This is a genomic window from Methylobacterium sp. E-005 (assembly GCF_022829725.1).
Lineage (GTDB): Bacteria > Pseudomonadota > Alphaproteobacteria > Rhizobiales > Beijerinckiaceae > Methylobacterium.
In genome coordinates this window covers 56111-98903 of sequence record NZ_JAKSYG010000081.1, presented here as the reverse complement: position 1 = coordinate 98903, position 42793 = coordinate 56111, and the positions used below count along the sequence as shown (strand labels likewise).

Sequence of the window (42793 nt, the reverse complement as noted above, 5' to 3'; positions counted from 1 at the left end):
GGGTGTTCTCCTCGTGGGAGCGCGGGTAGTGTCGGGCGTGGACCACCGTGGCGTGCGAGGGGGGCGCGGCGACAGAGCAGAGGGGCGCCTACTCGCGTCACGCCGTCGGCACAACCGCGTGGGAGGTGCGGGGCGAGCCCTGTGCGGGGTCCAGGGCAGGGCTCTGGTGCCGGACTTTGTGCGGGGCGGGCTTTTTGGCGTTGCGGAACTTTGTCCGGTGCCGGACCTTGTCCTGTGTCGGGGGGGGGGGCGGGACGGTCAGGGCCTTCCCTGACGACCCACCAGAGGGCTTCCGCCCTCTGGAAACCCAGGACCCTGTTGCCACGCGGTCGGGAACGGCTCTAACGCCATCGGCATGAGCGAGACACGCGAGTCGGACGGGGCGGGCGATGCGGCGGAGACGGGGCTCGGCCGGCTCCTGCGCCTGATGGCGGCGTTGCGCGATCCCGTCCGCGGTTGTGCCTGGGACGTGGCGCAGACCCCCGCCACCATCGTGCCCTACACGATCGAGGAGGCCTACGAGGTCGCCGATGCCGTGGCCCGGGGCGATCGCGACGATCTGCGCGACGAACTCGGCGACCTGCTCCTGCAGGTGGTGTTCCACGCCCGCATGGCCGAGGAGCAGGGCGCCTTCGCGTTCGACGACGTGGCCCACGCCATCGGCGACAAGCTGGTCCGCCGCCACCCGCACGTCTTCGCGCCGGACGGAACGCTCCTGCCGGAGGGGTCCGCCCTGCGCGACCCGGCGCAGGTCGAGGCGCAATGGGCCGCGATCAAGGCGCAGGAACGGGCGGATCAGCGGGCTGCGCGCGGCAGCGCGGAATCCGCGCCGGATCCGCTCGGCGGTGTCGCCCGTGCGCTGCCGGCGCTGGCCCGGGCGGAGAAAATCTCCCGGCGGGCGGCCGGCTACGGCTTCGACTGGGGCAACGCCGTTCAGGTGGTCGACAAGGTCCGCGAGGAGACCGACGAGGTCGCCGAGGCCCTGGCGGCGAGCGATCAGCGCGCGGTTGCGGACGAGATCGGCGACCTGCTGTTCTCGGTGGCCAACCTCGCCCGCCATGCCGGGATCGACCCGGAGGCGGCTTTGCGCGACGGTACCGCCAAGTTCGAGCGCCGCTTCGCCGCGATGGCGGCGCATCTGGCGGCGGCCGGGGGCGAACTCGGCCGCTCGGAGCTGGCCGCCATGGAGGCCGCGTGGCAGGCGGTGAAGCGGGACGAGAAGGAGCGGGCCGGGTAGAGCGCTCTCCGCCGAAGGGGATACCGGTTCGGCGCCCGAGCGCGCCGCTCGGCCGGCGCGACGATCCTGCGCGGGGCGCTGCGCGTCACGGGGGCTCGACAGGCCTCAGCCGGCGGATATGGTGCCGCCCATGCGCTTCGCCCTCCCCACCCTTACCCTGGCCGTTCTGGCCGCCGCCGCCCTGCCCCGGCCCGCCAGCGCCGAGACCATCCTCCAGGGGCGGTTCGGCTGCCACAGCCAGGAGGTCACGGACCGCCTGTTCAAGCTGGTCATGGCCGGCGACGAGAGCGGGTTCGGGCAGCTCCTGCAGGGCAGCCTCGCGAACGGCGAGTGCCGGAACTGGAAGCCCGGTGAGGAGGTCCGGCTCGAATCCCGGACGATGACCTACGGCTGCATCGCGCCGGCGGCCGGGCAGGAGCGCTGCTACTGGACGCCGCTCAGCGCCATCGAGAAGCCGAACTGAGCGCACCCGTCCCGCGCGCCGTCCTCACGCCGCCCGCACGGTGCTGAGAAACCTTTCGACCTCGGCCGCGAGCTGCTCGGACTGGCGTGACAGGTCGGTCGCCGCCGTGAGCACGCGGTCGGCCGCCCGGCCGGTCTGCTCCGAGGCCTGGGCCACGCCGGCGATGTTCTCGGTGACCTGCTGGGTTCCGGCCGTCGCCTGCCCGACATTCCGCACGATCTCCTGGGTGGCCGCCCCCTGCTGCTCCACCGCCGCCGCGATCGTCGCCGCGACGGCGTTGATCTCGCGGATGCGCCCGGTGATGGTCCCGATGGCCCCCACCGTCTCGCCCGTCGCGCCCTGGATCCGGGCCATCTGGCCGGCAATCTCCCCGGTGGCCTTGGCGGTCTGGCCGGCCAGCGCCTTCACCTCGGCCGCCACCACGGCGAAGCCGCGTCCGGCTTCGCCGGCCCGGGCCGCCTCGATCGTCGCGTTGAGCGCCAGCAGGTTGGTCTGGGCCGCGATGGTCGAGATCAGCTGCACCACGTCGCCGACCCGGCTCGCCGCGTCGTTCAGGGCGGACACCTGGACGGCGGTCTGATCGGCCTCGCCGACGGCCCGCCGGGCGAGGTCGGTCGAGCCTGATACCTGGCGGCTGATCTCCTGGATGGAGCTGCCGAGTTCCTCGGTGGCCGCCGCCACGGTGTTGACGTTGGCGGCGGCCTGCTCCGCGGCGGCCGCCACGGTGGTGGACTGGCTGGCGGCCTCCTGGGCGCTGGCCGACATCCGGCCGGCGGTGGCCTGCAACTCGGCGGCCGCGTTCGAGACCATCCCGACGATGCCGGCCACCGCCCGCTCGAAGGTGTCGGCGAGGGCCATCATGGCGCGCTTGCGCGCGGCTGCGGCTGCGGCCGCCTCCGCGTGCCGGCGTTCCGCCTCCTCGGCCGCGTTGCGGGCCACCATGGTCTTGATGGCCTCGACGGCGCGGCCGACCGCGCCGATCTCGTCGCGGCGGCCCGCCGCCTCGAGGGTGACGTCGCTCGCCCCGCCGGCCATACGCTGCAGGGCGACGACCAGCCTGTCGAGGGGGCGCGTGATCCCGAGCACCGCGATCCCGCCGGCCACGGCCAGGGCGACGAGCAGCCCCGCCACGGTCGTGACGATCAGGATGCGGGTCGCGTGCGCGACCTCGTCCCGCGTCGCGTGCTTGCCGTCCTCGATCTGCCGTTGCAGCTCCGCGATGTGGGCCTGCATCGCCGCGTGGAACGCCTTGCGCCCCGCGAGCGCCTCCTGGAGGGAGATCCGGAGCGCCCCGTCCCGGTCGCCCGCCAGGGCCGCCGCGTTGCTGCGGGCCACGGTGTCGAACAGCGGCGCGGTGATCCCGCGGATCGCCTCGACCTTTGCCCGGTCGGCTTCGGAGCGCGACGCGGCGATGAGCCGGTCGAGGGTGGCGAGGGTGGTCTGGACGGCCGCGTCGTAGCGGGTCCTGTACGCGGTGAGGTCGGCCTTCGGCTCGCCGACGAGGATGTTGCGGTTCATGAGGGCGGCGTCGCCGAGATGGATCTTGACGTCCTGCAGGCCCATCAGCCGGACCATCAGGTAATCCGCGACGAAGCTGCTGCGCTCTTGGATCGAATCCAGGGTGCTGATCGCGGATCGCGCGGTGACGGCGCTGACCAGCGCCACGATCACGAGCGGCGCGATGATTTTCGTCAATATCTTGATGCGAGATAAGATCTTCATCTGCAGTACCGCCCGCGATGTGCATCAAATGATGCGGCGTCAGGACGAAAAATTATGTTTTTGTCGACCTGATGTTGATCGTCGGTGCGTATCACATCATCATTCAGTGTTCAATGTCTTGATCTGTTCATAATATTGGAGACCAGCACGGGCGTAAATTTTAAGATCAATTATTTCAAGTATCAAGATTGGCATACGCCGGCACGTTATTGAGGCGCGTGCCGGCCTGTAGAAGTCGAGCCAGATACCCGTCTTCGCGCATGGGTGAGGGACGTCGCGAACGCGACCGGAGGGCCCGGCGCCGCCGTGACGGCGCCGGGTCCGCACGCTCAGGCGGCCTTCTTGGCCTTGCCCTTCGACGGCTCGGCATCCTCGGGGGTGCCGGCGGTGTTGATCGATTCGGCGATCTTGGAGAGGAGGGCGTCGGTCTTCTTCTCCTCCTGCAGGGTCTCGTCGAGGAGCGTGGCGGCCTCCGCGTAGCCGAGCTGGCTCGCCCAGGTCTTCAGGGTGCCGTAGCGGGCGATCTCGTAATGCTCCACCGCCTGGGCGCAGGCGGCCAGCACCGCGTCGGCGGCCGGGCTGTCCTCGAAATCCTCCAGATCCTCCTCCATCTCGGAGACGATGCCCTGCATCGCCTCGCAGGTCTTGGCCCGGGCGGGCTTGCCGATGATCTCGAACACCTGGGTCAGGCGCTCGACCTGCTGGGCGCTCTCCTCGGCATGGGTCTCGAAGGCCTGGCGCAGTTCGTCGTGCTCGGCCGCCTTGGCGGACTTCTTGAGCGCTTTCACGGATTGCTTCTCGGCGTAGTAGACGTCCTTCAGGGTCTCGTAGAAGGCGTCGTGCAGCGTCTTCTGCTTGGCCATGGCGGTCAGTCTCCGTTCAGGGGCCGCTGCCGGGTGCGCGGCTTCCGGACGGGGAACGCCGATGGCGCCGGCCGTATCCGCCCGATTTTTTCCCGATTGCGCGGCCCTGTGGAGGAACTTTTTGCGCTGCGGCGTGCTCTGGCGGCGTCCTGTGATCCCGTGATCCAGGAGCCGCGTGATCCAAGGCCCGCATGATCCAGGGAGGCCGTGATCCCTGGATCACGGGATCCCGTCAGGGCGCGGCGGGCGGGGTCCCGGCCGATCCCCCGGGACGGCGGAACGGCCAGTCGATCAGCCCGCCGGCCCAGAGCGCCGCCCAGACGAAGACCGGCTGAAAGGCGAGCCGCGGCCCGTGATACCACCAGGAATCCGGGATGCCGTCGACGTGGATGTGTTCGAAGGCGTGCTTGAGGTTCGCCGGGTAGACGCAGACCGCATAGAGCGCGAGGCCGATCGCGGCGGCCCGGCGGAACCGGTCCGTCAGGAGGCCGATCGCGCCGGCGAGCTCGCACAGGCCGGTGGCCTGGATGACGAGGCGGGGCTCGGGCACCCAGTCGGGCATGAGCGGCAGCATCGCGTCGGTCGCCACGAGATGGACCACGCCGATGAACAGGTAGATCGCCGCGAGCGCGTAGCGCAGCCTCCGCCGCCCGGTCTCGATTCCCTGATCGGTCACGCGACCACCTCCTCGGCCACGCCGCAGGATCGGGCCACGTGAGCCCGCAGAGCCGCCATCAGGCTGGCCACCGCCGCGTGGCCGGCGCCCGGGAAGGTGGTGTCGCCGATGGCCGTCACGGGGGCCAGGAGCCGCAGGGAATTGGTCAGGAACACGGCGTCCGCGCCCAGGAACTCGGACAGGCTCAGCGACCGCTCCTTGGCCCGCAGACCGCATCCGGCGGCAAGCTCAAAAAGAATCTCGGCCCGCACGATCCCGGCGAGCACACCGTCCGCCAGCGGCGGCGTGACCAGAGTCGTGCCGAACAGGGCGAAGAGATTGCCGGTGCCCGCGCAGGCGACGCGCGCCCGCGTGTTGCAGAACAGCGCCTCGTCGAAGCCGGCGGACGCGGCCTCCCGGGCGGCCAGAACCGCATCGCCATAGCCCAGCGTCTTCAGGCGGCTGATGGGGGAGGTGTCGTTGCGGGCGATGGCGGTCGGCCACAGGCGCAGGGGTGCGAAGGCCGACCCCTTCGCACTCGGCGCCGCGGTGGCGAACAGCGTGGGGTGCGGATCCTCCGGCGGCTTCAGGCCCCGCGGGCCGGAGCCGCGCGTGAGCGTGGTGCGGATCGCGAGCCGATCCCCCTGCCCTGCGAGGCTCCGCATGGCGGCGCGGATCCGCTCCGGCTCGGCCGGGATCCCGAGGGTCGCCGCGGAGGCGACGAGCCGGGCGATATGGGCCTCCTCGAAGGCCACGCGGCCGGAGAGCGCCAGCGCCGTATCGAACAGGCCGTCGCCGAGGGTCAGGCCGCGGTCGGTATGGTCGAGGGGGGCCGTGGTTCCGGGCGCGAGGGCCCCGTCACGCCACAGCATCGCGGCGTCCCTCCGGCCTCTCCCGCCACGCGCGGGCCAGCCCCAGAAAATTCGCGAACAGGGCGTGGCCCCCCTCGGTCAGGACCGATTCCGGGTGGAACTGGATGCCGTAGGTCGGGTGGGTCCGGTGCGACAGCGCCATCACCTCGCCCTCCTGCGAGACGGCGTCGACCGAGAGGTGCTGCTCCATGTCGGGGCCGGGATTCACCACCAGCGAGTGGTAGCGCCCCACCGGCATCGGCGCCGGCAGCCCGGAAAACAGGCGCTCCCCGGTATGGGCGATCGGCGTCATCTGCCCGTGGAGGGGGCGCTGCGCCCGCGCGACCGTGCCGCCGAAGGCCGCGCCGATCGCCTGATGGCCGAGGCAGACGCCGAGGATCGGCACCGTGCCGGACAGATCCCGGATTGCCGGGAGCGAGATCCCGGCCTCCGCGGGGGTGCAGGGGCCGGGCGAGACCACCAGGGCCTCCGGTTCGAGTGCCCGGATGCCGGGCACGTCGAGCGCGTCGTTGCGCACGACCCGGACGTCCTCGCCCAGCTCCTCCAGGTAGCGGACCACGTTGAAGACGAAGGAATCGTAGTTGTCGAGGACGAGGATCATGCGAAGGCCTCGAACACCCGGGCGGCCTTGGCCAGGGTCTCGTCGTATTCCGGGCCCGGCTCCGACAGCAGGGTCACCCCGCCCCCGGCCTGCAGGACCGCCTGCCGGTCGTCCATGAACACGGTGCGGATCGCGATCGAGGTGTCCATCGCCCCGTCGAAGCCGATCCGGCCGATGGCGCCGCAATAGAGTTCCCGCGCGTCCCCCTCGATCTCCGTGATGATGTCCATGGCGCGGATCTTCGGGGCGCCCGTGATCGAGCCGCCCGGAAAGGTCCCTTCCAGGAGGTCGAGGGCGTCGAGCCCGTCGCGGAGTTGTCCGGTCACCACCGACACCAGATGGTGGACGTTGGCGTAGGTCTCCAGCCCGCACAGCGTCGGCACGGCGACGCTGCCGGGCTTGCACACCCGCGACAGGTCGTTGCGCAGCAGGTCGACGATCATGACGTTCTCGGCCCGCTCCTTGACGTTGGCCTGGAGCGCTGCGGCGACCCGTCGGTCGGCCTCCGGATCGTCGAGGCGGCGGGCGGTGCCCTTGATCGGCCGTGTCTCCACGTGACGGCCGTCGAGGCGGATGAAGCGCTCGGGCGAGGAGGAGGCGACGCTCAGCCCCTCCCACTCCAGATAGGCCCCGAAGGTCGCCGGGTTGGTGGCGCGCAGGCGCCGGTAGAGGGCGAACGGGTCGAAACCGGCGGGCAGGTCGGCGCTGAAGCGCTGGGCGATATTGGCTTGGTAGATGTCGCCGGCGCGGATATAGGCGCGGACCCTTTCGACAGCAGCCTCATAGCTTTGCCGATCGAAGTTCGAGCGCCACGTGAGCTTGTTTTCAGGTTGGCCCGGGGGCTCGGCCGGTTCGGTGCCGAGGCGGTCGGCGAAGGCGGCCAGCCGCGCCTCCGCGCGGGCCTGCCGGGCGGCGGGCTCGCGCTCGGGGAAGCCGGTGGCGACGAGCCGGGCGGTGCCGTCGGCCTGATCGATCACCAGGGCCGTGTCGTAGAGGTTCAGGGCGATGTCGTCGGTCAGCCCCGCCCGCCGGGCCGGCGCCGCGATCCGCTCCAAAGCCGCGCCGAGATCGTAGGCGAGGTAGCCGATCGCCCCGCCCGGGAAGGGGTTTTCGGGGTCGGGCGCGATCCGGTAGGGGGCGAGGCAGGCGCGCAGGGCCGCGAAGGGACCGCCCGGCACCGGAGCGCCGTTCAGGGTCGCGATGCCGTCGCGGAAGCGGAAGCGCGCGAACGGGTCGGCGGCGATGATCGAGTGCCGCCCGAGCGGGTCGTGCCGCATGGCGCTGTCGAGGAAGGCGAGCCCCGGCAGGGACCGCAGCCGGGCGGCGGCCGCGACGGGATCGATGAAGGGAATCTCTCGGGTCCACATGACCGGGTCCGGGGCCGCTATCCTCTGGCTGTGCGTCATCTGCTGCCGTCGCACAGGCGATGCCGCGGGGGAAGCGGCAGTTCCACGCAGGAACCACCGCTGGGTGCGGACGGGCCGTGTCCGACGCGCAGGGCGACTGCCTCGCTGCCTCATGCATGGCCTGAGGATCCGCCGGCAAGTCTCTACAACCACAGCCAAGTTTTCGCCTCATGGGAAGCCTCGCGCCTGAGGCCGGCCACCCCTGCGGCGGGCGGTCTCGCGCCGGCGGGCCGGAACCGCTATAGGAGCGCGATCCCGAATTCTCGTCCCCCCGCGCCCCGTGTGACTGTCCCGACCAGCCGCACGCGCGGGCGACGTCCGACCCGTCGAATGCGCCCATGACCGCCACGCCCGCCCCCACGCCCGCCCCCAAGGCTTCAGACCTCAAGGCGGCCGCCCCAAAAATCTCGTTCGTCTCGCTCGGCTGCCCGAAGGCGCTGGTTGATTCCGAGCGGATCCTCACGCACCTGCGCGCGGAGGGCTACGAGCTGGCCCGCCGGCACGACGGTGCCGACGTGGTGATCGTCAACACCTGCGGCTTCCTCGACTCGGCCAAGGCGGAGTCGCTCTCGGCGATCGGCGAGGCCATGGCGGAGAACGGCCGGGTGATCGTCACCGGCTGCATGGGTGCGCAGCCGGAGGAGATCCGCGCAAAGTATCCCGACCTCCTCGCGGTGACCGGGCCGCAAGCCTACGAGTCGGTGGTGGCGGCCGTCCACGAGGCGGTGCCGCCGGCCCACGACCCGTTCCTCGACCTCGTGCCGCCGCAGGGGATCAAGCTCACCCCGCGCCACTACGCCTATCTGAAGATCTCGGAAGGCTGCAGCAACCGCTGCAGCTTCTGCATCATCCCGTCGTTGCGCGGGAACCTCGTCAGCCGCCCCGCCGCCGACGTGCTGCGCGAGGCGGAGAAGCTGGTGAAGGCCGGCGTGAAGGAGCTGCTGGTCGTCAGCCAGGACACCAGCGCCTACGGCGTCGATATCCGCTATGCCGAGAGCCCCTGGCAGGACCGCCAGGTCCGGGCGAAGTTCTATGACCTCACCAAGGAGCTCGGCGCGCTCGGGGCCTGGGTGCGGCTGCACTACGTCTACCCCTACCCGCACGTGGACGAGGTCATCCCGCTGATGGCCGAGGGCAAGGTGCTCCCCTATCTCGACATGCCGCTCCAGCACGCGAGCCCGTCGGTGCTCAAGCGCATGCGCCGCCCCGGCAACCAGGAGCGGCAGCTCGACCGGATCCGGAGCTGGCGGCAGATCTGCCCGGACCTCGCGATCCGCTCGACCTTCATCGTCGGCTTCCCCGGTGAGACCGAGGCCGAGTTCGAGGAACTGCTGGCGTGGCTGCAGGAGGCCAAGCTCGATCGGGTCGGCTGCTTCGAGTACGAGCCGGTGGCGGGCGCCACCGCCAACGCGCTGGGCGACCTCGTGCCGCCCGCGGTGAAGGCCGAGCGCAAGCGCCGGTTCATGGAGACCCAGAACGGCATCGCGCTCCGGCTGCAGCGGGCCAAGGTCGGCAAGCGGCTGCCCATCATCGTCGATGCCGTCGAGGGCGGGGTGGCCCGGGGCCGGTCCAAGGCCGACGCGCCGGAGATCGACGGCACCGTCCACGCCGCCTTCCGGCGCCCGGTGCGGGTCGGCGACATCGTCACCGTGAAGGTCGACCGGGCCGAGGCCTACGACCTCTACGGCAGCGTCGCCTGAGGTCACGGTAGGTCATCGCGCGCGGCACGCGCCTGAGGCTGCGGGGGATCGACGCGCGACCGACCCATGGCCGCCGGGCGCGCCCATCGCTCAGCGCCGGGACCACCTTCGCGGACGAGCAGCAGCGCGGGCCGGTGCTCTGATCCGTGTCAGGCTGCGTCCGTTGAACACCTCGTGGCCTACCGGATCTTGAACTGCCAAACCGGGTTCGGACTGTACTTCAGCACCGCTTGTGCGCTGTCGCACGCAGTCTTGGCCGTCTAAAACCCAGATCGCGGCGATCCGGCTGACGCCCTCGCGTGCGTCGGCCCTGAACCGCAGGAGCCCGCTTGTGTCGAAATTCACGTCCCTGGCCATCGCCGCCGCGCTGATGCTGCCCGTCCCGGCCGGCACGGCCCTGGCGAACGACGCCTCCGGTTTCAGCGCCGCCAACGCGGCCATGCTGCGGGGTTACACGGCGAGCCCGGGCCAGATCTTCATCCGGACGGCACCGCACGGGGATCCGGCCACCACCGGACCGGCCGCGCCGCCGCGCCGCCCGGCGCCGGTCCGCGCCCGCTGAGAATCCTGCGGCCCCGGACCGGTCGGGCGGTCCGGGGCCGTGCCGACGCTGCGGCGTTCCCGGCTCAGGCGTTCTTGCGCGGACGGTGATCCGGGTCGATGCCGCCGTCGAGCTTCGTCTCGTTGTCGACGTCGCCCTCGAAGGTCGAATCGGCCTGCAGATCCGCCGGATCGGCGCCGCTCATGCCCTTCGAGGTGCCGATGCCGGGATTGCCCTTGAGGTCGGCATCCGTGGGCGTCTCGGTCTTCAGATGCTTGTTCGACATGCTGGCTCCTGTCGGATGCTGGAGCCGGGCCAACGCGTCGGGGCCGGGACAGTCTCCCGCTGGCCGTGCGGCGGTTCGCCTCCCGGGTGCTCAGCCGATCTCCGCCGTCGCGATCCGCTGCACCCCCTCCGCCGCCATGCGCGCCCAGGCGGCTGCGAGCGATCCGTCCACGTCGATCCCACGCACTGCATCCGCCGCCACGCAGACGTCGAAACCCGCCGCGCGGGCGTCGAGCGCGCTCCAGGCGACGCAGAAATCCGTGGCGAGGCCGCACAGGACGAGGCGGGTGATGCCGCGCTCCCGCAGAGCGCCGGCGAGCCCGGTGCGGGTGGTCCGGTCGGCCTCCAGGAAGGCCGAGTAGCTGTCGATCCGGGAATCCAGCCCCTTGCGGATCACGAGGCTCGCCCGGTCGGTGGCGAGCCCCGGCGCGAAACCCGCGCCGGCACTGCCCTGGACGCAGTGCCGGGGCCACAGCACCTGATCGCCATAGGGGAGCGCGACCGTCTCGAACGGCGCCCGCCCGACATGGTTGTCCGCGAAGGAGACGTGGTCGGCCGGGTGCCAGTCCTGGGTCAGGGCCACATGCCGGAACCGGCCCTGCAGGGCGTTGATCGGCCCGACCACGGCGTCCCCCCCCGGGACGGGCAGCATCCCGCCCGGCAGGAAGTCGGCCTGCACGTCGATGACGAGGAGCAGGTCGGCGCTGCCGGGCGTCATGGCGAAAGCCTTACGGCACCATCACGGTCGAGCCGGTGGTCTCGCGGCCGGCGAGGTCGCGGTGGACCTGCTGCGCCTCGGCCAGCGGGTAAGTGGCGTTGACCGCGATCTTCACCGCGCCCTCGCGCACCACCTTGAACAGGCGGGCGGCCGCCTCCTCCAGGGTGGCGCGGTTCGACGAGAAGGTCGCGAGCGTCGGGCGGGTCACGTAGAGCGATCCGCGCGGGGCCAGCAGGCCGAGGTCGAGCCCGGTGATCGCCCCGGAGGCCGAGCCGAAGCTCGCCAGCAGCCCCATCGGCGCGAGGCTGTCGAGCGAGCCCATCAGGGTCGCCTGCCCGACGCCGTCATAGACCACCGGCACGCCCTTGCCGCCGGTGATCTCGCGCACGCGCTTGGCGACATCCTCCTCCCGGTAGAGGATGACGTGGTCGCAGCCGTTCTGCTTGGCGAGCTCCGCCTTCTCGGGGCTGCCGGCTGTGCCGATCACCGTGGCGCCGAGGTGCTTGGCCCATTGGCACGCGATCAGGCCGACGCCGCCGGCGGCCGCCTGCCACAGGATCGTGTCGCCGGGCTTCACCGCGTAGGTCCGGTGCAGCAGGTACTCGACGGTGAGGCCCTTGAGCATCATGGCGGCGGCGGTCTTCTCGTCGACCCCCTCGGGGATCGGCACGGCCGCGGAGGCCGGGATCACCGGCTCCTCGGCGTAGCAGCCATCCGCCACCGAGCCGTAGGCGACCCGGTCGCCGGGCTTGAACTGGGTGACGCCCTCGCCCACCGCCGTGACGGTGCCGGCGCCCTCCTTGCCGGGGGTGTAGGGCAGGTGCGGGGACTTGTAGGCGCCGGTGCGGAAGTAGATGTCGATGAAGTTGACGCCGATGGCGGCCTGCTTGACGCGGATCTGCCCGGGGCCGGGCTCGGCCAGGGGCACGTCCTCGAAGCGCATCACCTCGGGGCCGCCGTACTCGTAGACCCGGATTGCCTTCGGCATCGTCCTACTCCCGCTCGCCGCCCTGTCCGAGGGCGTTGGCATTCGAAATAACGAAGCCGCGGCGGGAGGCAATTTCTTTTTCTTTTTGACCTTCGCGCTTCCCTGGCCTCCGGGACCGGATCCTGGATCCCGGGCAGCCGACCGCCTATCTTGGCGTCGAGACCCGCCCGATCCTCCGACCGGAAGTTCCAAAAATGTCCGGCACCACCCGTACGAGCGCCGATCTTGATCCGCGCCGCCGCCGCCTCCTGTACCGCGCCTGGCACCGGGGCATCCGCGAGATGGACCTGATCATGGGCCGATTCGCCGATGCCGAGATCGGCGATCTGTCGGAGGCGGAGCTCGACCAGTTCGAGGCGCTGATCGAGGTGCCGGACCGCGACCTGTTCAAGTGGCTCACCGGCGAGGTCGAGACGCCGTCGAACTACGACACGACGGTCTGGCAGCGCGTGCGCGCGTTCCACCGGCACGACGCGCCGATCCATTCCTGAGAGCGAACATCCCCAATGGACGAACCGAAGCCCACCTACGACCACCCGGCCCGGTCGATCGCCACCGAACTCGTGGTGCGCCTCCTGCTGGAGATGATGGAGCGCTCGGATCCGGCGCTCCGCGCCGAGATCCTGCGACAGGCCACCGCCCGGGCCGCGACGATGACCGAAGGCATGCCCAACGCGGATTTCTTCCGCGGCCGGGTCGAGGCGGCGCTGGCGGAGATCGTCGGTCCGGACGCGTGACAGGCGTGGACCGGCGCCGCTGGCCGGCCTACTCCGCGGCCAGCACCGGATCGGGCGCCCCGCCCCCGAACTGGGCGGCGTGCAGGCGGCCATAGGCGCCCCCCGCGTCCAGCAGAGCCGCGTGGCGGCCCTGTTCGACCACGCCGCCCGCCCCCAGCACCACGATCCGGTCGGCATCGCGGATGGTGGCGAGCCGGTGGGCGATCACCAGGGTCGTGCGTCCGCGGGCGAGGTCGGCCAGCGCCCGCTGGATCTCCCGCTCGGTCTCGGTGTCCAGCGCCGAGGTCGCCTCGTCGAGGATCAGGATCGGCGGGTTCTTGAGGAAGACCCGCGCGATGGCGATGCGCTGCTTCTGCCCACCCGACAGGCGCACCCCGCGCTCGCCCACCACCGTGGCGAGGCCCTCGGGCAGGCTGTCGATCAGCTCGCCGAGGCGGGCGCGCCGGGCCGCCGCGTCGATCTCGGCCTCCGTGGCGTCGAGGCGGCCATAGGCGATGTTCTCGCGGATCGTCCCGGCGAACAGGAACACGTCCTGCTGCACGATGCCGATCTGGCGGCGCAGGGAGGCCAGCGTGATGGCGCGGATGTCGATCCCGTCGACGGTGATCCGCCCCGCCGCCACCTCGTAGAAGCGCGGCAGCAGGGCGCAGAGCGTGGTCTTGCCGACCCCCGAGGGGCCGACGAAGGCCACCGTCTCGCCCGCCGCCACCGCGAGGTCGAGGCCGGAAAAGACCGGGCGGCCCGGCCCGTAGCCGAAGCCCACGCCCTCGAACCGGATGTCGCCCCGCAGGGATTCCACCGCGCGGGCGTCCGGCCGGTCGGTGATGTCGGGTTCGGTGGCGAGCAATTCCTGGTAGCGACGGAAGCCCGCGACCCCCTTCGGGTAGGTCTCGACGACGGCGCCGATCTTTTCCAGAGGCCGGTAGAACACGCCGACCAGCAGCAGGAAGCCGACGAAGCCCCCGGGCGTCAGGTCGCCCCGGACCACGTAGGCGGCGCCGCCGAGCAGCACCGCGATCTGGACGAGGCGCAGGCCGAGATAGTTGATCGACAGGCCCGCCGCCATCAGCCGGTAGGCTTCGAGCTTGGTGTCCCGGTAGCGGGCATTGTCGCGGGCGAACAGGGCGCGCTCGTGCGGCTCGTTGGCGAACGCCTGGACGACCCGCATGCCGCCGACATTCTCCTCGATCCGGGCGTTGAAGGCGCCGACCCGTCCGTACTGGGCCTGCCAGTTGCGGGTCATGCGGCCGCCGTAGCGGATCGACACGAAGGCGATCACCGGCAGGATCGCCCCGGTGATGACGGCCAGCGGCGCGTGGACCATGAGCATCAGCGCGAAGGCGCCGAAGAGCGTCATGATGGCGATGAACAGATCCTCGGGCCCGTGATGGGCGACCTCGCCGATCTCCTCCAGGTCCTTGGTCACCCGGGCGACGAGGTGGCCGGTCTTCTGGCCGTCGTAGAAGCGGAAGGACAGCTTCTGCAGGTGGTCGAAGGCCCGTTCCCGCATCGTGGTCTCGATGTTGATGCCGAGCACGTGGCCCCAATAGGTCACCACCACCATGAGGCCGGCATTGGCGACGTAGACCAGCGCGAGTGCCGCCGCGGCGAGCAGGATCAGGCCCCAATCCTGCCGGGGCAGCAGGGAATCGATGAAGCCCTTCACGGCCACCGGAAAACCGAGCTCCAAGAGGCCCGACAGGACCGCGCAGCCGAAATCGACCAGGAACAGGGTCCGGTACGGCCGGTAATAGGCGAGGAAGGCCTTCAGCATCGCGGCTCGAAATCAAGTCTGGGCGGCGCATGCGGAGGGGCAGAGCGCGCCGCAGGACGGCACCCCCGGCAGGCGGTGCCGCAGGCAGCAGACCCGCCGCCGCCGGCAGCCCGACGCCCCCGGGCAGAGCGCCTGCGAGAGGGGGCTCGTAGCGCAGGCCGGGCCGGCGCGCCATCCGAGGCAGGACGCGACGTCGTCACAGACCGCCCCTTCCCCGTCCCCACGTGCGCCTTCAAGCTCCCGCGCGACGTAGTCGAGGATCACCGCGGCGTTGCCCCAGAGGATGCGCGGGGCGATGCCGCAGCGTTCGTGGCACAGGGCCACGAAGGGCTGCAGATGCGCCTCCACCAGCCCGGCGAGGCCGGGGGCCGGGCAGGATCCGCAATCCGACTCCGCCGCGGGCAGGCGGAAGCGGCAGGGCCGGCCGGCCCCGTCGCGTTCGAGGCTCATCGTATCGAAGGCGAGGGGCAGCGGGCGGCCGAGGCGCACCAGGGCGGTGAGCGCCGGCGTCGCCAGGGCGGCGAGGTAGAACTGGCTCCAGTACGAGACCAGGACGCGCCGGTCGCAAGGGGCGCCGCCCGCCTCCGGGCCGAGCCCCATCGCGGGGCTAAGCCCCGCCGCGGGGCTTAGCCCCGCCGCGAAGGCTGCCAGGGTCGCGTCGAACACGCGCGGGTCGCGCAGCGCCCGGAGCGGCACGGAAGCCGGCCCGCCGGGTCCGGCCGCGACGCCGTCCCGGTAGGCCGCGAGCGAATCCGGGACCTGGGCGGCGACCTCGGCGATCATCGGACGTCCATCCGGTCGGCGCGCAGCGTCCGGTCCATCGCGACGGCGAGCCACGCCACCGCGGCGGCGTAGGGCGGCAGGGTGGCGGCGAAGTAGCCCGGCCAGCCGATCCAGCCGGCGAGCGCCGGGGCGGCGACCCGCAGGGGCATCGCGGCGAAGAAGGCCGCCCCGAACAGCAGGGCGTAGTCGGTGGCGGGGCTCGGCCCCTGTGCCCAGCGGTAGATCATGTTGAACACCGGCACCCCGAGGAACCCGCCCGCGACGAAGCTCAGCACCGTGGCGGCGATGGCGAGATCGGCCATCCGGCCCGCGCAGGCGCCGGCCATCAGGGCCCCGGAGGCGAGGATTCCGACGGCGCCGAACCCGATCAGCCGGACCGTGCCGAACCGGGCGGCGAGCCCGCCCGCCGCCAGCGCCATGACGAGGTTGACCCCCGGCAGGACCGTGCCGGTCAGGAACCCGACCTGCCCCAGCGGCACGCCGAGATCGAGCAGCGCCAGGGTGTTGGGCCCGCCGAGCAGGTAGGCGGCGGCGAAATAGGCCCCGAGCGCCAGCACCCGCCCGCCCAGCACCCGCAGGCGCGCGACGGAGCCCGACCATCGCTCCGGCCGGCCCCCGGCCCCGCGGCGCTGGGCTTCCGGATAGAACAGGATCGGCAGCAGGCACAGGGCGTCCAGAGCCGCGCAGGTCAGGACCGCCCCATGCCAGCCGAACCGGTCGTAGGAGCCGACCAGCACGCCGACACCCAGGATCCCGCCGAGCGAGGCCCCGCACAGCTTGGCCGAGGCCACGAAGGCGCGCCGCTCCGCCGGCACGGTCTCGACCACCAGGGCTTCGAGGGCGATGTCCATGGTGGCCACGCAGGCGCAGGCCGCCACCGCCAGGGCGAGGAGCGCCGCGAGCGGCCAGTGCGCGCCGAGGCTGAGCACGGCGAGGAGGAGCACCGTCGCGCCCTGCGCGGCCGCGATCCAGCCGATGCGGTGGGTCAGCACCGGCAGGTGGAGGCGGTCGAGGAGGGGCGCCCACAGGAAGGTCAGCCCGACCGGCAGGTTGATGAGCTGCAGCAGCCCGACCTCGGCGAGTTCCACCCCCCGCGCCCGCAGGATCAGCGGCGCCCCGCCCGACAGGAAGCCGAGCGTCGCCCCGAAGGTCACGTACAGGCAGAAGAACGGCGCCAGCGGGCGCAGGGCCGCCAGGGTATCGGTGACCCGGATGCCGATGGCCTGTCCTGCCGCCATGGGCTAGGCCCGGGATCCGGCAGCGGAACAGCAGGCCATTCGACGGCTGTAGTTTATAATCACACTAATCTATTGATGAACCTCAGTTTTTGCTGACTATAGGGGTTGATGCCGGGGATCAAGCCGGGGGCTATGGTGCCGCCGCGCGGCGCTTCCTGTGCTGGTCGGACAAGAGCTCAGCGCACCCTGAAGGCGGCGACCGTCTTGGCGGGCGCAGCGAAGCAATCCAGTCCGCGCCACGTCCACCGAAGTCGCGCTGCCCTGGGCCGCTTCGCTGCGCCCGCGACGACGGAGAGCGCTGACGGCCGAGGCGCGTCAATCACCGCGGGACGCACCCGTCTTATGCGATCCGATCGTCCTGCGACGAACGGTGCAGACCCGGGCGTTAATGCTTCATCAACCATAATCCGGGCAGATTTTCCCATCGCGAGCCGAGCTTGGAGGGACTATCCGTGACGCGACGCCGGGACTTCGATGCGCTGAGCGAGGCGCAGATCGCCGCGGGCCGCACGCAGAAGCGCTGGGTCGCGCCGAAGGCCGATTTCCGGCCCGCCGGGCCGCTCGCGGTGGCCGACCTGCTCGATACGATCCAGCACGTCGCCGAGGCGGCCACGGGCGAGCGCAGCTTCCTGCACCTCAGCCCCAAAGCCACCGGCACGGGGGGGCGCTGAGAACCGGCGTCAGCCTCCAGTCCCGGCCACCTCCCGGATGGTCCGCTTCGCCTGACGCCATGTCCGCCAGGGTTCGAGATTCGAGAGCGCCATCCGGCGCGCCCCGAGCCAGCCGAGCCAGAGCGCCATGATCAGGAAGGGCGCGGCGACGATCAGCGCCGCCGGCGCCTCGGAGCCCAGCGGCAGCGCCAGCAGCTTCACCACCCCGTCGAGGCCGAGGAAGAAGGTCACGATCAGGAGGATCGGGATCGTCCCGACGATGGCCACCAGCGAGACGATCGCCCGGAGGTTGCCGTCGATCTCGGTCCGCGCCAGCGTGAGCAGCGCCTCGACATGGGCGGTGCCCGCGCGCAGGGCCGCGATCAGCAGGGCCAAGGTTCCGTCAGGGGTGTTTCCGTCAGGGGTGTTTCCGTCGGGGGGTTGGCGCATGGTGCCGGATCTTCCGTGAACAGCCCCCGGCCAACGGTGCCGCCGGCCGATGCGTTCCGCGTCCGCTCAGAGGAGCAGCAGCACGGCGCCGAGCACGAGCAGCGTCGCGAGGCCTGCCAGGATGATGGCCCGGTTGACCCCTGCCCCGTCGTCCGGATCCCCCTGCGGCGGCGCCGGCCGTGATCCGGCGTCTGTCGGGGTGGCTGCGGCATCCGCGCCCTCCCCTGCCCGGACCGCCGGAATGGAGCCGGGATCCCGTGCCGGGAGGGTCACGGCGGTCGTGAGCGGCTTGTCGGCGGGCGGCCCGAAGGCTTCGGGCTCGACGCTGATCCCGGCGGCCTCCAGTTCCAGCATCACCAGGACGAGATCGTCGACATCCAGGCGCTCCACCGGCAGCGCGGCCCGCAGATCCTCCGCCGAGAGTTCTCCGCGCTCCCGCCCGAGGGCGATGAGCCGGTCGAGGGTCCCGCGATCGATGGTCTGGGACATGTCCGGCCCCCCTTTCGGCCCCCTGCCCTGCTGGTCCGGCGCCAACGCGCGAGGGCGGGGGCGGTTACCGGATCTCAGCGGCCGAGGGCGGCCAGTGCGTCACCCGACCCCAGGCCGGCCGAGCCCTGCGGGCGCCGGAGCATCGGCCGCTCGACGCAGTACCAGCTCAGGATCCCGAGGGGCAGCGCGGCCGCCAGCGTCAGGGCGGCCCCCGTCCAGGGGGAGAGCCCCGGCACCCGGGCGATCAGCAGGTTCTGGATCGGCCACGCGTAGAGATAGAGTCCGTAGGAGGGATCGACCTGCGCGGTGGCGCGGCTGAGCGCGAGGGGCCGGACCGCGAAGGCGAACCAGAAGATCAGGTAGCCGCCGAGCAGCGCGAAGGCCGGCTCGGCGAGCGGCGGGCTGAACAGCAGCGGCAGGAGCAGCCCGGCGGCCAAAGCCGCGCCCCGGCCGGTATAGGCGATCCGGTCGGCGAAGAGCTGGAAGGCGCCGCCGCAGGCGAACACGAAGCTGAGCCGGATCATCTCCGACAGGGAGCCGAGTCCGTCCCCCGGATGCCCGATCGGCAGGTACAGCCAACGCAGGACGAGCAGGCCGCTCAAGCCCGCCAGCATCGCGAGGTAGCGGCCCCGCCGCCGGAGTGCCCGGGCGGTGCCGACGAGGCCCAGCAGCAAGTAGCAGCCGAACTCGCAGGGGATCGTCCACATCGATCCGTCGAGCATCGGATAGGGCAGCTCCGCGAAGGCGCCCGGGACCACCGGCATGAGCAGCAGGGCCAGCCGGGCCAGGGTCTCCGGGAGCGAGAGGGCCGCGAGGTCGCCCCCGGCCAGGGGCGCCACGACCGCGACGCACAGGAGTGAGGCCACCACGAAGCCCGGATAGATCCGCCGCACCCGCCGCATCAGGTAGTCGGCGAAGGAGCGTTTGGCCCGGTAGCTCGCGGTGATCAGGTAGCCGCTCACGAGGAAGAAACCGTCGACCGCCACCTCGCCGAACGACAGGGTGCCGAACACCCGCGTCAGCAATTCGCGCGACCGGTCCCCGTCCACCAGCTCGGGGGCGTGGGCGAGGATCACCAGGGCCGCGAACAGCAGGCGCAGCGTCCCGAAATTGTTCGCCCGGCCGGCCCCCGCCTTCGCCACCCCTGCCCGCTCCGCGCTGCCTTCGACCCGCCCAGGGGCCGGGAAACCCGGTGACCCTACAAGGGCGAAGCGGCAACACCGGGGCGGGATCTGCGGCCACGCTTCCGGCGGCCAGGGATCAGGGCTCCGCCCCGATACCCCGCCAAAGGGCACGGCCCTTTGGAAACCCCATCGCCTGCGCGCTCGGCCGCTCAGGCCGATTCCGCCGAGCGCTTGGCCTGCCGGACGACCGCCTCGGGCGTCGGCGGGTTGGCCGGATGGTAGGACAGGCAGAGCGGCGTGCGCAGCTTGGCCGGGCGCCCCGAGCCCTCGGTGGCGAAGTAGAACTCCCCGGCCCCGAGCTTGCCGATATCGGCGGCGCTGCCCCCGCTCGCCGCCATGATCTCCTGGGCGGCCGCGATGGTGGCGGGGGCGCTCTGGCGGCCGAAGAACTGCGTGGTGCAGTTCGAGACCACCTGATTGTGGATGCCCCGCGGCACCTGCGTCGCCACGATCATGCCGAGCCCGTATTTCCGGCCCTGCGCCACCAGCTTGATGCCGCTGCCGAGGCTCGGCGAGGCCCCTTGCGCCGGCAGGAAGGTCTGCGCCTCGTCGACCACGTAGAGCAGGCCGCGGGGCTGCGGGTTCTTCTTGATCCAGCCGAACAGCGCCATCTGGAGCCGGTTCACGAAATCGAGCCGGGCCGCCTCCGAGACGAGGCCCGACAGGTTGATCACCGAGATGCGGGTGCGCCCCGGGTCGCGCCCGAAGAACAGGTGGCGCGGATCGAGCACCGTGCCCTCGACCTTGAGCAGCGGGTTCGTGGCGATCGCCGCGTGGAGCTGGTCGGCCATGTTGGCCGCGTGCTTGGCGGCGTTGCCGATCGCGCTGGTCCCGTCCGGCAGGTCGGCCAGCAGGGCGATGAAGTCGCCGAGCTTGCCGCCGCCACGGTCCGAAAAGTGCTGGAGCGCCCCCGCGAGCACGCCGCGCAGCAGATTGGTCCTGGCGCCGGCCAGCGGCCCGAGGGTCTCGGCCGCCATCTCGATCGCCTGCTGGCGCTCGTCCCGATCCGCGCCCAGCTCGGCGAAGTCGGGCAGGACCGAGAGGAACAGCGGGTTGCCGGCATGCACCCCCGGCGTCCAGACCACGACCTCGACCCGCTCGGCATAGAGCGCCGCCTTGCGGGCATCCTCCGGGGAAAAGGCCTTCGGCGGCTCCGGCCACGGGTCGCCGAGCCGTGAGAGATCGTTGTTGGGGTCGATCACGATGGCCGGGAGCCCAGCGAGGGCCGCCTCCTCCACGAGACGGCGCAGCAGCACGGTCTTGCCCGATCCCGAACCCGCGATGATCGCAATGTGCCGGGGCAGCAGGCGCAGCGAAAGGCTGACCGCGGGGGCGTCGGGGGTGAGCCGATGGCCGACCGGGATCGCCTCCGGCGCCGGGGCGTGCCCCTCAGGCCGGGGTGCGGGCGGCGGCTCGACCTTCTTCGGGCCGGGCTTCTCTGCAGCGACGGCCCCTCCGGACGCGGGCTTCGGGGCCGCTTTCGGGGCGATGGGACGGTCCGCCGGCTTCTCGACCGCCGCCGGATCCTCGCCGCCGCTCACCGCGTGGGCAAGGCCCGCGGCCTGGAAGAAGGTGGTCTTCGCCAGCGGCTGCTCGGCGCGGATCCAGCGCTCGAACCGGTCGGAGATGCCCTCCTCCTGCGCCCAGGCGCGCAGGTCGCGCAGGCCGGCGAAGACCCGCAGGTCGTCGTCGGACGGGTCGATCGCCCGCCCGCCGGCCGCCGTGAACGCGTCGACGAGCTGTTTCGTCTTGGCCCCGCCCGGCACGGGGCCGCGGCGGACGAGGAGCAGTTCCCGGTCAGGGATGCGCGTCGAGATGCCCGAGGCCGTCAGCGCCGCCCGCAGGCGCGCCTGGAACGCGATGGCGTTCTGGTGCTGGAGCGCCCGGTAGCAGACGTGCCGCTCGCGGTCGTTCTGGTCGTGGTGGATGAAGATCAGACGGCCGTGGAGCGGCGGAATTCTTTGGTCCGGCTCGCCCTTGCTGACGACGCCGAGCGAATCGTCGGGGTCGTCCTCCAGGGCGTAGAGGTCAAAGACGTCGCGCAGGAGCTGACCGAGCCAAGCGTCCTCGTCGCTGCGGATGCCGGCGATGTCGGCCTGCGCGCAGAACTTGGCGAGGTCGAACTCGGTGCCGTTCGTCGTGATCGGCGTCGGCAGCGGAGGCGCGCCGAGGTCGTCGCAGGCGTTGACCACGCCCTCCGCGAGGCAGCGGCGGCGGAAGGCGTCGCAGCGCATCAGCAGGGTGCGGGGCATCATGTTGGCCGCTGCGGCGGCCGCGATGGCGCGCTCGCTGAACGGCCAAGTCGGGAACGGGGCTTCGAAGCCGGTCTCCGCGTAGGCCGGGGCCAGCCGCTCGGTCACCAGGGCGGCGGCGGCGGCCCGCTCGTTCATGCCGAGCAGCAGCGTCGGCTCCGCGATGCGGCCGAGCATCGGCGCGAGGCTGCGCGTTGCGAGGCGCTCCCAGGACTCCTGGAGGCAGGTCACCACCGTCATGCTCCGGTCGCAGACGATGTTGACCTCGAGCAGGCCCGCGGCCAGCACCTCGGTCAGCCCGGCCTCCGCGTCGAGCCCGTCCTGGGCGGCGAGCCGGCTGCTCTCGATGATCCCGTCGATCTGGTCGACCGCGACCACCGTCGGCCCGCTGAGCGCCATGATCCAGCCCATGCCGCGCACGAGCTCGACCGGGGCCGGCGGCGGCGTCTTGAAGCCCAGGGCGGCCCGCTCCGTGGGATCCGCGTCGTAGCCCTGCAGCCAGGCATGGGCGAGGCCGACCACGCCGAAATCCTGCGAGCGCAGCAGGCAGAGCGCCCGGAACACGTCGAGGTGCTTGAGCGCGCGGCCGGCATCGACCCGCATCAGCGCCGTCACGAGGACATCGACGATCCGGCGGGCATCGATGTTCGGGGTGTTGAACGCGGCCTCGACCTGCGTCTCGACGCCGAACCGGCGCGCCACACCGGCCAGCACCGCATCCGATTGCCGCCGTCCGTCCGGCATCGTCTGCAGCAGGGCGGTCACGAAGCTCAGGGCGGCGCTGCGCCAGAAATCCGTGAGGCCGAGGACGTCGAGGGGCACGAACCACGCCCCCGTGCGCCACGCCTCCTGCCGGATCTGCCCGACGAGGTGCGTCTTGCCGACGCCGGACGGGCCGATGAAGACGCGGCCGAGGGCGCGGTCGGCGGGCTTGCGGGCCTTGGCGTGGAGGTCGGCGACGAGGTCCGGGACGAGCCGCTCGTTCGGGCTTCCGGTGGGCGGGGTGTCGATCCAGATGCTGTCGAGGGTGCGCACCCAATCGAAATCGACCCGGCGCAGGGCGTCGAGGGCATCGGTCATGATTGGATCCAGAGGACGTGGAAGGGCTCGCCCGCGGGGCTGAACGCCGCGTCGCGCTCGGCACCGTCGAGCGACCGGGGGTCGCTGAACTGGCTCAGCCGCGCGGTCCTGTCGCCGCTGAGGATCGCCGCGAGGCCCGAATCGACCGTCGCGCGGTCGAGGTCGGTGAGCTCGGCGCGCAGCGCGCTCAGGCGCACGGCCTTGGCCCGCTCACCGCCGGTCAGCGCGAGGTAGGCCGCCTCGATCCGGGCGCGGAGCTGCTTGGGGCTGAGGGGTCTTTTGGAGCCCGCCGCCTTTTTGGGACTGGCTGCTGACTTCGCGGTGGCCGTCTTGGCGGCCTTCGACCCCTTCGCCGCCCGGTCGCTCCCGGCTGCCTTCTTACGCGTCTGCGGTGTGTCCGGTGGCGGCTCCTCGATGACGGGACCGACGAATTCGGCAAGGGGCCGGCCGCTCGCCGCGAGATCGGCCCCGATTCGCCCCAGCCAGTCCTGCAGCACCCGGAAGGCCGGCGGCAGGGGGGCGTCCAGATGGGTCCCCGCCCAGTTCCAGCCCTTATCGGTCACCGTCAGCCGCAGCGCGCGCCCCTGCTTCCCGGATTCGAGATAGCCGCCTGCGACCAGGGTCTCGCGATCGGCCGGCTTCACCTTCGGCACGAGCGTGCCCTCCAGGGCGGTTCCGCCCCGGCCGAGGAGGCACCAGAGAATCAGCGCCTGCTGCGGCGTCGGCGAGTCCTGCATCGGCTAACCCCCTCCTGCGCGCCGGAGGCGGATCACGGCGCGGATCTTCTCGATGGCGAGCGGAAGGTCGGTCGCGACCTGATCGTTGGTCAAGCGCAGAACCAGGTAGCCGGCGGTCAGCAGCTCGTAATCCCGGTGGCGATCGGCGCCGAATTTAGGCTCGGCCCGGTGCTCGGGGCCGTCGAGTTCCACGACCACGCGGAGCGTCGGGCAGAGCAGGTCGACCCGCGGCCGTGCCCCCCAGGCACCGACCGGCACCGGGGCGTTGCAGACGAACAGGCCCGCGAGATCCGGATCCTGCCCCAAAGCCGCCGCCATCCGCCGCTCGATATCGCTCGCCGGGAGGCCGCCGGGGGCTGAGATGAAGCGCTCCGCCGCTGGCCGAACCGCTTCGGTGAAGGCATGGGCGCCGTAGAGGATCCGATCGTAGGGGGATGTTGCGGGCGGTTCGGCGGCGAGGGCCACCACCGAAGCGGCCCCGTGCCGGGCGCACCATTCCAGGGCCTCGATCACCGGCCTAGCGCGGGCGGGCGAGGCCGGATCGATCGCCCAGATCAGGACGAGCCCGGCGGGGTCGATCGCCTGCGCGAGGCGCTGCATTTCGAGCGCGCGCGCCATCCGGCGGAAGCGCGGCGTCAGGCCGAGCCGGGCGCGTTTGGCTGCCGCCTTCAGCCAGGGATCGGCGCCGACCGGGGCCTCGGAGGCGTCGCGGCCGTGCCAGTGCGGCCAGCGCGCACGGGCGAGATCCGCCAGATCGTCGAGGAGCCGGTCGATGAGGGCCGTGCCGTACCCATCCGCATCGGCGACCAGCAGGGCGCTGCGCTCCGTGCCCTCCGCCAGGAGGGCGCCGATGGCGGCGCGGGCAACGCCCAGGACGACGAGGCGCTCGCCAGGCGCCAGAACGGCGATGCGCCGGGCCAAGTCGCCTGCCGTGATCTGCGGCCGTGCCGCGATGCCGAGCTGGGGGGACACGCGCAACCCGAGACCGCACTGCCGGCGTGCTGCCGGCGCCTCACGCCTTGCAGCCCGTCGTCCGCCCTATACAGCACAGCTTCGCGCGTCTGGCTACGCCTCGAACATCTTCAGGTTGTCGCATTGTGGGGGCTGCACCACCGTACCGTCCGACGTTTCCGGAGCGTCTGTGGCTGACCGGCCTGGCGGCGGACGCCGTTGCGCTGGCGGCGCGGTTGAGCTAGGACATCGTTACGGCCTGCACCCGTAGCTCAGCTGGATAGAGCGTTGCCCTCCGAAGGCAAAGGTCACACGTTCGAATCGTGTCGGGTGCGCCAATCTTTCTTGGGCGCCACATAAGTTTCGACTGGCGCCATTCAGGTGCAACTACGCGCCAGGAAAGATTCTACAAGTAAAACCCTGTGGCGCAAGACTTTTTCTCCTCCGCTGGCGATCAGGCGAGCCGTGAGTTGACCAAGCCGCCTGATACGCTCGCATTGGGGTAACGGGTGTGACGTCACCAGGGATGGTGCCGGATATTCGCGGTCACGTCTCGGGCCCAGACCTAAGAGGCGCATTTCGCAAGCCTAAGACGCGCTCTCCTGCCGACCGCCGGTCTTGGTTTGCGCGTGTCATCTGCACCGATGACGGAAATCGACCTCTGGCAAGCTCGTATTTTCGGAGATTGACCGGGCAGGAACCACATCCACGCTCTCTCAAGGATAGAGACGGATAGGTCCGCGCCCCCGACGCGTGCCGGGGCGGATCTCCCGTCCCTGGCGGGATCGGATCTGGCCGATCAAAGAAACGCAGCGCCGGTGGACCGACCTGTCGCGTACCTTCACAACCGATTGTGATGCCCGTATGCCTCTAGTGACTAGAGCATCAGAGGGATCGTATGCGGTCATTCGCCATCGGCGTGCTGTCGGATCGGACGGGGGTCAAGGTCCCGACCATCCGGTTCTATGAATCCATCGGATTGCTGCCTGCGCCGGAACGCACGCAAACTAACCGTCGGACTTACGACGACGAGACGGTCAGGCGCCTGCGCTTCATCCGGCACGCGCGAGAGCTCGGGTTTGAAGTGGAGGCCATTCGGACGCTGCTCGATCTCGCCGCCCACCCCGAGCGGCCCTGCGCGGAGGCCGATGTCGTCGCGAGGCGTCACCTCGCCGACATCGACGACCGGATCGCCCGGCTGACGGGTCTCAGGGCAGAGGTCCAGGCGATGCTCGACCAGTGCACCGGTGGCCAAGTCCGCGAATGCAGGGTCATCGAGGTGCTGGCCGATCACGGACAGTGCCTGAGCGAACAGCACTGATCACGCCGGAGCCAGGCCCTTGCTTCTCTAGCCGCTAGAGAAGTTATGCCTCGCCGATCTTCTCGCGTGGTCCTCCCGGCCGCCGCGAGCCGAACCGGGATCGCCGATGACGGAACACCACGACCACGCGGAGCATGGTCACGCCCATGATCATACCGGCCATTCCCATGGCCACGCCGGACACGTCCACGCGCCGGCAAGCTTCGGCAAGGCCTTCGCCATCGGGATCGCCCTGAACGTTGGGTTCGTGCTCTTGGAGGCGGCTTTCGGCGTCCTGGGGAACTCCGTGGCGCTCCTGGCGGATGCGGGCCACAACCTCTCCGACGTGCTGGGTCTCGTCGTGGCCTGGGTCGCCACCGTTCTGGCCAAGCGGGCCCCGACTTCACGCTACACATACGGGATGAAAGGATCCTCGATCCTCGCCTCCCTGTTCAACGCCGTGTTCCTCCTCGTCGCCGTGGGCGCCATCGGTTGGGAGGCCATCCAGCGCTTCGGCGAACCGGCCCCGGTGGCCGGCAAGACCGTGATGGTCGTGGCCGCCGTCGGCATCCTTGTGAACGGCATCACCGCCTGGCTGTTCGCTGCCGGGGCCAAGGGCGACATCAACATCCGCGGGGCGTTCCTGCACATGGCCGCGGACGCCGCCGTCTCCGCGGGCGTGGTGCTCGCCGGTTTGGTGATCCTCTACACCGGCTTGACCTGGCTCGATCCGGTCGTGAGCCTTGGCATCGTAGGGGTCATCGTCTGGAGCACGTGGGGCCTCCTGCGCGACAGCCTCGCGATGTCGCTGGCCGCCGTTCCCCCGGGCATCGACCCGGCGGCAGTGCGCCACCACCTCGAAGGCCTTCCGGGCGTCACGGCCCTGCACGACCTCCACATCTGGCCGATGAGCACCACCGAGGTCTGTCTCACCGCCCATTTGGTCGTGCCCGGAGGATATCCCGACGACGCGATCCTGATGGAGGCCGCCCGCTCGATGCGGGAGCGCTTCGGGATCGGCCACACCACCCTGCAGGTCGAGATCGAAGGGGCAAACGCCTGCGCGCTGGCCCCCGACACCGTGGTCTGAGCATGCAAGCCTGGATCTACACGCTGATCCCCGCAGCGGCGGCCATCGCAGGCGCCGCCGTGGCGGTGAACCTGCGCCCCGGGCCCATCCTCGTCAGCGCCATCCAGCATTTCGCCGCCGGCGTCGTCTTCGCCGCGGCCGCAGGCGAGATCCTGCCCGACCTCAAGCATGCCGGGTCGATCTGGGCGACCCTGTTCGGCGGCAGCTTCGGGGTCGCCGCGATGCTCGGCCTGCGCAGCCTCGAAAGGCGGGTGTCGGGCCCGGTCGGGCTCTTGTCCGTCACCGGCATCGACATCCTCGTGGACGGCCTCGTCCTCGGCATCGCCTTCGCGGCGGGCGCCAAGGCGGGCATCCTGCTCACCGTCGCACTGACCATCGAGGTGCTGTTCCTCGGCCTCACCGTCGCGAGCGAACTCGGCGCGGGCGGCGCCTCGAAGCGGTGGGTGGTGGGCCTCACGGCCGTCCTCGTCCTGCTACTGCCGCTGGGGGCGCTCCTCGGCGGTCCCGTCGGCTCGCTGCCGCCCGCCTTCCAGGGTGGCTTCCTCGCGTTCGGCCTGATCGCGCTACTCTACCTCGTGACGGAGGAACTGCTCGTCGAGGCACACGAGACCGAGGACCGGCCCTGGGTCACGGCGATGTTCTTCGCCGGGTTCCTGCTTCTGCTGCTCCTCGACGAGGCAGTCTCTTGAACAGGCGCTCCCCGAAACGCCGGCGTCGTCCGCCCCGGCGAAACCCCGCTCAGTCGTCGTGGTGATGATGGTGGTGACGGCCCCGCTCCTCGAAGAACGGCCGGTCCTCGTAGCGGCGGGGGTGGTGGTGCCGGACGACGACGTCCTCGTGGTCGCCATGCCGGTAGACATCGACGTGGTCGTGCGGCCGCCGCTGGCCGTAACCGCCCTCATAGTATTGCGCCGACGCCGCCATGGGCGCGAAGGCCAGGGCCACTGCCAATCCGGCGAAGATCGTTCTCATGGGTCGCTCCGAAGCTCGATCAGATGCAGGCATCCTGGTACGAACGGATTGAACGCACCCTGAGACAGACGTTCAGCAAACGGCAACCTTCGCGCATCCCAACAAGCGAAGGGCCGCGGCGCGGGCTTGCCACTCGGCCTCGCGGTCCCCACCGGCATACGAATCAGTGCCGGTGCTCCTCCACCACGGTGCGCTCGTGGACGTCGTGGTGATCGTGGACGACCGGGCGGTCGCGGTGATGCTCCTCGACGGTCGAATGGGTATGCTCGACCTCGTCGTGATGACGGTCTCCGTGGACCGCGACACCGCCGGGACCGACGTCCACGTGCTGGGCGAACGCCCCGAGTGGGCTGAGCACGAGGGCAGCCGAGGCGGCCAGGGCGGCAATCGTGAGTTTCATCCGCATCTCCTTCGGTTCGGATCGATCTCGGAATGTATATCCCCGCGAAACCGTTCCGGAATGATTCCCGTCCATGCCCGGGCCGAACATTCGAGAGAGAGCAATTAAATTGTGCTGTGCGGATCGAGGATGGTCCCGTCGTATATGCGCGAGTTGCTGAGGAGCATCGTGCGATCACGCGTTTTGACCAACGGGAGCCGTCGATGAACTTGGCAGGTCATGGCGTTCATCGTGAGTTCAAGTCGCAGGCGGCACCACTTGTGTCGACGGGCCGGAATCGCGGATAAGGGCGACGATGGACTTCGGTGGATGGCATAGGCGCCGGCAAGCGGCGCGTGACGGGTGGGCGCTGGCCGTCCGCACGCTCATGCTCGTCCTGACGTTCGCGTTCGCCGCCCCGTCCGCGGGGTTCGCCGAGGACCTGGCCTTCCATGCCGGCGGTCACCATCGGGCCACGGAACTGACCGTGTTCGAGGCCTCCGCCGCGCCGTCGTCAGCCGACCCTGGCCTCGCGTGCCACGCCCATTGCGGCTGCCATCAGCTTGCCTACCTCGATGGCGCCCCCCTCGCGCCCGCACCGGACCGCCCGCGGCCGTCCTACGCACGGACGGCGGAGGCTCCCGTCGCCATCGCGCCCGGCCGTCCGGCACGACCGCCCCGCACTTGAGGTGACGCCGCGCGCATCCGCGCGCGGATCTTTAGTCCGGCCGCCCCACGGGCTCCGGACCCGTCCCTTCTTGAATGCAGCGGAACGACCGCGGCGGCATGCATGCCCGCCCGGCGTCCCGGTCGAGTGGTTCCCATGCGCATCCTCGTTCTCGCGGTCGTCCTGGCCGTCGGCATAGCCGTCGGCGCGACCGTGCCCGCCGTCTCGGGCTTCGTCCGCAACACCCTGTCGGCCGCGGGGGTGCCGCCGACCCTATTCGCGTTCACCGGCGGGACGGGTGCCGCGGCGCCGGCGACCGAGCCCGACCATGCCGAGGGCGACGGCCACGACCATGCCATGCCCAAAGCCAAGCCCGCGACCAAGCCCGCCGCGAAAGTCATGGACGGACATGCCCAAGGCGAGCACGCGCATTCCGAGGCTGAGGGCGAGGAAGGCCACGTCAGGATGACGGCGGAGCAGGTCGAGACGCAGGGCATCCAGGTCGCCAAGGCCGACGGCGGCACGCTGGCGCGCCATCTCCTCGTCCCCGGCACCATCACGCCGGATACCGACCGGATCGCCCGCGTCCCGGCCCGGGTGGTCGGGACCGTCGCGGAGATGCGCAAGCGCCTCGGCGACGCCGTGCAGAAGGACGAGATCGTGGCCGTGCTCGACAGCCGCGAGGTCGCCGACGCCAAGAGCGACTACCTGACCGCCCAGGTCCAGGCCGAGCTCCAGAAGATCAACTTCGAGCGTCAGCAGAAGCTGCTCGCCTCCCAGGCCGCGTCCGAGGCCGCGTTCCAGAACGCCCGCGCGACCTTCCTGGAGAACCAACTGCGCGTCGACCTCGCCCGCCAGAAGCTGTCGGCGCTCGGGCTGAACGCCGCCGAGGTCCAGGCGGCGCAGAAGCGCGACGAGGCCACGCCGAACCAGTCGAGCCTGCGCCGCTACGAACTGCGCTCGCCGTTCGCAGGCCGCGTCGTCGAGCGCAAGGTCGACGTCGGGACCACTGTCGGCAGTCAGGGCGACCCGGCCGACCTCTACACGGTGGCCGACCTCGGGACGGTCTGGATCGAGCTCTCGGTTCCGACCTCCGATCTCGCCAAGGTCAGGGAGGGCGCCATCGTCACCGTCACGCCGAGCCAGGGAGGTGAGGAGCGGCACGAGCGCGGCAAGGTGATCTTCGTCAGCCCGTTGCTCAACGCCGACACCCGTGCCGCCCGGGTCGTGGTCGCCCTCCCGAACAAGGACATGGCGTGGCGGCCCGGTACCTACGTCACCGCCGAGGTCGAGATCGCGACCGAGCAGGTCCCCGTCCGAGTGGCCAAGGCGGCGTTGCAGACCATCGAGGGCAAGCGCGTCGTCTTCGTGCGCACCGAGGAAGGCTTCGAGAAGCGCGAGGTCGAGCTCGGGCGCTCCGACGACGATTCCTTCGAGGTCAAGGCGGGGCTCAAGCCCGGCGAGGAGATCGCGGTGGCCAACACCTTCCTGCTCAAGGCCGAGCTCGGCAAGGCCGAAGCCGACCACGACCACTGAGGGGCGGGACATGATCAATCGAATTCTCGACGTCTCGGTCCGCCAGCGCTGGCTCGTCCTGCTGCTCTCCCTGCTCGCCGCCGGCTTCGGAGGCTACGCGGTGACGAGGCTGCCCATCGACGCGGTGCCGGACATCACCAACAACCAGGTCCAGATCAACACGACCGCCCCCTCGCTCTCGCCGGTTGACGTCGAGAAGCAGGTGACCTACCCGGTCGAGACCGCGCTCGCCGGCATCAAGGGCCTGGAATACACCCGCTCGCTCTCGCGCAACGGCTTCTCGCAGGTCACCGCCGTCTTCGCGGAGAAGCTCGACATCTACTTCGCCCGCCAGCAGGTCGCCGAGCGTCTCGCCCAGGTGAGGGCGGACCTGCCACCCGGGGTCGAGCCGCGGATGGGCCCGATCTCGACCGGCCTGGGCGAAATCTACATGTGGTCGATCCACTACGCGCAGCCCGCCGAACGGAAGGTCTCGGCATCGGGCAAGCCGGGCTGGCAGCCGGACGGAAGGTACCTGACCCCGGAGGGACAGGCGCTCCGAACCGAGCTTGAGCAGGTCGCCTACCTGCGCACGGTCCAGGACTGGATCATCCGTCCGCTGATCAAGACGGTCCCGGGCGTCGCCGGCGTCGACGGCATCGGCGGCTTCGAGAAGCAGTACCACGTCCAGCCCGACCCGACGAAGCTAGCCGCGCGCGACCTGTCCTTCTCCGACGTCACCCGGGCGCTGGAGACCAACAACGCCAACCAGGGCGCCCGCTACCTGGAGGACAACGGCGAGGGCTACGTCGTCCGCGCGGCCGGTCGCCTGGAGAACATGGACGAGATCGCCGACGTGGTCGTGGCCACGCGGGGCGGCGTGCCGGTCCGGATCAAGGACGTCGCGGACGTCCGCATCGGGCGCGACCTGCGCACGGGCTCGGGCAGCGAGGACGGCCAAGAGGTCGTCGTCGGCACCGCCCTGATGCTGATCGGCGAGAACAGCCGCACGGTGGCGGCCGCGGTCGACGCCAAGATGGAGCAGATCCGCAAGTCCCTGCCGCCGGGCGTCGAGGTCCAGACGGTGCTCAACCGGACGGTGCTGGTCGAGGCCACGGTGAGGACGGTGGTGAAGAACCTGTCGGAAGGCGCGGCCCTCGTCATCGTCGTCCTCTTCCTGCTGCTCGGCAACATCCGGGCGGCCGTCATCACGGCGCTCGTCATCCCGGTCGCCATGCTGATGACCATGACCGGCATGGTCGAGGCGAAGATCTCGGCCAACCTGATGTCGCTCGGCGCCCTCGATTTCGGCCTCATCGTCGACGGGGCGGTGATCATCACCGAGAACGCCCTGCGCCACCTCGCCGAGCGGCAGCATGGGCTGGGCAGGGCCCTCGACACCGAGGAGCGCCTGGAGACGGTGCGGGCATCGGCCGAGGAGATGATCAAGCCGTCGCTCTACGGTCAGGCGATCATCATCCTGGTCTACGTCCCGCTCCTGACCTTCACGGGGGTCGAGGGCAAGATGTTCGAGCCGATGGCGCTGACCGTGATCATCGCGCTCGTCGCGGCCTTCGTGCTGTCGCTGACCTTCGTGCCGGCGCTGATCGCCATCGTCATCACCGGCAAGGTGACCGAGACGGACAACCTCATCATCCGCGCCCTCAAAGCCCTCTACCGGCCGGTATTGGGCGCGGCGGTCCGGGCGCCATTCCTCTTCGTCGGCGGGGCCCTGCTCCTCCTCGTCGGGGCCGGCGTGCTGTTCACCCGCCTCGGGACCGAGTTCATCCCGCAGCTCGACGAGAAGAGCATCGCCCTCAACGCGACCCGGATCCCGTCGACGTCGCTGACCCAGTCGCAGACGATGCAGCTCAACGTCGAGCGGGCGGTCTCGAAGTTCCCCCAGGTCGCCTACGTCTTCTCGAAGACCGGCACCGCCGAGGTCGCCTCGGACCCGATGCCGCCGAACTCGTCCGACACCTTCGTCATTCTGAAAGCCCAGGAGGAGTGGCCCGACCCGAGCCTATCCAAGGCCGAGTTGCAGGAGCAGATCGAGAAGGCGGTCGGCGCGCTCGCGGGCAACGTCTACGAGTTTTCCCAGCCGATCCAACTGCGCTTCAACGAGCTGCTCGCCGGGACCCGCGGGGACCTCGCAGTGAAGGTGTTCGGCGACGAGTTCGAGCCGATGCTCAAGGCCGCCAACCAAGTGGCCGCGTTGCTCCGCGGCATCGACGGCGCCGAGGACGTGAAGGTCGAGCAGACGGCGGGCCTGCCGTTCCTGGAGATCAAGATCAACAAGGCCGAGGCCGCACGATACGGGCTGAGCACCGGCGCCATCCAGGAGGTCATCGGGGCCGCCATCGGCGGCCGGGAGGCCGGCGTCGTGTTCGAGGGCGATCGGCGTTTTCCCATCGTGGTGCGCCTGACCGACAAGGTCCGCGAAGACCGCGAGGCGTTGGAGAACATCCCGGTGCCGCTGCCGCCGGGACCGAACGGGCGCGCGACTTCCGTACTCCTGAAGCAGGTGGCCTCCTTCTCGGTGAGCGAGGGACCGAACCAGATTTCCCGGGAGAACGGCAGGCGACGGGTGGTGGTGACCGCCAACGTCCGGGGCCGCGACATCGGCTCGCTCGTGGCCGAGGCACAGGCGAAGGTGGGTAGCCAAGTCCAGCTTCCGCCGGGCTACTACGCGACCTGGGGCGGGCAATTCGAGAACCTCGCCTCGGCCAAGCGGCGGTTGACCGTCGTGGTGCCGGTCTGCTTCTTCCTGATCTTCCTGTTGCTTTACTCGGCCCTGGGTTCGCCGCGGGACGCGTTGCTGGTGTTCAGCGCGGTGCCGCTGGCCCTGACCGGGGGAATCTTCGCCCTTTGGCTGCGCGGCATGCCGGTCTCGGTTCCGGCCGCGGTCGGGTTCATCGCGCTCTCGGGCGTGGCGGTCCTCAACGGCCTCGTGATGCTGACCTTCATCAAGCAGCTCGTGGCGGAGGGCCGGCCGAAGCGCGAGGCCATCCTGGAGGGTGCCATGACCCGCCTGCGTCCGGTGGCGATGACGGCGCTCGTCGCATCGCTCGGCTTCGTGCCGATGGCCATCGCCACCGAGACGGGGGCCGAGATCCAGCGGCCGCTCGCAACCGTGGTCATCGGCGGCTTGATCAGCGCGACCCTGCTGACGCTGATCGTGCTGCCGGCGCTCTACGCCCGCTTCGGCAAGGCCGCGATGCCGAAGGCCGCCAAGCGGCCGACGGAGACCGTATCGCGGCACCTCAAGGCTGCGGAGTAGCCCCGGATGCGCATCCTCGCGATCACGGCCGCCATGGCCTCCCTGTCCACCTTCGTCACCACTCCCGCATCGCCCGCGGCGGGGGTCGAGGGCGGCGACGCACCGTTCGGGTTGTCCTGGGGACCGGTCGACGCGGTGCCGCGTCCGCTCAAGGTCGACCGCGAGGCCAACCTGACCGCCCTCTACTATCCGCATGGCTGGCCGCCGGCCATCGGGGCGGGCACCGCGGAGGTGGTCCTCGTGGTCTGCCGGGACGAAGGGCTGCAACAGGTGGTCTGGGTTGGCCTGCCGATGTCGGGCGAGGCCCTGGCGAGGACGCGGCGCGCCATCCACGACGAAGGCGTTCGCCGCTATGGCGAGCCCGCACCGGGGCCCGTGGCCGATTCCGAGCTCTGGCCGGGCGGCCGGGCGCTCCTGGCCAGCCGCGAGGTCACGGATGGGCGGCGCGAACTCGTCATGACCGCATTCGGCCCCGGCTACCCAGCCTGCTCGGCGGCCCATCGCGACGCGACCGGACACCCGGCCGGCGTGCACGTCGCCGACCTGATCGGTGTCGGCGCCCCCTGATGAGGCTCCCCGGTACAAATCCCGGCCGGTACTGCATGCGCGGGCGCGGATCGCTCGAAGACGGACGCCCGTTCGATGGCGCCCGGACGAGAGCAAGGCCGGCGTCGGCCTCGCGGCGTTCCGGTACGGCACGGCGGGGCGAAGCGACGAGGCCGGGATGAAGCCCCCTGCCGAGAGGAGCCGCGTGCAGCGTCGGACGGCCAGGGCCGGCGTGCTCGATGGCGGGGAATGCCTCGCGCGCCGGACGCCTGCACCGGGCGGGCGGTCGGCACCGGCCGCCCTGGCCAGCCCAACGGCGGCCGGAACGCCTCGCTCCATGGTCGCGTCCCTGATCGGGCTTCGGCGGCCTCGGGACCGGCGCACCGACGGCGTTTGGCGCCGTGCATTGGCCTGCCTGCTCGCCTTTGCCCTGATCATCGCTCTCGTGGACCCGGCCCCGACATCGCCCCGGGTCGGACCCGAACACGCGAATGGGCCCGGCACGTCGTCCCTGTTCGAACCGGATGCGACCATGTCGCCCGCGGACGACTACGCGGACCGAGGGCGCCCCGGATCGCCTCGGTGCAACGGTCACTGCTCCTGTCATGGGGCCATTCGGCCCGACGGCGCACTCGCGTTGCCCGTGCGTGTCGCGCGGGCCGTGGAGTTCCTGTTGTCCGGCGATGGCTTCCGGTCCCGGAAGGCCGCCCCGCCCCACGACCCGCCACGCGCCTGACCGCTCCGCTGCCGCGAGCCGCGGCGGCGCCCCGGGTCGAAGAGCCCCGTCCTTGACCTGGATGTGAGTGCGCTCGCCTCGCGTGAGCGCGCGGCCCGTCGCCGTGACGCAGCCGCAGGTCGGAACCGCCTACGAGATCGGGTGGAGCGATGCGCGTACCCAGTCCCCCCTTGGCCACCCCCGCACGGCCGACCGTCGGCCTCGGCGCCGACGGCCTCCGGCTAGCGCGAAGACGTCCGTCGGACGTCCCGGACCCCTCGGTGCGAGGGAGCCCACTGCCGTTGGACACCTCGAAAGCGGTCTGGCCGCCCCGAGCGAGGCTCGTCCCATGTCGGCTCGGCCGCCGCACCCTCGCGTTGGCCCTCGCGGCCCTCGCGGCCCTCGCGGCGAGCGCGGTCGGCAGCCCGCGGGCCGAGACGCTGGAGGGCTCGCTGGGGCGTGCCTACCGCGCGAACCCGGAACTGAACGCGACGCGGGCGGGCTTGCGGGCGACGGACGAGGAGGTCGCGATGGCGCGGGCCGGCTACCGTCCGACCGTCGCCGCGGACGCGGACGTCGGCGTACGGAACGTGCAGGGGGCCGCAGGCGGCGAGCGCCTGGCGCGAACCTCGTTCCCGCGCGGTGCGGGGCTGACCGTCGAACAGACCCTGTTCAACGGCTTCCAGACGGACAACGACACCCATCGCGCGGAATCGAACGTGCTCGGCAGGCGCGAGGCCTTGCGCTCCGCCGAGAACACGATCCTGTTCAATGCCGCGCAGGCCTACATGGACGTCCTGCGCGACACCGCGACCGTGGAGCTCAACCGCAACAACATCGCGGTCCTGGAGGAGCAGCGCCGCCAGACGACCCTGCGCTTCCGGCTCGGCGAGTTGACCCGGACGGATGCCGCGCAGGCCGACGCCCGCCTGGCCGGAGCCCGCTCGCAGCTGAGCGCGGCGGAGGCGCAGCTCCGCGCCCGCACCGGCGTCTTCCGTCAGGTCATCGGCGTGGACCCGCGCCGGCTCGCCCCCGGGCGCCCGCTCGACCGCCTGGTCCCGCCACGTCTCGAACTCGCGCTCGGCATAGGGCTGGCCGAACATCCACGGATCCTCTCCGCGCTCCACGCGGTCGATGCCGCCGAGGCGCAGGCGAAGGTTTTCGAGGGGAGGCTCTACCCTCGGGCCGGCGCCTCGGGCGTCGTACAGAGGCGCCGCGACGAGGAGGAGCCGGGCGACGATGTCCTTGCGGCCGGGATCGCCGGGCAGGTGACGGTTCCCGTCTACGAGGGCGGGCAGGTCTACGCGCAGGTCCGGCAGGCCAAGGAGCAGGCCGGGCAGCTGCGCATCGAGGCGGAGCAGGTGCGCGACGCCGTCCGCGCCGGCATCGTCGCAGCCTGGGCACAGCTTGAGGCCTCGAAGGCGCAGGTCGCCGCCTCACAAGCCCAAGTCCAGGCCAACGAGGTGGCGCTGGCCGGCGTGCGGGACGAGGCGCGGGCCGGCCAGCGCACCACCCTCGACGTCCTGAACGCCCAACAGGAACTGCTCAACGCCCGGGTGGGCCTTGTCGTGGCGCAGCGCGACCGCGTCGTGTTCTCCTACGGCTTGGTCCAGGCACTCGGCCGCCTCACCGCGCGCTTCGCGGAGCTGCCCGTGGCTCCCTACGGCGCCAAGGCCCACTACGACCAGGTCGAGGACCTCTGGGCGGGCCTGCGCACGCCCGACGGCCGCTGACGCCCCGTCCGCGAGACGCCGCCCGGGACAGCTTTCCCCCGGGATCGCCCGCGGCCCGGCCACCCTGCGCCACCCCCACTCTCAAGCCCGCCGCTGCGGAACGGCGCGGGAAGCCCCGAGGCTCTCACGAGAGAGGGCCGGACACCATGTCGGAGCCCTTCTTGGTCACGCCCTCCCTGATTCATGCCTTGGCCCACCGGATGACGGGGGTCGATTACCCCCACAGCCACTGGTGGGTCGACCTCTTGGCCCTGCTCGCCTTCGTGGTCGCGCCGGCCTGGACAGGATGGCTGCTGGTCCGGCTCGGCCTGCGATGGATGGGGCCGGGAGGACGTCGACGGGTCCACCCGGTCGCCGTCCCGTCGCGCGAGCCCCGCGCCGGATCGGTGCCGCCGAGGCCCGGCAGCGCCCGCGAGGGCAACTATGGCTGGTGCCTGGAGCGTTTCGTCGTCCGTGCGACGCTGCGCTTCCAGCTGCGTCTCGTGCTGCTCTCGCTGCTGACGTTGCCCGCGGCGTGGCTCCTCCTCGAAATCCCCAAGCACATAATCAATCGCGCCATCACCGACGCAGATGGGGATGGGCATCCGGAGATGGTGGTCCTCGGCTTCACCCTGAGCCAGGTGGAGCTCCTGTTCGCCCTGTGCGGGAGCTACCTGGCCGTGCTCACGCTCGGCGGGCTCGCCAAGTATGCGGTCAACCGGTCGCGCGGGCGCGTCAACGAGCGTCTCGTGCGCCGCCTGCGCCTCGCCATCCTCCGCCGCGCGCGCGGCGAGCCCTCCCCCGACCGACGGGCCGCGCTCGCGGCCGTGGCCATGCAGGAAGTCGAGCCGATCGGCTATTTCGGCGGGAGCCTCGTCGTCGTGCCGCTGATGCAGGGCGGAACGCTCGCGACCAGCATCGTCTTCCTGCTCCTCCAGAACGCCGCCCTCGCGTTGGCGGCGCTGATGATGCTGCCGGTCCAGCTCACGCTGCTGCCGCCCCTGCAGCGGCGCCTGAACGCGAAGGTGCGCGAGCGGGTCCACGCGACGCGGGCCTTGGGAGGTCTCCTGACCGCGGCGCCGGCCGGTCGGGAGGCCACGCCGCCACGCGACCGGCCCGCACGGACGCCGGCCCGGTCGCGGCAGATGCGCCTGGCCGAGGACCTTGAGCGCGTGCGCGTCGAGATCAACGACCTCAAGGGCCGCCTCAAAGGCCTGTACAACTACACCTCCAACCTGACGCCGTTCTTCTTCTTCGCGATCGGCGGCTACCTGGTCGTGCAGGAGCGCCTCTCGCTTGGCGCGCTCGTCGCCGCGCTGGCGGCCTACAGGGAGATCGCGCCGGCGATGCGCGAGGTGTTCGATTTCGTCCAGAGCTGGTCCGACGCGAACGCCCGGTTCGAGGAGGTCACGACGGCGCTCCGCCCCGCTCCGCCGGGCCCTGCGCCCCGATAGGCCCGAGCGGCCAAGCGTTCAATCCGGCCGCTCCGGCCGGCCCGGCGCGCCCGCCGCGGGCGGCAGGAAGGCGACGCGCAGGAGGTCGACGAGGTGGCGGCGGTTCACGAGGAACAGGATCGCGGCGAGCCCGAGATAGACCCAGGCGAGCGCGGACAGGGTCGCCACCGTGCGCGCCGCGTCGTCCCGGTAGGCGAAGGCCAGCCCCACCTGCAGGCCGAAGAGGCTCGCCAGGGCGAATGCCGAGACGAGGCCGAGACGTAGCCGCAGCAGCAGGCCTAACGCGAACAGCGATTGCGCGGCGGTCAGGAGGAACTCCTCCGCCTGGCGGGCGTCGAGCGGCAGGTTCGCCAGCGAGCCGGCGCCGACGCTCATCGCGAGCGGCAGCATGCCGACCAGCAGCGTCCACTGGCTGATCTTGTCGCTGACGAGGGTGCCGAGCCCGTTGGCGGCCCGGCCCGCCAGCACGAACAGGACCGCGACGGTCATGGCCGGGGCTTCGCTCGCCAGCGGCGCGAGCCACTGGATGAGGAGGAACTCGTCAAGCCCGAGGACCCGGCCGGCGCCGACCAGCGCCTCGGCGAACGGCTCGGCCGAGACCAGGATGACCCCGCAGGCGACCAACGTCAGAGCCGCCGTCGCGGCCCACCGCATAGCCACGGGCAACGCGTTCAGGGCGGCGGCAGGGCCGGGCTCCTCATCCTCATCTTCGTCCTCGGGCGCGCTGCGGGTGCGCCAGACGTAGGCGCCGAAGAACGCCGCCAGGACCACGAAATCGAGCGGCCCGATGCCGTCCTTGAGCACGATGACGAAGGCGTACAGGCTTGCCAGGAGCAGGAAGGCGACCTCGACCGCGTTGGCTCGGGTCAACTCCACCGCGCGGCCGCCGCCCCGCGCCCAATGGATGGCGACCAGGAGCGGCCAGGCCAAGCCGACGAGCAGCCGGTTGGCCCCCGTCATGTTGGCGGCGGCGTAGTGCACGTACTGCGAGCCCGGCCCCGCCTTGCCGGCCTGGTAGGCGTAGTAGAGGTCGACCGCATATTCCGGCAGCACGGTCACGAGGGCGACGACGGCGATGATCAGCCCCTGCGAGACGTGCCGCTCGGCGGCTTCCGCCCCCCAGGACAGCAGGAAGCCCGCCGCGAGAATGGCGGCCCCGAAGGCCGCCGTCTCGCCGATGGGCCCGACCTGCAGGCCGGTCAGCCGCAAGGTCAGGGCCGGCGTCGCCGCCGCGACCGCGAGGGCGACCAGCATCAGGAAGCGTCCCACTCCGTCCCTCCTCGTCACACTCACGGGCCGTGGCAGCCGGGCGCGGGCGGGCGCCGCCGCCGGGCGGGCCCACGGCCGCGGCGGGGTGACCGAACCTCGCCGGGCGCCCTATCCGATGTGTCCGGCGGCCCCGGCCAATCCCGCCCCCATCACGCTGGCGGCGCCCGCCCGAGGTGCGTGATCGGCCGGTCGGAGGGTACTCCGTTCGGCTCTCCGACGGGAACGGTGCGGCCGCGCCGAACGGCTGGCGTGAGCAGAGCACGCACCCGGTCCGCAGGACGGCGACCGCCGGATCGAGCCCCTCACGAAATCTCCCCCTCGGCAGCGGCGCGCCGCCGATCGGACGCGAGGAATCCGCCGAGGAACAGCAGGACCGCCCCGGCGGAGATCCAGACGTCCGCCAGGTTGAAGGTGAACCAGCGGATGCCGCCGGTGTGCAGGTCGAGGTAGTCCGTGACGACGCCGTCCATGAGCCGGTCGACGAAGTTGCCGGCGGCCCCGCCCGCCATCGCGGCGAGCCCGAGGCGTTCGAGCCCGCCGCCCGCGGCCAGGGCCCAGCCGGCCACGAGGCAGGTGAGCGTGCCCTGGATGGCGAGGAGCAGCGCCAGGGAGGACGGGTCGTGCGCCGGGAGCAGGCTGAAGCTGATGCCGTGGTTGAACGACAGGCTCAGGTCGACGAAGGGCAGCGCGCCCCTGACGGCGCCTTCGTCCAGCCACGCCTCGGCCGCCGCCTTCGCGCCGAGGTCGATGGCCGCGGCGGCCACCGCCACCCCGGCCACGGTCCCGACCCGGCCGGCCCACCCCGACTGGACCATCATCACGCCCTCAGGAGACGGAGCGCGTTGGCCGTCACCAGGACGGTCGCGCCGGTGTCGGCCAGGATGGCCGGCCAGAGGCCGGTGATGCCTGCGATGGTCGTCACCAGGAACACGGCCTTGAGACCGAGGGCGATGGCGACGTTCTGACGGATGTTGCCCAGGGTCGCCCGAGAGAGGGAGACCAGCGCGGCCACGTCGCCCACCCGGTCGTTCAGCACCGCCGCATCGGCCGTCTCCAGGGCCGCGTCGGTGCCGCCGCCCATCGCGACGCCGACGCTGGCGGCGGCGAGCGCCGGCGCGTCGTTGATGCCGTCGCCGACCATGGCGACCGGCCCCATCTCCTTCAGGGCCGCGATCTCGGCGAGCTTGTCCTGGGGCAGGAGCTCGGCCTTCACGTCGAGCCCGAGCTCGGACGCGACCGCCTCGCCCGTGCGCCGGTTGTCGCCGGTCAGCATCACGCTGCGCACGCCGAGCTTCCGCAGGGCCGCGATGCCGGCTGCCGCGTCGGCGCGGGGCTCGTCCCGGACCGCGATGGCACCCAGGGCCTCGGCGCCACGGACGACGATGACCACCGTCTTGCCGCCGGCTTCGAGGTCCGCGACCGCGCGCTCGGCCTCGGGACCGAGCCGCGCGCGCTCGGCGGCGTGGCGCGGGGAGGCGACAAGCACCGTCTGCCCCATGACCGTGGCCTGAACCGCCTTGCCGGGGATGGCGCGGGCGTCCCGCGTCGGCCGCAGCGGCACCCCGTCCGCGCTCGCCCGGTCGAGGATGGCCCGGGCGATGGGGTGGCTGCTTCCGCTCTCGACCGCGGCGGCCAACCCGAGGAGCGAGCGCTCCGACGCGTCCGGTGCGAAGGCCAGGATGTCCGAGACCCGCGGCCGTCCGGCGGTCAGCGTCCCGGTCTTGTCGAACGCGACCGTGCGCACCCGCCCGATGACCTCCAGCGCGGCCCCGCCTTTCACGAGCAGCCCGCGCCGCGCACCGGCGGCCAGTCCCGAGGCGATGGCCGCCGGGGTCGAGAGCACCAGCGCGCAGGGGCAGGCGATGAGGAGGAGCGCCAGGCCCCGGTAGATCCAGGTGCCCCAGTCGGCGCCGAGCAGCGGCGGCACGACGGCGACCGCGGCCGCGAATGCGAACGCGACGGGCGTGTAGACCGCGCTGAACCGGTCGATGAAGCGCGCCGTGGGCGACTTCGATGCCTGCGCCTCCTCGACGAGGTGCAGGATGCGGGCGACCGTGTTGTCGGCCGCCGTCTTGGTGACCCGGACCTGGAGCGCGCCGTCGGCGTTGACGCTGCCGGCGTAGACCGGGTCGCCGACCTCCTTGGGCTTCGGGACCGACTCGCCGGTGATGGGGGACTCGTCGAGGCTCGACGCGCCGTCGGTGATCACCCCGTCGGCGGGCACGCGGTCGCCCGGTCTCACGACCACGACCTGCCCGATGGCCAGCGATGCGGCGGCCACCTCACGGATGGTGCCATCGGCCTCGTCGACAAGGCGGGCGGTCTTCGGCACAAGGGCCGCGAGCGCCTTGATCCCCGCCCGCGCCCGGCCCGCCGCCACGACCTCCAGCATCTCGCCGACCGTGAAGAGCAGCACGACGATGGCGGCCTCCTCGGCGGCGTGGATGGCGAGCGCCCCCGCGGTCGCGACCGACATCAGCATCTCGATGGAGAAGGGCGTTCCGGCGAACGCCGCCATGGCCGCGCGGCGACCGTAATAGGCGAGCCCGACGAGCGCGCCCGGCCAGTAGGCGTACTCGCCCGCCACGCCCGGCGCGACCCGCTCGACCAGGAAGCCGGCGGCGAACAGGGCGCCGATCAGGATGCCCAGCCGCGCCTTGCGGCTCCGCCAGAGCGGCGGCTCGGGCTCCGCCGCGGTCTCGGCGGACGGGGTGCCGCCCGAGGCTTGCGCCATAGCCAGGTCCGCGGCCGTGGGAAGCGGCGCGACGCCGTAGCCCAGGCGCTCGATGCGTCCCTCCAAATCGGCCCTCGGCGTCGCGGCCTCGTCGAGCGCGAGGTCGAGGACCTGGCTGCCGTAGTTCACGCGCACGTCCGCGACGCCCGGCAGCCGGGAGACGGCGGTCTCGATCTTCCCGGCGCAGGTCGGGCAGTCCATGCCCTTGACCCTGTAGCGCAGGGCCTGCGGACCGTTCGTGGGGAAGGGGGTGCGGTCCGCGCCGGCGGCCTGGTTCATGGTGCGCTCCGTTCGCCCGGATCCTGGTCCGGACTGGGAAGGCAGCCTACATGCACCCTGTAGTCGCTACAGGGTCAAGGCCGTGCGGACCGCCTCTTCCATGACGATCGGCAGCCTCGCGGAGGCCACGCAGACCCGTGTCGAGACGGTCCGGTGGTACGAGAAGGTCGGGTTGCTGCCTCCGCCGGCGCGGTCGAGCGGGAACTACCGGCTCTACGGGCCCGAGCACCTGCGCCGGCTGAGCTTCATCCGCCGCGGTCGAGCCCTGGGCTTCACCGTGGAGCAGATCCGGGACCTGCTCGCCTTGGCGGACGACCGGGATCGCTCCTGCGGCGAGGTCGACACCATCGCCCGCGCCCATCTCGCCGACGTGGAGCGAAAGCTGGCCGACCTGACCCGGCTCGCCTCGGAACTCCGCGAGGTCATCGGCCAGTGCGGCTGCGGGTCGGTCGCCGACTGCCGCATCATCGAGGCCCTGTCGCCGTTGGGTGAACCCGCGTGAGCG

General features: G+C 71.5%; 40 protein-coding genes and 1 tRNA gene. 18 read left to right on the top strand and 23 right to left on the bottom strand.

The features are described from left to right. The first annotated feature begins 355 nt into the window (after window positions 1–355). Together mazG and MKK88_RS09350 are read left to right on the top strand one after the other, a co-directional pair. Window positions 356–1237 (top strand): nucleoside triphosphate pyrophosphohydrolase, encoded by an 882-nt coding sequence (gene mazG, locus MKK88_RS09355; RefSeq protein ID WP_243998980.1) that lies wholly within the window; start codon window positions 356–358, stop codon window positions 1235–1237. 130 nt (window positions 1238–1367) lie between these two features. After that, window positions 1368–1700 (top strand): hypothetical protein, encoded by a 333-nt coding sequence (locus MKK88_RS09350; RefSeq protein ID WP_243998978.1) that lies wholly within the window; start codon window positions 1368–1370, stop codon window positions 1698–1700. A 24-nt stretch (window positions 1701–1724) separates the two neighbouring features. On the opposite strand, the gene MKK88_RS09345 is transcribed toward MKK88_RS09350, so the two are convergent. The 6 genes from MKK88_RS09345 to pabB form a co-directional block, all read right to left on the bottom strand. After that, complete coding sequence (locus tag MKK88_RS09345; RefSeq protein WP_243998976.1) at window positions 1725–3422, bottom strand: methyl-accepting chemotaxis protein; 1698 nt, start codon at window positions 3420–3422, stop codon at window positions 1725–1727. A gap of 329 nt (window positions 3423–3751) precedes the next feature. Beyond that, entirely contained in the window at window positions 3752–4285 is a 534-nt protein-coding gene (locus MKK88_RS09340) for a ferritin-like domain-containing protein (protein ID WP_243998974.1), read from the bottom strand. Between the two features lie 232 nt (window positions 4286–4517). Next, window positions 4518–4961 carry a DoxX family protein gene (locus MKK88_RS09335; protein ID WP_243998972.1) on the bottom strand — a complete coding sequence of 148 codons (444 nt, stop codon included), beginning with the start codon at window positions 4959–4961 and terminating at the stop codon, window positions 4518–4520. After that, on the bottom strand, window positions 4958–5812 hold the full coding sequence (locus MKK88_RS09330; protein ID WP_243998970.1) for an aminotransferase class IV: 855 nt from the start codon (window positions 5810–5812) through the stop codon (window positions 4958–4960). Before MKK88_RS09330 ends, MKK88_RS09335 begins: the two co-directional genes overlap by 4 nt. Continuing rightward, window positions 5799–6413, bottom strand: coding sequence for an anthranilate synthase component II (locus MKK88_RS09325; protein WP_243998968.1), 615 nt, complete (start codon window positions 6411–6413; stop codon window positions 5799–5801). The genes MKK88_RS09330 and MKK88_RS09325 overlap by 14 nt, the downstream gene beginning before the upstream one ends. Continuing rightward, complete coding sequence (pabB, locus tag MKK88_RS09320) at window positions 6410–7780, bottom strand: aminodeoxychorismate synthase component I (protein ID WP_243998966.1); 1371 nt, start codon at window positions 7778–7780, stop codon at window positions 6410–6412. The genes MKK88_RS09325 and pabB overlap by 4 nt, the downstream gene beginning before the upstream one ends. Before the next feature lie 377 nt (window positions 7781–8157). Between pabB and rimO the strand changes: the two genes are divergently transcribed. Both rimO and MKK88_RS09310 read left to right on the top strand, forming a co-directional pair. Then, window positions 8158–9519: a 30S ribosomal protein S12 methylthiotransferase RimO gene (rimO, locus tag MKK88_RS09315; RefSeq protein ID WP_243998964.1), complete on the top strand. Its 1362-nt coding sequence runs from the start codon at window positions 8158–8160 to the stop codon at window positions 9517–9519. A 331-nt stretch (window positions 9520–9850) separates the two neighbouring features. Next, complete coding sequence (locus tag MKK88_RS09310) at window positions 9851–10081, top strand: hypothetical protein (RefSeq protein ID WP_243998962.1); 231 nt, start codon at window positions 9851–9853, stop codon at window positions 10079–10081. 64 nt (window positions 10082–10145) lie between these two features. Here the strand turns inward: MKK88_RS09310 and MKK88_RS09305 are convergent, their stop codons facing one another. The 3 genes from MKK88_RS09305 to MKK88_RS09295 form a co-directional block, all read right to left on the bottom strand. Beyond that, window positions 10146–10346 (bottom strand): hypothetical protein, encoded by a 201-nt coding sequence (locus MKK88_RS09305; protein ID WP_160536317.1) that lies wholly within the window; start codon window positions 10344–10346, stop codon window positions 10146–10148. Between the two features lie 90 nt (window positions 10347–10436). Continuing rightward, window positions 10437–11063, bottom strand: coding sequence for a nicotinamidase (locus MKK88_RS09300; RefSeq protein WP_243998960.1), 627 nt, complete (start codon window positions 11061–11063; stop codon window positions 10437–10439). Between the two features lie 10 nt (window positions 11064–11073). Continuing rightward, window positions 11074–12051 carry a quinone oxidoreductase family protein gene (locus tag MKK88_RS09295; protein WP_243998958.1) on the bottom strand — a complete coding sequence of 326 codons (978 nt, stop codon included), beginning with the start codon at window positions 12049–12051 and terminating at the stop codon, window positions 11074–11076. Between the two features lie 194 nt (window positions 12052–12245). Here MKK88_RS09295 and MKK88_RS09290 point away from each other — a divergent pair, with 194 nt between their 5' ends. Beyond that, window positions 12246–12542, top strand: coding sequence for a succinate dehydrogenase assembly factor 2 (locus tag MKK88_RS09290; protein WP_243998956.1), 297 nt, complete (start codon window positions 12246–12248; stop codon window positions 12540–12542). Window positions 12543–12557: 15 nt separating this feature from the next. Continuing rightward, on the top strand, window positions 12558–12788 hold the full coding sequence (locus MKK88_RS09285) for a hypothetical protein (protein WP_243998954.1): 231 nt from the start codon (window positions 12558–12560) through the stop codon (window positions 12786–12788). 28 nt (window positions 12789–12816) lie between these two features. Here the strand turns inward: MKK88_RS09285 and MKK88_RS09280 are convergent, their stop codons facing one another. From MKK88_RS09280 to MKK88_RS09270, 3 genes are read right to left on the bottom strand one after another with little or no spacing between them, the layout of a single operon-like run. Continuing rightward, window positions 12817–14562: an ABC transporter ATP-binding protein gene (locus MKK88_RS09280; RefSeq protein WP_243998952.1), complete on the bottom strand. Its 1746-nt coding sequence runs from the start codon at window positions 14560–14562 to the stop codon at window positions 12817–12819. Window positions 14563–14574: 12 nt separating this feature from the next. After that, window positions 14575–15345 (bottom strand): siderophore-iron reductase FhuF, encoded by a 771-nt coding sequence (gene fhuF / locus MKK88_RS09275; protein WP_243998950.1) that lies wholly within the window; start codon window positions 15343–15345, stop codon window positions 14575–14577. After that, window positions 15342–16583 (bottom strand): MFS transporter, encoded by a 1242-nt coding sequence (locus MKK88_RS09270; RefSeq protein WP_243998948.1) that lies wholly within the window; start codon window positions 16581–16583, stop codon window positions 15342–15344. The genes fhuF and MKK88_RS09270 overlap by 4 nt, the downstream gene beginning before the upstream one ends. Before the next feature lie 452 nt (window positions 16584–17035). On the opposite strand from MKK88_RS09270, the gene MKK88_RS09265 reads away from it, so the two are divergent. Then, on the top strand, window positions 17036–17254 hold the full coding sequence (locus MKK88_RS09265; RefSeq protein WP_243998946.1) for a hypothetical protein: 219 nt from the start codon (window positions 17036–17038) through the stop codon (window positions 17252–17254). Between the two features lie 9 nt (window positions 17255–17263). Here the strand turns inward: MKK88_RS09265 and MKK88_RS09260 are convergent, their stop codons facing one another. The 6 genes from MKK88_RS09260 to MKK88_RS09235 all read right to left on the bottom strand — a co-directional run bounded on the left by MKK88_RS09260 (window position 17264) and on the right by MKK88_RS09235 (window position 24397). Continuing rightward, window positions 17264–17683 carry a phage holin family protein gene (locus MKK88_RS09260; protein WP_243998944.1) on the bottom strand — a complete coding sequence of 140 codons (420 nt, stop codon included), beginning with the start codon at window positions 17681–17683 and terminating at the stop codon, window positions 17264–17266. A gap of 66 nt (window positions 17684–17749) precedes the next feature. Then, a complete protein-coding gene (locus MKK88_RS09255; protein WP_243998942.1) occupies window positions 17750–18172 on the bottom strand; it encodes an RNA polymerase sigma factor region1.1 domain-containing protein in 423 nt (140 codons plus the stop codon). Between the two features lie 74 nt (window positions 18173–18246). After that, window positions 18247–19314 carry an acyltransferase family protein gene (locus tag MKK88_RS09250; protein ID WP_243998940.1) on the bottom strand — a complete coding sequence of 356 codons (1068 nt, stop codon included), beginning with the start codon at window positions 19312–19314 and terminating at the stop codon, window positions 18247–18249. Between the two features lie 191 nt (window positions 19315–19505). After that, window positions 19506–22688, bottom strand: coding sequence for an ATP-binding protein (locus tag MKK88_RS09245; RefSeq protein WP_243998938.1), 3183 nt, complete (start codon window positions 22686–22688; stop codon window positions 19506–19508). Further along, window positions 22685–23425: a hypothetical protein gene (locus tag MKK88_RS09240; protein ID WP_243998936.1), complete on the bottom strand. Its 741-nt coding sequence runs from the start codon at window positions 23423–23425 to the stop codon at window positions 22685–22687. The genes MKK88_RS09245 and MKK88_RS09240 overlap by 4 nt, the downstream gene beginning before the upstream one ends. 3 nt (window positions 23426–23428) lie before the next feature. Continuing rightward, window positions 23429–24397, bottom strand: coding sequence for an endonuclease domain-containing protein (locus MKK88_RS09235; RefSeq protein WP_243998934.1), 969 nt, complete (start codon window positions 24395–24397; stop codon window positions 23429–23431). 240 nt (window positions 24398–24637) lie between these two features. Here MKK88_RS09235 and MKK88_RS09230 point away from each other — a divergent pair. The 4 genes from MKK88_RS09230 (at window position 24638) to MKK88_RS09215 (ending at window position 27455) form a co-directional block, all read left to right on the top strand. Then, window positions 24638–24714, top strand: a tRNA-Arg gene (locus MKK88_RS09230). A gap of 560 nt (window positions 24715–25274) precedes the next feature. After that, window positions 25275–25697, top strand: coding sequence for a MerR family transcriptional regulator (locus tag MKK88_RS09225; RefSeq protein WP_007557625.1), 423 nt, complete (start codon window positions 25275–25277; stop codon window positions 25695–25697). Between the two features lie 106 nt (window positions 25698–25803). Next, entirely contained in the window at window positions 25804–26766 is a 963-nt protein-coding gene (locus MKK88_RS09220; protein WP_007557626.1) for a cation diffusion facilitator family transporter, read from the top strand. 2 nt (window positions 26767–26768) lie between these two features. Next, entirely contained in the window at window positions 26769–27455 is a 687-nt protein-coding gene (locus tag MKK88_RS09215) for a hypothetical protein (protein WP_007557627.1), read from the top strand. A gap of 49 nt (window positions 27456–27504) precedes the next feature. On the opposite strand, the gene MKK88_RS09210 is transcribed toward MKK88_RS09215, so the two are convergent. Beyond that, window positions 27505–27738 carry a hypothetical protein gene (locus tag MKK88_RS09210; RefSeq protein WP_007557628.1) on the bottom strand — a complete coding sequence of 78 codons (234 nt, stop codon included), beginning with the start codon at window positions 27736–27738 and terminating at the stop codon, window positions 27505–27507. Between the two features lie 163 nt (window positions 27739–27901). Further along, window positions 27902–28138, bottom strand: coding sequence for a hypothetical protein (locus MKK88_RS09205; protein WP_007557629.1), 237 nt, complete (start codon window positions 28136–28138; stop codon window positions 27902–27904). A 295-nt stretch (window positions 28139–28433) separates the two neighbouring features. Between MKK88_RS09205 and MKK88_RS09200 the strand changes: the two genes are divergently transcribed. The 6 genes from MKK88_RS09200 to MKK88_RS09175 all read left to right on the top strand — a co-directional run bounded on the left by MKK88_RS09200 (window position 28434) and on the right by MKK88_RS09175 (window position 38006). Continuing rightward, window positions 28434–28805, top strand: a complete 372-nt coding sequence (locus tag MKK88_RS09200) for a hypothetical protein (protein ID WP_007557630.1) — start codon at window positions 28434–28436, stop codon at window positions 28803–28805. 135 nt (window positions 28806–28940) lie between these two features. Next, window positions 28941–30320 carry an efflux RND transporter periplasmic adaptor subunit gene (locus tag MKK88_RS09195; RefSeq protein ID WP_007557631.1) on the top strand — a complete coding sequence of 460 codons (1380 nt, stop codon included), beginning with the start codon at window positions 28941–28943 and terminating at the stop codon, window positions 30318–30320. Between the two features lie 10 nt (window positions 30321–30330). After that, on the top strand, window positions 30331–33579 hold the full coding sequence (locus tag MKK88_RS09190) for an efflux RND transporter permease subunit (protein WP_007557633.1): 3249 nt from the start codon (window positions 30331–30333) through the stop codon (window positions 33577–33579). Between the two features lie 33 nt (window positions 33580–33612). Further along, window positions 33613–34146, top strand: coding sequence for a hypothetical protein (locus MKK88_RS09185; protein ID WP_047170697.1), 534 nt, complete (start codon window positions 33613–33615; stop codon window positions 34144–34146). A gap of 864 nt (window positions 34147–35010) precedes the next feature. Continuing rightward, on the top strand, window positions 35011–36573 hold the full coding sequence (locus MKK88_RS09180) for a TolC family outer membrane protein (protein WP_007557637.1): 1563 nt from the start codon (window positions 35011–35013) through the stop codon (window positions 36571–36573). Between the two features lie 146 nt (window positions 36574–36719). Beyond that, on the top strand, window positions 36720–38006 hold the full coding sequence (locus tag MKK88_RS09175; protein WP_007557638.1) for a hypothetical protein: 1287 nt from the start codon (window positions 36720–36722) through the stop codon (window positions 38004–38006). A gap of 18 nt (window positions 38007–38024) precedes the next feature. Here the strand turns inward: MKK88_RS09175 and MKK88_RS09170 are convergent, their stop codons facing one another. The 3 genes from MKK88_RS09170 to MKK88_RS09160 all read right to left on the bottom strand — a co-directional run bounded on the left by MKK88_RS09170 (window position 38025) and on the right by MKK88_RS09160 (window position 42288). Further along, window positions 38025–39275 (bottom strand): sodium/hydrogen exchanger, encoded by a 1251-nt coding sequence (locus tag MKK88_RS09170; RefSeq protein WP_007557639.1) that lies wholly within the window; start codon window positions 39273–39275, stop codon window positions 38025–38027. A gap of 302 nt (window positions 39276–39577) precedes the next feature. Then, on the bottom strand, window positions 39578–40093 hold the full coding sequence (gene lspA, locus MKK88_RS09165) for a signal peptidase II (protein WP_007557640.1): 516 nt from the start codon (window positions 40091–40093) through the stop codon (window positions 39578–39580). Further along, the gene (locus MKK88_RS09160) at window positions 40093–42288 is read right to left on the bottom strand and encodes a heavy metal translocating P-type ATPase (protein ID WP_007557641.1); all 2196 of its coding nucleotides are present in this window, start codon (window positions 42286–42288) and stop codon (window positions 40093–40095) included. The genes lspA and MKK88_RS09160 overlap by 1 nt, the downstream gene beginning before the upstream one ends. Window positions 42289–42388: 100 nt before the next feature. On the opposite strand from MKK88_RS09160, the gene MKK88_RS09155 reads away from it, so the two are divergent. Then, window positions 42389–42790, top strand: coding sequence for a MerR family transcriptional regulator (locus MKK88_RS09155; RefSeq protein WP_007557643.1), 402 nt, complete (start codon window positions 42389–42391; stop codon window positions 42788–42790). Window positions 42791–42793: the final 3 nt, after the last annotated feature.

Bases quoted from the DNA above. Each gene is read 5' to 3' on its own strand.
- MKK88_RS09305 (WP_160536317.1), bottom strand. From the start codon at position 10,346: ATGTCGAACAAGCATCTGAAGACCGAGACGCCCACGGATGCCGACCTC.
- MKK88_RS09255 (WP_243998942.1), bottom strand. From the start codon at position 18,172: ATGTCCCAGACCATCGATCGCGGGACCCTCGACCGGCTCATCGCCCTC.
- MKK88_RS09345 (WP_243998976.1), bottom strand. From the start codon at position 3,422: ATGAAGATCTTATCTCGCATCAAGATATTGACGAAAATCATCGCGCCG.
- MKK88_RS09280 (WP_243998952.1), bottom strand. From the start codon at position 14,562: ATGCTGAAGGCCTTCCTCGCCTATTACCGGCCGTACCGGACCCTGTTC.
- MKK88_RS09270 (WP_243998948.1), bottom strand. From the start codon at position 16,583: ATGGCGGCAGGACAGGCCATCGGCATCCGGGTCACCGATACCCTGGCG.
- MKK88_RS09300 (WP_243998960.1), bottom strand. From the start codon at position 11,063: ATGACGCCCGGCAGCGCCGACCTGCTCCTCGTCATCGACGTGCAGGCC.
- MKK88_RS09330 (WP_243998970.1), bottom strand. From the start codon at position 5,812: ATGCTGTGGCGTGACGGGGCCCTCGCGCCCGGAACCACGGCCCCCCTC.
- MKK88_RS09220 (WP_007557626.1), top strand. From the start codon at position 25,804: ATGACGGAACACCACGACCACGCGGAGCATGGTCACGCCCATGATCAT.
- MKK88_RS09185 (WP_047170697.1), top strand. From the start codon at position 33,613: ATGGCCTCCCTGTCCACCTTCGTCACCACTCCCGCATCGCCCGCGGCG.
- MKK88_RS09350 (WP_243998978.1), top strand. From the start codon at position 1,368: ATGCGCTTCGCCCTCCCCACCCTTACCCTGGCCGTTCTGGCCGCCGCC.
- MKK88_RS09290 (WP_243998956.1), top strand. From the start codon at position 12,246: ATGTCCGGCACCACCCGTACGAGCGCCGATCTTGATCCGCGCCGCCGC.
- MKK88_RS09225 (WP_007557625.1), top strand. From the start codon at position 25,275: ATGCGGTCATTCGCCATCGGCGTGCTGTCGGATCGGACGGGGGTCAAG.
- rimO (WP_243998964.1), top strand. From the start codon at position 8,158: ATGACCGCCACGCCCGCCCCCACGCCCGCCCCCAAGGCTTCAGACCTC.
- MKK88_RS09195 (WP_007557631.1), top strand. From the start codon at position 28,941: ATGCGCATCCTCGTTCTCGCGGTCGTCCTGGCCGTCGGCATAGCCGTC.
- MKK88_RS09285 (WP_243998954.1), top strand. From the start codon at position 12,558: ATGGACGAACCGAAGCCCACCTACGACCACCCGGCCCGGTCGATCGCC.
- MKK88_RS09155 (WP_007557643.1), top strand. From the start codon at position 42,389: ATGACGATCGGCAGCCTCGCGGAGGCCACGCAGACCCGTGTCGAGACG.
- MKK88_RS09295 (WP_243998958.1), bottom strand. From the start codon at position 12,051: ATGCCGAAGGCAATCCGGGTCTACGAGTACGGCGGCCCCGAGGTGATG.
- MKK88_RS09160 (WP_007557641.1), bottom strand. From the start codon at position 42,288: ATGAACCAGGCCGCCGGCGCGGACCGCACCCCCTTCCCCACGAACGGT.
- MKK88_RS09215 (WP_007557627.1), top strand. From the start codon at position 26,769: ATGCAAGCCTGGATCTACACGCTGATCCCCGCAGCGGCGGCCATCGCA.
- MKK88_RS09210 (WP_007557628.1), bottom strand. From the start codon at position 27,738: ATGAGAACGATCTTCGCCGGATTGGCAGTGGCCCTGGCCTTCGCGCCC.
- MKK88_RS09245 (WP_243998938.1), bottom strand. From the start codon at position 22,688: ATGACCGATGCCCTCGACGCCCTGCGCCGGGTCGATTTCGATTGGGTG.
- MKK88_RS09260 (WP_243998944.1), bottom strand. From the start codon at position 17,683: ATGCGCCAACCCCCCGACGGAAACACCCCTGACGGAAACACCCCTGAC.
- fhuF (WP_243998950.1), bottom strand. From the start codon at position 15,345: ATGATCGCCGAGGTCGCCGCCCAGGTCCCGGATTCGCTCGCGGCCTAC.
- lspA (WP_007557640.1), bottom strand. From the start codon at position 40,093: ATGATGGTCCAGTCGGGGTGGGCCGGCCGGGTCGGGACCGTGGCCGGG.
- MKK88_RS09325 (WP_243998968.1), bottom strand. From the start codon at position 6,413: ATGATCCTCGTCCTCGACAACTACGATTCCTTCGTCTTCAACGTGGTC.
- MKK88_RS09240 (WP_243998936.1), bottom strand. From the start codon at position 23,425: ATGCAGGACTCGCCGACGCCGCAGCAGGCGCTGATTCTCTGGTGCCTC.
- MKK88_RS09190 (WP_007557633.1), top strand. From the start codon at position 30,331: ATGATCAATCGAATTCTCGACGTCTCGGTCCGCCAGCGCTGGCTCGTC.
- MKK88_RS09175 (WP_007557638.1), top strand. From the start codon at position 36,720: ATGTCGGAGCCCTTCTTGGTCACGCCCTCCCTGATTCATGCCTTGGCC.
- MKK88_RS09200 (WP_007557630.1), top strand. From the start codon at position 28,434: ATGGACTTCGGTGGATGGCATAGGCGCCGGCAAGCGGCGCGTGACGGG.
- MKK88_RS09180 (WP_007557637.1), top strand. From the start codon at position 35,011: ATGCGCGTACCCAGTCCCCCCTTGGCCACCCCCGCACGGCCGACCGTC.
- pabB (WP_243998966.1), bottom strand. From the start codon at position 7,780: ATGTGGACCCGAGAGATTCCCTTCATCGATCCCGTCGCGGCCGCCGCC.
- mazG (WP_243998980.1), top strand. From the start codon at position 356: ATGAGCGAGACACGCGAGTCGGACGGGGCGGGCGATGCGGCGGAGACG.
- MKK88_RS09340 (WP_243998974.1), bottom strand. From the start codon at position 4,285: ATGGCCAAGCAGAAGACGCTGCACGACGCCTTCTACGAGACCCTGAAG.
- MKK88_RS09205 (WP_007557629.1), bottom strand. From the start codon at position 28,138: ATGAAACTCACGATTGCCGCCCTGGCCGCCTCGGCTGCCCTCGTGCTC.